The organism is aff. Roholtiella sp. LEGE 12411 (assembly GCF_015206995.1).
Classification (GTDB): domain Bacteria; phylum Cyanobacteriota; class Cyanobacteriia; order Cyanobacteriales; family Nostocaceae; genus Komarekiella.
Genome location: NZ_JADEXR010000032.1, coordinates 1 through 51,219, shown reverse-complemented (window position 1 = coordinate 51,219; position 51,219 = coordinate 1). Strand labels below are relative to the sequence as shown.

Below are 51,219 nucleotides of genomic sequence, written 5' to 3'. Positions count from 1 at the left end.
CTATTAATGACGCTTCTTGGTATCAGTTTCGTGTCTGGGTTGAATACTTTGGAAAAGTATTTAAACGGGTCACGGTTGCGGTTAATCCGCAATACACTAGTCAAGAATGCTCTAGCTGCGGTGTCATTGTCAAGAAAACACTATCCACTAGAACGCATGTATGTTCGTGTGGATGTGTTTTGGATAGGGATGAAAACGCAGCTAGAAATATCCTTAGTCGGGGATTGGGTACTGTAGGGCATACAGGAACCTCTGCACTTGATGTAGGCAACGCTTGCGGAGATGAAACCTCTACTCTTTTTGGCGAAAGCCTGATTGAGCAAGTTATGTCTTAGATTCAAGAATCCCCGTGCATTTATGCCGGGGAGTGTCAATCCTTGGTTTTACCTAGAAAAAAGTTGGGTATCACTTGATAAACCCAAGCGCTTAGGTTATGTGGGAAACTGTGATCGCACCTCAAAAAAACCTCTTAACAAGATTATCAACAGATATGCGTAGGCAAAGCCCGTCGTAGACATCGCAATTGGGGGAGATTAAGTCACGACATCGCAACACTTTTGCTCAGTTGTGATTTTGTCGTCACTGTCTGCTGCACCAAGATTGTTAGATCGCCGTCTCACCATCATTGCCTGCTGCTTGCATCTGCTTTAAAACTGCTGCCTGAATTTTGGCATCAAAGTCGGGATCATCTACAGTTGTTATGATATTGCGTGGACGATCGCCAAGTCTATCCAGATATGCTCGTAGAGCTATTTTGTCCTCACGATGTAGGAGAAAATATTGCCTCAATTCCTCATCAGACATGGCTGCATAATTGACTTGATTCATTAGAACACCTCTCCATCCGGCGTAATTTGGAACTTAAGATTCTCAGTACTTCCAGCCAAAACATAAAGATAGCTGGTTCGATCATCTATACATACAAGATGTATGGGCTGAAGCGTAATATACGTTAGCCTTATACCTTTGGCTTGAGCAAGCTATTTTAATCTGTTGTGCTTATCGTCTGGTAAACGAATAGTTAAAGTAGCCATTTTGTTTAAGTCCTAATAATTTCTTCGGGTTTTAAAATTGATAAGTTAGGAAATAATAATAGTCAAAAAAAACTCAACACTGAACTGATTCACTCAAAGATGAATTACGAATTCTGCACAGTATTCCTAGCCTGTAACTTAGGATAAGCAATACGTTTATGATGGAATTGCTGCCAAACTTCCACAAAAATTTGGGCAATCTTTGACATTTCTTTGCGTGTTATCCCAGAATTTACCATTTGATCATCTTGCCATCTGGCACGGAGGATGTTGTTCAGCATCGTTAAAGCTTGTTCTGGCGAGGCGTCTTTGAGCGATCGCAGCGCCGCCTCACAAGAATCTGCCAACATCACAATTCCCGTTTCCCGTGACTGGGGAATTGGGCCATCGTAGCGAAAATCTGCCTCGTCTACTGTTAAACTAGGGTCTTCCTGCGCCATTTGCTGAGCTTGGTGATAAAAATAAGCAATCAGCATCGTTCCCTGATGCTCTGGTATAAAAGCTTGAATTGCAGTAGGCAAAAGGTGTTTACGCGCCATTACCAACCCTTCACTAACGTGCTTTTTGATAACTTCTGCACTCTTCCAAGGATCGCTAATTTCTGTATCGTGTTTATTTGGGCCCCCCATTTGATTTTCAATAAAAGCAAGGGGGTCGTGCATTTTGCCAATATCGTGATATAATGTGCCGGCTCTTACCAGTTCGACATTGCATCCCAATTTTTTAGCAGCAGCTTCCGCAAGAGTAGACACAAACAGGGTGTGCTGAAAAGTTCCAGGAGTTTCAGTAGCAAGTCGTTTTAACAAAGGACGATTAGGGTTCGCTAGTTCTGCTAAACGAATAGAGGTAACTAAATCAAATAGTTTTTCTAGATAAGGACTTAAGCCCAAAGCTACAACACTCCAAGCTAAGCCGGATAAAGCAAATAGTGCTGCTTCTCGAAGTACGATATACCAGTTTGAACCAAACGCTTCACCGATTAACAGGTTAATAATTAGGTAAATGCCGCCTTGAGTTAAGGCAATGGCAATACCCAATAATGCCAATTCTTCACGCGATCGCAGTTGTTGTGCCAAGTAACTCCCTAATATTCCTCCCGCAGCACCAGTAAAAAGCGAAATCTTGCTGATGTCCAGGCTAATTCCTAATAACACTAATAACAGTCCTACAACTGTCAAACCCAAAGTGGGGCCGTAGAAGCTACCCAACAATAAACCGATGGCGCTCCAAGAGGTATACGGTATACCCATCGTTATTAGTCCTGGCGTACTCACGGTAAGCAGCAATACCAATAAGCGATCGCGTTGTCGCAATTTGTTCTTGATATGGCGTTCTACCCAGGCAAAAATGCCAACTGCAACCGTAACAACGCCTCCTAACTTCGTCAACTCCAGCCAATTAACTTCTCGACGAATCAAGCGATAATGCTCCAGCACCTCAAAATTCCAGGCATTAATCAGCTGTTTTTTGCTAACAATCACCTCACCATAGCGCACCTCCACCATCACAGGTGTCACCCCATCAACTGCCTTTTTAGCTTGTTGTCTCGTTTGTTCTTGATCATCTTTGAGATTTGGCTGGAGTACAGTTAATAGCAATTTGCTTGCTAATGATTCAGCGTCTTTTGGTACAAATGTCTGCACTTGCAGGTTTACTGCATCCTGTAAAATATTTTTTGGCAGGCCGGATGGAATACCTTGGGTAAGAATCCGCTCAGCACTTTCATGGATTCCCGTTTGTGTTTTTAGCCACTCCCCATCTGACAAGTCCAATAGAACAGTTTCCTCGTATACTGTTTCTGGGTTGAGTGTCTCTAACTGTAAAAGTTTAGCAGTGGCTTGGGTATATGCTTGGCGTGCTTGAGATATTTGAGCAATTAATGAGGACAAGTTTTTCTCGGAAGTTGTGACGCGGTAAGCTTGTAGCTCTGCCACTGCTTGAATGAAGTTAATGTTTTGAGAAAAATCAATGGATTTTGCGTCCTCTGGAGATAGCTCTGTGGATACGTTCCACCATGCACCAGTTTGCTCAACTGGAGCCACTTTGGTACGCCGCTGGCGTTCCTGATTGGGTGCATTTGTGGATGTTCTTAAGGTTTGTTGTGCTGCGCCTTTTTTCTGATTATTTTTAGTATTTTCTAAAGCAAGTTGCAGTGCTCGCCATTCTGGTTCGGGACATGAGCGGAGGTAACGCTGAATAGAGATAGGTAAAACTAAAGTATCAAAAAAAGGAAACGATCCAGCAACCGCACGGATTTCGTCGCCATTATCCAAAAGTTGTTGTAAGTATTGGTGGATTTGTTGATTCATTCGCACATCGACCATCAACACTGAGATGGAACTTTTACTGACGGCTTTGCGCTGGGCTTCTGTTTTTTTCTTATTTTCGATGCTAGCTGTGTAGGGTGCTTTAATCGTCTGTGGCGCAGGAGTTCCTACTTTCAATTGAGGCTGGTTGTAGAATTTATGCCCGATAATACCTGTTAGAGTTACGACAGCGATCGCCAAAATTACAGAGGAACGCTGTTTATGCACCCAACTTAAAAAGATTGTATGAATGCCTCTGTTAGTTTTGACCGATTTTGCCATTGACTTTAAGGCTATTTCTGGTTTTCGGTATCCGCCTTTGTCACTGGTCTTTGGAAAATACAGAAGTAAATTGCTAAGGAAAGTCTTTTGAAGTTTTTCTATATAGCTTTGAATGTCGGGACTTCTCCTTTTTCCAAACAACTTTCCTTTACGACGTAGCGCTTTGTACTGTCGCCGCCAGGAAGTCAATTGCTGGGTCAAGAACTGCAAAAATTGCTGCGTTTTCATTACCTCTGTCTGCGTGCAGTTGCTGACTTTGATCGCTCAAAATAAGACAATCCGAAGAAAAGTCCGATCTGCGGCTTCCGTTATCGCAACTTCGGTGGTGGGAGCTGGTTGAAGCCGATTTGCCACAATAGCTACCTACACACTAAGGTTGAGGGTTTGTCAAGTAATTGTGGTGTGTAAAACTACTAAACTTTCTCAATACTGGTTTGATTGGTGGTATTTGACATTTCACAACCACACTGTTGTTTAGCGAGAATAGCATTAACGCGATCGGATGACACGAGGGGCTGCGTAGACGGAAAGCGGAGCCACATCCAAAAATATGGCACATCTGTCCTCTTTTAACTCGCTGGGATTTAGAGTGAAGTCATACACTCCTGACCACACAGCCAAAAGCGCATCAGCTAATTCTAGCATTTGGGAAAAGTTGGTCAGTCCCCGTGTTGTTAAATTTGCTTGTGAGACTAAGCCCCACCAATTTACAGGAATACCTTCTGTACTGTTATATGCCCCAGATAAAGCTCCAGTAATTGCACCTGTAGCTTGTAGGCTTAGACGTGTAGTTTCTTGCACCTGGGAATTGCTACTGTGAGTCGCTCGCAAAACCGCAAGGCGAAAGTCTTCCAAGGTACTGAGAAAGCAGTAAAATGCCATAGCAATGATGTTACTCAGCTTTTCTTCCCGATTCAACTCGGCTTGTGCTCTTTCTAATCCAGATCCTTGAGTTAGCAAAGCATGAACTTTTAATAATTGTTGTGGTACTGATGTCGGCGTTTCTCCGAGAAAAGAAATTGTTTGTGGGATAAGAGTTAGTGGGTGAAGTTTTTCATTGAGGGATTGAGCGATGGCATACCCTATTGCTAGTGTTCCATCTCGTACCACTGGGTCATCCTCCCAGATTTGTAGCACACGCAGCAAATTTTGTCGTAGTTTAATTGTATTGTCGTGAAAAAAAAGTGCCACTGGTAATGTAGCAAGAATTACTTCTATTGAGCTGATATCAGTTGCGTCTAAATGAGGATATTCTTTGTGTTGAAGCGCTATCCAGTCATTTAAATCTAATCTGCCGAGTGTTATTAAACTTTTAGTACCTAGAATTGCCATTTTGCCGAAATGCAGGCAACTCTCAGACTTTGTTTCACGATTAGAGGCTAAACTTTCCCCTAGGATTGCTCCTAGTAAAGTGCCTCTAAATCGACTTACAACAGAGTAGCGCATAAAATTTCTGAAGTATGGCAGGTTAAAACGTTTAATACTTTATCCTACCCTGACTTCACAAAAAGTTAATAGCTTCATTTCCAAGAAGCCTCAAGTTTTCGAGAACGTCTTGTTCACACCTGATCTTTTCTTAAAAAATGCACTAAAGCCTGTAAGCCTAACAAGTAACTATGAACGCCAAAACCACTTATTTGTCCGATAGCCACTGGAGCGATGTACGAATGATGGCGAAAATCTTCTCGGCGGTAAATATTACTTAGATGTACTTCTACTGTAGGTAAGTTAACAGCTGCGATCGCGTCTCGCAAAGCTACACTTGTATGGGTGTACGCTCCTGCATTAATCAAAACTCCCTGATACCGTCCCAATCCTTCATGAATAGTATCTACCAAAATACCTTCATGGTTTGATTGCACAGGATAAGTTTTTGCCTGTAACTTTACTGCTTCTTCTTCTAACAGGCTATTAATTTCAGGTAGAGTCAAAGAGCCATAAATTCCTGGTTCTCTTTGTCCTAACAAATTTAGATTAGGCCCATGCAATACTAGAATGCTTAGGGGTTGCAATGTTGATAGTACCTTTAGGCTACTGGCGACGGCGCGATCGCTCGTTTACAGGAATCGGAATCAGTTCCGGCTCCGGCTCAGCCTCTGGCCCTAGCAGGCTTTCTATTAGCTTCCGTGCTAATTCCTTAAGCTTTTCCAGCACCTTTTCTATATAGTCCATTGAACTGACCGCTCCTGAGATGATACCTCAATTTTTGATTAACAGGCACGCAGCAACTAACGTATTTTCGCACCTCTGGCTTCCAACCGGGCTGATATACTCTCCCGTCTTTGGGACATTAGCCACTTCTCAAATTTGGTTTTGTCTTCTACCTTAATTCTTAGAGTATCACATTAGCAACCTACTGGACTACACTCAGTAAGGACAGGTATTTTTGATTATGTCGTCAGTGGTCTTTAGTCATGAGTGAATGGTCAAAAAAAATCGTGTACAGACGCGATTAATCGCGTCTGTACTCCTAACTAACCTTCTGCATCATTTTTTTTCGCAACAGTTTTTTTCGCAGTGGTGGTTGACGCCTTAGTAGTTGATTTAGATCGGGAACTTGTTGATTTACTAGTTTTACGAGTCGATTTTGCTGTTGATGCTTTAGTTGCCAGCAATTTCAGCGCCGCAGACAGTGATATATCTTCCACTGATTGACCTTCTGGGATACTCACATTAGTTTTGCCATGTTTAATGTAAGGGCCGTATGGGCCATCGTAGATGTTGATTAGTTCGCCATCTTCCGGGTGTGTACCCAATTCGCGTAAGGCTGCCTTAGACTTGCTGTTGGTGGAATTGCGTCCTTTTTTCGGTTCGGACAATAATTCTAATGCACGCTCTAGAGAAATTGTCAAGACGTTATCAGCAGCTTTGAGCGAGCGGTAGTCTTTCCCCTCCTTACCTTGGTCATGAACGACGTAAGGGCCAAAGCGTCCCAAACTTGCTTGGATTTTGCCACCAGTAACAGGATGGACTCCCAATGTCCGCGGTAGCGCTAAAAGACCAACAGCCATGTCCAGAGTCACAGTTTCCGGGGTGACGCCTTTGGGTAGCGAAGCTTGTTTAGGCTTGGGGTTTTCGTCAGACTTGTCGCCCAACTGGACGTAGGGGCCGTAAGCACCGATTTTCACGTAAATTGGTTCGCCAGTTTCGGGATGACGACCAAGTTGGTCAGGCCCGGTAGTTTTTTGCCGCAGCAGGACTTCTACTTGTTTAGGATCGAGGTCAGCTGGTGTTAGGTCTTTGGGAATAGAAGCGGTAATAACAGTATCACCATTTTCGACTTCAATGTACGGCCCATATTTACCAATGCGGACTTTAGCATCTAAATTTTCTAGTTCTACAGTCCTAGCTTTAGTAGCATCAATTTGGTTTTCTCGCTCTCTAACCAGAGTTTCTAGACCTTTCTCTCCCAGATAAAATTCACGCAAATAAGGTAGCCAGGCAGCTTCACCTTCAGCAATATCGTCAAGAGTTTGCTCCATCTTGGAGGTAAAGCTGGGATCGACGATATCTGGGAAATGTTTTTCCAGCAAGTCGGTGACAGCGAAGGCAGTGAAGGTGGGAATGAGAGCGTTACTAACCAGTTGGGTATAACCCTTGTCGATGATTGTGCCAATAATGCTGGCATAGGTACTAGGACGACCGATGCCTTCGCTTTCCAAGGTTTTCACCAAGGTAGCTTCGGTGTACCTAGCTGGTGGTTGGGTTTCATGCCCAACTGCTTCTAGTTCTGTACAATTCGGATGATCTCCTACCTTCAGTTTAGGTAAGATGACCTCTTGGTCTTCTAGTGCAGCTTCGGGATCGTCTGATCCTTCAACGTAGGCGCGTAAGTATCCTGGAAAGTCGATGCGCTTGCCAGAAGAACGGAATCCGGCATCTTCAACTTGCAACTGCACACTAATTTGGGTTTGGCGAGAATCAGCCATTTGGCAAGCGACGGTACGCTTCCAAATCAAATCGTAGACAGCAAGCTCTCGACCCCCCAAACCAGTTTCTTGGGGTGTGCGGAATGTACTACCTGCTGGGCGAATTGCTTCGTGTGCCTCTTGTGCGCCTTTGGATTTAGTGGTGTATTGCCTAGGCTGGGGGCTGAGGTATTGTTGTCCGTAAAGCTTTTCTACACAGCTACGAGCAGCAGCGATCGCCTGATCCGACAAATGCACCGAATCTGTCCGCATATAGGTAATATAGCCCTGCTCGTACAAATTCTGAGCAATCCGCATCGTGTCTCGTGCTGATAAGCGCAGTTTCCGGTTAGATTCTTGTTGCAATGTCGAGGTAGTAAACGGTGGCGCGGGTTTTCGTGTTACCGGGCGTTCTTCAATGTCGGTGACACTCCAGGTTTTCCCAGTCAGGCGTTCTTTGAGGGCTACTGCTTGGTCTTCGTTGAGCAATAGGACATTTCGACCTGCGGTGATTTGTCCGGTCGCAGCGTCGAAATCGCTGCCATTAGCTATTTTGGTTCCTCCCAGTGTTACCAACTGAGAGCTAAAAGGAGCTTTTTCCTGAACCAAGCTAGCTTTCAAATCCCAATATGTGCCTTCATGGAAAGCACGGCGTTGGCGTTCTTTAGTAACTAAAAGTCTTACAGCGACAGATTGTACCCGCCCAGCGGATAATCCCCAGGCGATTTTTTTCCATAAAAGTGGAGATAGGGTGTAGCCTACCAGTCGATCCAAAATCCGCCGTGTTTCTTGAGCACGAACCAACTGCTCATCAATACTACGGCAGTTTTTCAAAGCTTTTTTGATAGCGTCTTGGGTAATTTCGTGAAACACCATCCGCTTTGTCGGAACTTTTGGCTTGAGCAGCTGGTATAAATGCCAACTAATGCTTTCACCTTCCCGGTCTTCGTCTGTTGCCAGAATTAGTTCATCTACATCTTTGAGAGCTTCTTTGAGCTGGCTGACAATTTTCTTTTTATCTTTCGGGACAACATATACCGGTTCAAAGTCGGCGTCCACATTCACCCCAAGCTGCGCCCATGTTTCCCCTTTGACATTGGCGGGAATTTCACTAGCCGACTGGGGTAGGTCACGCACATGACCCATAGATGCCTCTACCCGATAGTCTTTTGGTAGGTAGTTGCGAATGGTACGAGCTTTGGTTGGAGATTCGACGATGACGAGAGTTGACATGGAAATTTCAAAAAAAAGAATAGCTGCTAAGCTAAACAGTCAAATTGAGGTAATTTCGGCGAATTGTCAAGATAAAACGTCACGCTTAGGCCTGTGATTTAATCCTCACACAAACTGCCCGTTAGAGTGAAAATCCGCTAAACTTTGGGCGTAGTCCTTCCCAGAGGATAGGGTAGGGGAACGTTAGGTATGATCCAGCTACTTCAATCTTTAACTTATCTAGCGCAGAATTGGTGACTATAGTTTTCAAAATACCCCTGAAGTGTAATACGAGAATACCCTTTTGTGACTGAACGGAGGAGGTCAGAGGAGGGACAGAAGGGGAGATGGGGGGAATAAGAGTAGTTGTTCACTCACCTCCTCCACTCTTTTATTCCTCTGCTTTCAAAGATGTTGTGACCAAATTAAACCAAACTTTAGAGCAAAAGCGAAGTGGGGTTTGTACTCATCTCAGGGAAGCAAAACTATGTAAGCAATTCGTTAAGGTGATATCATCTTACTGCTTGTGCAGGAAGCGGAAGGACAAAAGATACTTCATTTAATTTTGGCAAAAGTTTAATTTACAGGACATAAGCATTGTATTACTGAGGCAAAGACAGAATTATACGAAAAAGATAGCACAGTCTATTTGCGTGTGTTTTCAGAAACAGCATTGCTTTCTCACCAGGAGCATAACGCTATTTCTATTCCCCAAGATCATTTTTAATCTCAACACATCTCTACACACAGACAGAAAAGTGGATGTAACTTTGGTCAAGAACAATAGATAGAATAAACAAAGTTAGCCTTAATGTCTGATCGCCAAAACCTATATATCTCATGGATTTTGCTAATCTTGCATCCCAGTTAAATGCTGGAACGATTTTACCAGAGGGAATTGTAATTATCACCCTCTTGGGGGTTTTGATTGTTGATTTGATTTTGGGGCGTACATCCTCACGCTGGATTGGATATCTAGCGATCGCAGGTTTACTTACTTCGATTGTCGCCCTGTATTTTCAATGGGATGCTGCCAATCCCATCTCTTTTAGCGGTGGCTTTAATGGTGACGACCTCAGTATCGTCTTTCGCGGTATCATTGCTTTATCTGCCGTTGTGACTATATTGATGTCAATTCGCTACGTGGAGCAGAGTGGCACCCCTTTAGCCGAATTTATCGCTATTTTGATGTCCGCTACCCTAGGGGGGATGTTTTTATCCGGGGCTAGTGAGTTGGTAATGATTTTCATCTCTCTAGAAACCCTAAGTATCTCCTCTTACTTGTTAACAGGTTATACCAAGCGTGACCCCCGCTCTAATGAAGCAGCGCTGAAATACCTGTTAATTGGAGCTTCCAGTACAGCAGTATTTTTGTACGGTGTATCACTGTTATACGGCTTATCGGGTGGAGAAACGGAGCTGAGTGCGATCGCAAACGGCATTGCCACAGCTAACCTCGGTCAATCTTTAGGTTTGGTGATTGCTCTTGTTTTCGTAATTGCAGGTATTGGTTTTAAAATTTCGGCTGCACCCTTCCACCAATGGACACCAGACGTTTACGAAGGCGCTCCCACTCCAGTGATTGCCTTTTTATCTGTTGGTTCCAAAGCAGCTGGGTTTGCCCTAGCCATCCGCTTGCTGACAACAGCCTTCCCTCTTGTTGCAGATGAGTGGAGGTTTGTCTTCACCGCCCTCGCTGTTCTCAGTATGATATTGGGCAACGTAGTCGCCCTAGCCCAAACCAGCATGAAACGGATGCTAGCTTATTCATCCATTGCCCAAGCTGGGTTTGTGATGATTGGTTTGGTTTCTGGCACTGAGGCAGGATATGCCAGTATGGTGTTTTATTTGCTAATCTACCTGTTCATGAACCTGTGCGGTTTTACCTGCATAATTTTGTTCTCCCTGCGGACAGGAACCGACCAGATTACTGAATACTCAGGTCTGTATCAAAAAGATCCACTCCTCACATTGGGGTTGAGTATTTCCCTGCTTTCCTTGGGTGGTATTCCACCATTAGCTGGGTTTTTCGGCAAGATTTACCTATTTTGGGCTGGTTGGCAGGCTAGACAATACGGCTTAGTATTGCTGGGGTTAGTTACTACTGTAGTCTCTATCTACTACTACATCCGCGTGGTCAAGATGATGGTAGTCAAAGAACCCCAAGAAATGTCCGACGTGGTGAAGAATTATCCCGAAGTGCGTTGGAATTTGCCTGGGTTTAGACCTTTGCAGGTAGGATTAGTGGTAACATTAATCGCTACTTCCGTAGCAGGAATTTTGTCAAATCCGCTGTTTACCTTGGCTAACAATTCCATCTCCCATACCCCAATTTTACAAGCATCAATTGTTGACAGAACTCAGGTAAGTACTATTTCTATTAAGCAACCAGAAGAGTTGTAGATTGTACTTTTGTCGATGGTTAATAGTTAATCGTTAATTAACGAAAAGCTATTAGCCATCTTTATTATTTAGGGATCTTGCGCTACTTTTATGGTGAAAATTAAAATAATTTAAATTCCATGCCTATACTTTTTACGATATTGAAGTCTAAAACTTTTACCAAGCATAGGCTTACAAACTTTTAAACATTATTAAGTAATGATTATATTATAATAATATATATTGCATACAAAAGTTTTGGGCGATCGCTATGAAATTTCCTGTAGATCAAATTCAGTAGACCGAAAAGTTTTGCGATGCCTTCGGCGGGCGTAGCCATCGCTAAAAAATGGTAGTGTATAATACCGTTTTTGGGAAATGTACAGAAAATGATTGTGAGAGTTGAACAATAAGATTCACTTATAGATAAGCCCTAAAAATCAACCAAAATCAGCCAAATGGTAAACAAACTTCCCAGGCTACCCCATAGTTGCGGTCTACTGTTTGACGTAAAAATTCAAGCATTTGTTTGAGGGTAAATAGATGAGAAAAAACTTGTCGTCTGCTTCTTTTTAAACGGCTAAGATAATGCCATACTAGATAAATCCAAATATTAATAATTAAAAACGCTAAAGCTACAAATAAAAGTCGAATGGTAGGATTTTTAATAGTAGTTTTAATTCGGCACTGGTTTTTCATGCGGTAGCTACTCTCAATCCCAAAACAGAGGCGGTAGTCATCATGTATTGAATGTAATGACAGCTTAACTTTATAAACAGCATAGATAAAAAACTCCCGACCATGCGCTCGTATTTTACCATTTTTATATGTACAAACTATCCACACATTAAAAGTGACTGAGCCATACTTATCGCTGTTTAAAGTATAACTGGTCTTGTAACTACGCCGACCTCTAATTAATTGTCTAGTACCGCCATGTTTGCCTCGAATAATTACTGGCATTTCAAAGGGGATGTCAAGAGCTTGCAACCATCTAATGACTGGAACACAGAAGAATTCTCGGTCTAAATACAATCGCTCTACTTTCAGATTTAAAGGTTCAATTAGTGCTAAAAGATAAGTGATAATTGCAACTAAAGTATTTTGTTGTTGAACAGCTTTAATAGCTAAAGTAACTCGTTTAGGGACTTCCAAAAAATAAATTATGTCATCATCAATAATTATTATTCTTATCAAAGATGCTGTCTTTTGTTTTTTTTGGAATATTTTATTCTTTGGAAGTCCCGTAAGAGAATGTATCTTTTATAACTTATCTCAGAATTTAAAATTCGCACGCTCCAAGCAACTCACTTCGCTTACCAAGAAGATCCGCAGACATTTTACTCCGTTGTGTTTGCCTCATGCGCTAGGCGATCGCCACCACAGTTACTGATATCGCTCACTTCTAGCTTTGACAAGCGATTTTAGTAGCATTAACTCATGGCGCTTTACATTTGAAATTTTCTGCTTGTTTATCCAAGCTGTATTAAAATTAAGTTAAATTTGATTAAGATTCTTGATGGCATAGTCGTAATGCCCCAGTGGCTCTATGGCAATGCATATAAGACATCAAATTAAACAAAATGGATTTATAAATATCCGTTTCACAGCTATATAGTGACAGAGTGATGCACCATTCGGTTGCTAAAGCTGATGAGTTGTATAGGCATCTAGAGGCAAATTAAAATGAAATTCTCTTGGAGAGTCCTAGTACTCTGGACATTGCCGGCTCTGGTGATTGGCTTTTTCTTCTGGCAAGGAGCATTTGCTGGCGCTCCTACGGACATGAGTAAAAATGCAGCCAATACCCGCATGACTTATGGTCGCTTTCTAGAATACTTAGACGCCGATCGCGTTACCAATGTGGATCTGTACGAAGGCGGTAGGACAGCAATTGTCGAAGCCGCTGATCAAGATATCGAAAATCGTACACAAAGGTGGCGGGTAGATCTGCCTGTTAACGCTCCTGAGTTAATTAGCAAGCTCAAACAAAAAGGTATCAATTTTGATGCTCACCCCATGCGGAACGATGGCGCAATCTGGGGACTATTGGGTAATCTGATTTTTCCAATTTTATTGATTACTGGATTGTTCTTTTTGTTCCGGCGCTCTAGCAACCTTCCTGGCGGGCCAGGTCAAGCAATGAACTTCGGTAAATCTCGTGCTCGCTTCCAAATGGAGGCAAAAACTGGCGTCAAATTTGACGACGTAGCAGGTATTGAAGAAGCTAAAGAAGAACTGCAAGAAGTCGTTACCTTTCTGAAGCAGCCAGAAAGATTTACCGCAGTAGGCGCGCGCATTCCCAAAGGAGTACTACTAGTAGGGCCTCCAGGAACTGGTAAGACCCTGCTTGCAAAAGCGATCGCCGGGGAAGCAGGCGTACCGTTCTTCAGCATCTCCGGTTCGGAATTCGTGGAAATGTTTGTTGGTGTGGGTGCATCCCGTGTACGCGACCTCTTCAAGAAAGCTAAAGACAACGCTCCCTGTATTATCTTTATTGATGAAATCGACGCCGTTGGACGCCAACGGGGTGCTGGTATTGGTGGTGGTAACGACGAGAGAGAACAAACTCTTAACCAGTTGCTGACCGAAATGGATGGGTTTGAAGGGAACACAGGCATCATTATTATTGCTGCCACCAACCGTCCTGACGTATTAGACTCAGCATTGTTGCGTCCGGGACGCTTTGACCGTCAAGTGACAGTTGATGCACCCGACATTAAAGGGCGCTTGGAAATTCTGCAAGTCCACGCACGCAACAAGAAACTAGACCCAAGCGTTTCCTTAGATGCGATCGCTCGCCGCACTCCCGGATTTACTGGCGCTGACTTAGCCAACCTACTCAACGAGGCTGCCATTCTCACCGCCAGAAGACGTAAAGAAGCAATCACCCTCCGCGAAATTGATGATGCTGTGGATCGGGTAGTCGCAGGGATGGAAGGTACTCCCTTGGTAGACAGCAAGAGCAAGCGCTTAATTGCATACCATGAAATTGGACACGCTTTAGTTGGAACTTTGTTAAAAGACCACGACCCTGTACAGAAAGTTACTCTCATTCCACGGGGACAAGCGCAAGGTTTGACTTGGTTTACTCCCAACGAAGAACAAGGATTAATTTCCCGTTCCCAACTCAAAGCCAGGATTACAGGCGCTTTGGGTGGTCGCGCCGCCGAAGAGGTAATTTTTGGCCCTGCGGAAGTGACAACTGGTGCAGGTGGAGACTTACAGCAATTGTCGGGAATGGCACGGCAGATGGTAACACGTTTTGGGATGTCCGATTTAGGGCCGCTATCACTGGAAAGCCAACAGGGTGAAGTTTTCTTGGGTCGTGACTGGACAACTCGCTCTGAATATTCTGAATCTATTGCCTCTCGCATTGATGGCCAAGTTCGGGCGATCGTCGAAGATTGTTACCAAATAGCTAAGAAGATTGTGCGTGACCATCGCACTGTCACTGATCGCCTAGTGGATTTGCTCATCGAAAAAGAAACTATTGACGGCGAAGAATTCCGCCAGATAGTAGCTGAGTATACCGACGTACCAGATAAGCAACAGTACGTACCGCAACTGTAATAGAGGAGTCCGGTTTGATATTTGAAAAAATTCAGTAGACTTGAGGCTTAAGCGTAAGGTGGGCAATGTCCACCCTACGTATATTTCAAAAATCAAATACTAGTCCTATACCTGTTCTTAAGTAATAAAAATGGGTACGGTAGCTAAACCGTACCCATTTTCTCCATTCTCATAATGATTATCATTATGAAATATCTGCTATCTCTTGTTTTTTTGAATAATTTATTCTTTGGAAGTTCCTTATAAAACGAGCGCGGCAGGGTTCGAACCTGCGACCAACGGATTAGAAATCCGTGGCTCTATCCACTGAGCTACGCGCCCAAGTTAAATTACTGGCTCCCAAAGGAGTCATCAATTTAATTATATCGTTCTCCCTTACCAACAAGCAATCGAAAATTGCAGATTTACCACTAGCAAGGCTAAGATCCAAGTCGCTAGTCAGTCAATGTACACTAAAAACGAAGTATATGGGGTATTGGTCAGATATATTGTGTTGTCAAGGAGTTATTTGCCTGTCAGTCTCAATGCCCTTTGGGCAGCTTCCCTGGAGAAGCATACCGCGATCGCTAAGCTTATTCCATCAGCATGTTAAGTAATTTTACTCTTGCTGATGCTGCCAAATGCAATTATTTATCCGATATTAAAAATGCCCCTGTGAGGAGTTATTTGCTAGTGCCATGTTTATTCTCAAACGGCAGGATGTTGAAATATCAAGTATTCAGCACCCAAAACGGGATCAGCAAGTGCCGATCCTCCATTATCAGGGGCAGACCTTTCGCTTGATTAGTGTCTTCAAAGCTAGTCAAGAGGAAGAAGCTAGAGCCTTGTGGAGAGAATTAACCGATAATCGGGGTAAAGCCTGTGTCTTGCTCGAAGAACCGGAGCGCTTTAGCGTTTGGGGTAAAATCCGGTTAGATCAGCTAGGTAGTGACACAGGTGGTCATGGCAAGACGGAGATTTTAATCCAAGCCAGTATTTTGCTACTGCAAGCAGTTTATATCGACATTGAAGAGTTTTTAGGGACTCGGCAAGCAGCATTATTTGAAAAAGATATTGCAGAAGTATTACAGCAGAAGCAATTTCCTCAAGCATCTTCCCTAGAAGCAGTTAAACACTTGATGTCTACGAATCCTTTGCAAACAGCCAAACTGCCCACTTGGCAAGAAAATCATCTAGTTAGCCTTTTGCAAGAACTGCATCGATTAGGAAAAGCATATTTTGGCAACGCCAATTTTGCCCATCAGGCGCTTTATAGGTTAGAAGATATGCCAGAGGCAGAGCGATCGCTGTTTACCAGTTGGCTAAATCAATCGCCAATAAGTAAATTGTGGCAGTAGCATGGAAAATGTTTCATAAATTTACTGCCACTGGCACTTCCCTTTGGCATCGAATTGTGCATAGATTGGCAGATAAACTGCTAGCCACACAGTTCTGTAAGCCGAAATACTGCCAGAGTGCATTTACATAATCAAGCCTATATGCATAGCTCTTACGACAATTCATTGCGATCTAAATCCATTTTCACCACGGGGAATATTGTCATAGCTAGTATGGGTTGGGCCGTACTGGCACTGTTATACTTTTTGTTGTTTAGCGCTAAAATTCCCGCAGCAGATGGCATGGAAAGTCGTGCCGAGTGGTATGTGGTTGGGACAAATATTTTTGAAGCCTTCGCTTATCTGGGTGCCTGTATCTTATGCTTGAGGAACTGGCTTAGTCCGCAAATTGTCAGTGGTCGGAATGTGTGGCTCTCAATTGGCTTAGGTATGCTTTCTTATTTTATAGGGGGGATAATTTTTGGTTACACCGAAATAGTTTTAAAAGAAGAACCGGATGTGTCTTTAGGCGATATATTTTTTGTACTGACTTATCTGTTTCTGGGTGCAGGCATGATTTTAGCTGTGGCTTCCAGACGAATCAATCTGGAGAGATGGCAATGGCTAATTGTGTTGGCAATTGCAGTGTTCGGTAGTTTGTTGGCATGGTGGATTTCTATGCAACAGGCAACTTCCTCAGAGCTGCTAGTAGCTATTTTGAATTGGTTTTATGTAGTTAGCGATGTAGTTCTGTTAATTATTGCCACCACTCTACTGCTAGCCTTTTGGGGAGGAAGAGTTTCCCAGTCTTGGCGAATGATTGCAGCGGCAGCATTTTCGCTCTACATTGCAGATATGTGGTTTAAATATGCCCAGGGGCCCAATTATCAAAGTGGGGAGATATTAGAAGTGTTTTGGGTGTTTAGTGGAGTTTTATTTGGTATGGGAGCTGTTCTAGAATATGACGCATCATTAAGGCGATCGCGACGTACCAGCGGACGAAAACGAGCTTAGCAAAGATTTTTGGTGTCTACCGTGAGAAAATTAACAGATTCTGACAAGCAAGAAATTCTTAAGTTATATCGAGAGACTGCCGAAACAACCTCAACTTTGGCAGACCGCTATGGAGTCAGTAACTCGACAATTAGCCGCCTGCTTAAAAGTACCTTGCAGGAAGAGGAGTACGAATATCTCGTTTCTTTAAAACGTGCTGCTAGAACTCCAGAAGGCAGAGCACAGGTAAACTACGAGCAGTTGCCTTTGTTGATTCAGCCAGAGCCAGAGAAAGAACTTCCCACCAACGGAAGCCCTCGCTTAAAGTTGCCGGATATTGAACCACAGCCGCCTGTGGTCAAGGGGGAACCTTACTCAGAGGACTCTACCGAGGCAGAGTCAATTGCTAGTAGACGAGTGCGGCGACGCTCCTCAGCGGAAGAAAAACCACGGCTAAGAGTAGCAGAGAAATTAGAACCTGTAGAACCGAAGCTGCCGGAAATAGCAAGCATCCCTAGCCCTATCCTAGAGCAGGAGCATCCAGAAGCAACCGTCATCGCTCAAATGTTAGGCGAAGACTTGCTAGATGAATCAGAGGAGCTAGACGATTTAGAAGAGGACGATTTAGAAGAGGACGATTTCGAGGAGGAAGATTACGAAGATGAAGACTTCGACGAGCCAAGACCTTTAGTCGCAAGACGAAGACCAGGTGAAGCACCAGTTGAAGTTTTACCACTATCGGCAGCTCATTTGCCCAAAACTTGCTATCTGGTGATAGACCGTTCTTCAGAGTTAATTACGCGACCACTCAAGGACTTTGGCGACTTGGGACAAATTCCCAACCTCGAAAACCAGCAAAAGACTTTGCCTGTGTTTGATAATCATCGAGTGGCAAAGCGCTTCTCTACCAAGCGCGATCGCGTAATTAAAGTTCCCGATAGTAAAATGTTGCACAAGGCTCGGACTCATCTGCAAGCCAAGGGCATCACACGACTGTTGATTGATGGTCAGGTCTATTCCTTGTCTACCACGCTTTAGAGGTTATGGAGACACCTGCTAGCTATGGTGTGGTATTGGTGACAGTTGGCAACCTACAGGAGGCGGAAGCAATTGCAAACGCCCTTGTAAAAGCTAAACTTGCTGCTTGCGTAAGTCTGTTACCAATTCACTCAATTTACACTTGGCAAGGACAACTGAACAAAGAGCAAGAATGGCAATTACTGATTAAAACTGATTTGGCGCAATTCCCTGTTTTGGAAGCCAAAATTAGGGAAATGCACTCTTATGAAGTGTCAGAAATTATTGCCTTACCAATTGTTGCCGGTTCTCAAGCTTACTTACAGTGGATTTCTCAGCAAGTTAAAAGCTAGGAGTGAGGAGTCAGGATTTTCATAACTCCTCACTCTTTACTGTCTAAATACCCGTTACAAAACTTAATTACGAATTACGAATTAGTTCACCGCCACTCACCCAGCAAGGTAAAAGCCGACCAAGAATAGGGGTTGCGCCACTTTTCTTGTTCTCACATTTTTAGTTGTGCGGCTCTGAGGGCAGCAGCCGGAGTTTTCCCTTGATGCAATATTTGGCTGTAAAATTGGCTCATTAATAACGATGTCGCCTCATCATCAACGTTCCATAAAGAGACTACCACCCGCGCGGCATGTGCATACATTAATCCTCTTGTCAACCCCACTAGCCCTTCTCCTTTAACTTCTTTACCTAGCCCGGTTTCGCAGGCACTCAGCACCACCAACTCTGCCGGGAAGTTGAGTTTAAAGATATCTGTGAGTCGTAAAAAGCCTCTTTGGGACTTACCTTGTTTATCTATCAGGGAAAGGACAATTCCTGATAACTCTGGGTCAGTGCTGTCTAGGAAGCCTTCCTAACGAGAGACTCATATCTTGCACCAGATGATTAGAAATCGCGGCCATACAAACAAAGTCCGCCTATCGCGCTTGCGCTGCGCGAAGCGCACCACGCGGACTAATACAAAATCAAAGTTTTCAACCCGCGCAAGCGGGTTTTGCCTGTGTAGCCGCGACTTCCAGTCGCCTGGTGCAAGATATCAGGAGAGGGATGAGAAGTGATAATAGTTATTGAACGAGTAAAGGTAACTTTGATATGTCGTATAAAGTTAGCATTGTTATCGAAAAAGATGAATATGGATATTATGCTTATTGTCCTGAACTTCCTGGTTGTCAATCTCAAGGTGATTCCCTAGAAGAAGTACAGGCAAATATTAAAGAAGCAGTTGAGCTTTATATAGAAACCTTGTCAAATTCAGAAAAACAGGCGCTTAATAACAAGGAGATATTCACAATAACCTTGGAGGTAAAAGTTGCCTAAGCTGCCACGTTTGACTGCAACAGAAGCTGAAAAACTTTTATTAGATGTAGGCTTTATTCAAATTAGAAGTAAAGGAAGTCACAGGATTTATTTTCGAGAAAAAGTGAGAGTAGTGATTCCTTTTCATTCAGGAAAAATATTGCACCCAAAAATAGTTAAACAGGTTTTACAAGCCATTGACATTTCTGAGAATGAAGCGACAGCAGAAGAAGTAATACCTGAGACTGATGAATAAAAATACCATCCTGCCAAACGGGGTTTTTATCTCCTCCACCAAAAGACAGGGAGACACAATAAGAAGCAACTCTGTGTCTATGTCTCTGCTAAATGCCACAATAAGATAAACAGTTATTATTTATCGATCCTATGCAAGTCAAAGATTTGACTATAGAAGAACTCAAGCTACTTATTCAGGAAACTGTTACTGAAACCATTCAATCTCTGCTGATTGACCCCGACGAAGGCAAACAAGTAAAGCCAGAGGTGAAGCAGCAACTACTAGACTCCTTACGGCGCACTCAAGCGGGAAAAAGTGGAGTTCCGGCTGAAGAAGTAGCAAAAAAACTGGGTTTGCAGTGGGAATGAGTTATTGTGTTGAATTCACGAAAGAAGCTACTACCGATTTAGAAGCACTCACCTCAACTATCCAAGAACGCATCATAGCTAAAGTATCAACAATCCCTGTATACCTTGGAACCGCTGTTGTCCTAGCAGCAAATAAAATAACCATTTATACAATTAAGTAACGTGAGGAACAATACTAGCTGTAGACAGCCCTTGTAAAACGCTCTGCTAAGTAGATAATGTCCTGTTTACGAGCAATTTGATTAATCCATTGTTGGGGAATATTTTCCATACCGTAGTAAATTCCTGCTAACCCACCAGTTACAGCAGCTGTAGTATCAGCATCTCCGCCCAAGTTAACAGCTTTCAGTACCGCTTCAGAGTAGGATGAGCTATTTAACAAACACCACAGCGATGACTCCAGGGTGTCAACCACATAGCCGCCTGAATTAATCTCTTCTACTGGTAACTTAGCAATCTCACCACTGAAGACTCTACCAAAATGCGGCTTTTCTAACAAAAATTCCCGCACAGAATAAATTGTTTGGATATCTTGTAATGCTTGTAAGTAAGCTGTTTGCGGGTTAGCCCCTTCTAAGAGTGCCACAGCAATACTAATATAAATGCCGCAGGCCATTTGCGATCGCGCATGAGCATGAGTAATCGCAGAAACATCATGCACCCGCGCCAATAATTCGCCCAAAGTTAAGTTTCTGTGACAATAAGCCATCGGCAAAATTCTCATTAAAGAACCATTGCCATTACTATTTTCAACCTTGCCACCTGCCTGATGGGGTTGAACTCCCTGTTTCAAGCGCATAATTGCAGTATGGGTAGTTTGTCCAATATCAAATACGTCGCCACGGGGAGTCCAGTAAGCTTCCTTGTACCAGCGCCAAAAGGAATTAGCTATGGCATCCAACGAATACCCTCTACAAAGACATTCTGCTAAGCAAAACGTCAGCGAACTATCATCAGACCAAGTTCCTGGTGGTTGATTCCATGTGCCATAACCCAACATGCACGTTACTGGAGATTTGACTCGTTCAGTGCGGCTAGTAAACTCCACTGGCACACCCAACGCATCACCGACACATAAACCCATCAAACCAGACAACGTTTTTGCAGCGGTTAGCATTATTCAATCTCCATGAGAATTACTAAAACTTAACTTAATAGATTCCCTCTATGGCTTATTGCAATAGATGTTACAGCCTATTGTTTAATTTTATGTGAAAAATTTGGCTCAAAAGTATTAATTAGAGATTTTATTTACCATATACTGACTAATTTTTATTTGCAGCTTTTGTGCCAGTTTCAAAAGCGCCCACTAATTGCTAAAGAAGTTAATTGAAAAGCCTTGAAATGTAATTCTAACAGCTTATTCGCAGAATAAAAAAATAATTTAACTGCATTTTTGTGTGTTATTAGTAATAATTATCTAACCAAAATTAGAGATTATTTAGAACATATCTATCTAGATTTTTACCTAGAATATACAAGTAAAAAGTATAAATTTTGGTCAAGCTTATGAAACTTTTTATAAACTCTTTTCTGACAATTGCTGCATTGTCTTCATTAAGAATTGCTCCTATTCTTCTATCAGATAGTAAAGCTTCTGCTCAAATAAAAAAGGGTACTGGTGTTGCTAAGCTATTACGCAAATAAACTTGCATATTATGAGCGTTTAGACTGTCAAAAGTCACGCATTCCAGAGTCCAGAATTACTATTGAACGCCAGTTCACTCAACGGGGGGAACCCCCGCACGTGACTGGCTCCTCTTGACTCTGGACAACCCTCATGAGTCAATATGCAAGCTTTCAGGTGTTTTAGCTTAACAGCGGAAGCATCAATGGTGGTATTGGCTATCGCTTCCAATAAAAAAAATTACTGAGTCCTAAGTCAATCTATACTTTACTTAGGACTCGGCACTCAAAATGCACAGCTACAACAAGCATGTTTTGTTAAGTGTTGCTTCACTCACAAAGCCAGCTTTCAGCGTGGTAAAATTAAAATATTCCCCATTATTCCGGCCGGATTACCGGGGATACAGCTGCAATAATGCTCATATTTTGCAGCTTTGCCGTTCACTGATGTCTTATTGAGAATACTATAACAACTTTACTAATGGTTAAATCTGCTCCCCCCATAGTCAACCGTAAGCCTTCCAAAGTAGAAGGCATCAAAGAAAAAAGTAACTTTCTGCGTGAACCTGTAGCAACCGAAATACTTCAGGACACAACCCACTTCACCGAAGATGCAGTACAGCTCCTGAAGTTTCACGGTTCTTACCAGCAGGATAACCGTGACAATCGCGCTAAAGGTCAGGAGAAAGATTATCAATTTATGCTGCGGACAAAAAATCCAGGTGGCTTAGTACCGCCGCAGCTGTATCTGGCTTTAGACAAGCTGGCTGATGAATATGGTAATCACACATTGCGAGCAACCACCCGTCAAGGGTTTCAAATGCACGGGATTTTAAAGAAGAATCTCAAAACAGCAATTGCCACCATCGTCAAAAATTTGGGTTCGACTTTGGGAGCTTGTGGCGACATCAACCGCAATGTAATGGCACCACCAGTACCCTATAAGAATCGCCCAGAATACCAGTATGCTTGGGAGTATGCTCAGAATATTGCTGACTTACTGTCAGCACAAACGGGCGCTTATTACGAAATTTGGTTAGATGGAGAAAAGGCAATTAGTGCTGCTCGCGCAGCGTCTCAAAGAGAAGAAGATCCAGAGGTGAAAGCAGCCCGACAGCGCAATGGCAATGGCACAATTGTTCATGGCACTGAAGAACCGATTTATGGCACGCACTACATGCCGCGTAAGTTCAAAATTTGCGTGACAGTGCCAGGAGATAATTCGGTTGATTTGTATTCCCAAGATCTTACTTTGGTAGTAATTACCAATAAGCAGGGAAAATTAGAGGGATTTAATATCTTTGCTGGTGGCGGCTTAGGTAGGACACACAATAAAGAAGAAACATTTGCTAGGCTAGCAGATGCAATTGGCTATGTGGCCAAAGATGATGTTTATGATGTCGTGAAAGCGATTGTTGCCACCCAGAGAGATTATGGCGATCGCACTGACCGCCGTCATGCCAGATTAAAATATCTAATTAACGATTGGGGTGTGGATAAATTCCGCGCTCAAGTTGAGGAATACTTTGGCAAACCAGTGGAACCCTTCAAACCACTGCCAGAGTTTAAATATCAAGACTTCCTCGGCTGGGATGAACAAGGCGATGGCAAGTTATTCTTAGGAATTTCCATTGATAATGGCCGGATTAAAGATGAAGGTTCATTTCAACTGAAAACTGCCCTACGAGAAATTGTCGAGCAATTTAACTTGCCCATTCGCCTAACGCCTAACCATAACTTGATTTTTTACGACATCGAACTAGAGAATAAGCAAGCTATTCAAGACATTCTCAATAATCATGGCGTCGTCTCTGAACCAGAAAAAATCGAGCCTTTAGTGCGTTATGCAATGGCTTGCCCGGCTTTGCCCACTTGCGGCTTAGCAATCACCGAATCAGAACGGGCAATACCAGGCATTTTGGAGCGAATTCGCAACCTACTGGATAAATTAGGTTTACAAAATGAATATTTTGTGGTAAGAATGACAGGCTGCCCCAACGGTTGCGCTCGTCCCTACTTAGCAGAACTCGGCTTTGTCGGTAGTGCTCCAGAATCTTACCAATTATGGTTAGGGGGTTCGCCAGATCAAACCAGACTGGCACTACCTTACATGGAACGCCTGCACCATAACGACTTAGAAACCCAGTTAGAACCCATTTTTACCTACTTCAAACACTCACGGAAATCTGGGGAAAGCTTCGGTGATTTTTGCGATCGCATTGGTTTTGATGCCATCCGTGAATTTGCTGCTAATTACGAATCTCAAACTGTTGCAACGGCAGAGACTACAGACGATGCTGATGGTTTGATGGAGACAATGGCAGACTCTACTATTGCAGAAATCACAGAAGAGAGTGGGTATCAGGAAGTAGCGATCGCTAATACTACCATTGCTACCGGGAAAGCGCGGCGTCGCGTCAGCCTGCAAGATGACATTTACATCAAGGTGAAGGAAACCGCAACTCGCCAAGGTAAGCCCATGACTCAGCTAGTTAATGAGGCGGTAGAGATTTACTTAAAAAATCTGTTGTAAATCGAAAATTCACCTGAGAATTCCCCTTTTTCCAAGCAGAATATCCCTCAGACTGAAACAATTTATCGTGATGTTCTCTCCCGTTCTAGTCGCAGACTTAACGGGAGCTTCTAATTTAGATATTTTACTATCCCAGAGATAACGGAATTAGTGTTACTCGTGTTGCGAGTGGTTAGCGAGATTTAGAATCTTTGTTTATAGATGAGGAAGAAAATTTGTAGCCACTTAATGGGTGAATAGTTGCTACTTTTTGGTTCACAGGTTGAGCTGAAGAACAAGACATTCTACTTAGATGAGGACTAATTTTCATCAAATTTTGCAGCATTTTAGAAAAGTCGTTGACGATCGCAAGCTGTTCAAAAACTAGATCCACCTCCAGAAAGCAGGGCGAAAAATTTCATGACTCAATTCCAAAGAATTGCGATCGCCCCCTCTCAATTCCAACAAGGGCAAATTTTACTTACCAAACAGCAGCAACATTACTTAGGACGTGTGTTGCGTTTGCGTGAGGGCGATCGCTTTATTGCAATGGATGGTAAGGGAAAATGGTGGTTGTCACAGCTAGAAGGAGAACAGGCACAGGTTTTAGAACCACTTACAGTAGAAACCGAATTACCTGTATTAATTACTCTCATAGTAGCGTTGCCCAAAGGCAATGGATTCGATGAAGTAGTGCGGTGTTGTACGGAGTTGGGAGTAGCCTGTATTGCTCCTGTGCTGAGCGATCGCACCTTACTTCATCCCAGTCCCCAAAAGCTCGAACGCTGGCGACGCATCGCCACCGAAGCTGCTGAGCAATCAGAGCGCTCTTTTGTGCCGACAATTTTAGAAGCTGTTGCTTTTAATACTGGTTTATCATCAATCAACAGTGATTTGTCATTGACAAATAGCCAGAAATATATCTGTGTAGCTCGTGGCGACTCTCCCCATTTAAAAGATTGCTTACAGGACAAAGAAAAAGGCCCAATTATTGTTGCAACTGGCCCCGAAGGCGGATGGACAGTAAAAGAAATTGAGAGTGCGATCGCATCTGGATTCCAACCTGTTTCTCTAGGTCGCCGCATCCTCCGAGCAGTTACAGCCCCAGTAGTAGCTTTATCCTTGATTACCGCAGCTTGCGAAGTATAAATGATTTATATCTCACGCAAAGTCATCTTTGGGCGAGACATCACTCAAATGTGCATTAGTAGCCTGTCTTGAAAAGTGACGCTCCTGCGTCGCTAACAGATCGGCAAAAGCCGCTTCTCTACGAGACGCTGCGCGAATGCATCTATGATTTTCCGTTACCTGCGCGTAAGTCTTGTAGCGATTGCCCTTCCATCCTGCCTTATAGCGATATCACAGTTTCAGCAGATTGCCCTGGCGCGTGACGAGGGCGAAGATGTAAGGTAATTTCCGTATCGAGTCGCTTGAGGAAAATGAGCAGTTTACCCTCGCTGAACCGTTGAAACTCTCCTTTCATCAAATGAGATACTTCTGGTTGGGGAATGCCAAGAAGTTCACTGATTTCACGCTGTTTTAGCTGGCGTTGTTTCAAAAGGCGTAGTACCTGAATCCCTATCTTTCCCCTAGTAAAAAGTTCATCTGCATTAGATAAACCGAGGTCAACGAATACGTTGCCACTGCTTTCTTCAAAAACGGGTTCTTGTGTCATTCTTGTTTCTCCCTTGCCACTGCGTCCTTATAGCGTTGTTTAATCAGGTCAACATCAGCCTGTGGAGTTTTAATTCCCTGCTTTGATTTCTTTTGAAAAGCGTGCAGGACATAGAAACGACCAATTTTCGTTGACATAACAGACGTTGCAATGCAACGTCTGTTATGTATTTCAAATACCCCTTACTTTTTATGCGCGGTTAGTATACTGTTATTAGTATATTATTTGCTTAATAATTGAGGAGCCAAGCTTTTATGGTAATTCTTCAGGGTACTTCTGGTGATGACATTCTAGTTGGCAGTTCAGAAAACGACTTTATATTTGGTAGCGCAGGTAATGATATTCTGATTGGAGGTAGTGGTAGTGATCGGGTTGATTATAGTAGCTTAACAACAGCAATAACTCTGGAAGCCGTTGGTGTTGTTAATAAAGGTGGCGTAGGAACTGATCGCATTATTAATGTTGAAGAAATCGTCGGCTCTTTTGGACAGGCTAATACAATTAGTGGCTTAGCAGCAAATAACGGCATTACTTCTTTCAAGATTGACTTATCCAACAATCGTCTGATCGTACGTGATATCCCTAACTTAGGTAATCTTAACTTCCGAGTTGAAAATTTCGTTAATGTCATAGGAACGGGCCAAAACGACTCCATTATTGCCAATCAAAGTAATAACACTTTGATTGGTAGGACAGGTAATGACGCATTTAAAGGTAACGGTGGTAACGATTTTATCGATGGCGGTGCTGGTAGAGATGTGGCGGTTTTTAATAGCAATATCGAGAGCTATAGTATTACAGGTACTCGCACTATTGCTAATGTGACTGGATTCGATGGAGTTGATACGCTGACAGGGGTTGAAATACTAGTATTTGATGGGGGTCGCATTACACTGACTAAACCCAATCCATCCTTTAGCACAAGAGCCGATTTACTAACTGGTCTTGTTGATGAAGAGTTTTACTTGACCCAAAACCCTGATGTAGCACAAGCTGTAGCACAGGGGGGATTTGCCTCTGGAGCACAGCACTTTGCATCATTTGGTCAGTTTGAGAGACGTGATCCAAACGCTTTGTTTGATACGAGCTTATATCTCAACAATAATCTTGACGTCAAACAGGCGGTAGATCAAGGCTTAACGACTGCCGCACAACATTACTTTACCTTTGGTGGATTTGAAGGACGTGATCCATCTGCATTTTTTGATAGCTCACGTTATCTGGAAATTAACCCAGATGTAGCTGCTGCTAGAGTTAATCCATTATCTCATTTCCTGAGCTTTGGTGTTAATGAAGGGCGAGTTGCTTTTACTGCTGGTGAAGTAAATGTATTTGCATAGGGTTTAGTTAAGAATCGAACTTACGCACTGTACAAATGCATCCCAAAATAGGTTGTTTCAGGCTTTTCTTAATTATCCTGTGCTCGTAAATAGACTATGCTGTGCCCTTACGAAAGATATGGTTTTTCCAGTTGATTCATATTTGGTATTTTTTGTCAATGTGTAAGTCCTAATTTGGTCAGATTTCACACCCTTTGCAGACAAAGTAACAAACAGAAAAGCTGGGTAACATTCAATCTGACATTCACCTGCTTCGTAGGGAACAGACTAATTGAAACCCAGCTTTTCATTTATATAGTGGACTGGTATTTGTTAAAGATGTGATGATGGGTAATTAGTTATGACGTTTTCCTTAATTACCAAAAACGAGGAGTTTTAGCCTAACGTGCCATTTCGAGGTAAGCACTTAATATTCGCCCCTGGACGGCGAAGATTGTTAGAGCTAGTAACCGCAAGAGCGAGATATTTGAGCACAAAGGTAGTTTTATCTGGCTACTCTTTGATTACTTTTGCTGAGGAGTCTTAATCTGACGAGCCATTTCGAGATAAGCACTCATATTTGCCCCTGGACGGCGACGACCGTTAGAGTTAGTGGTCGAAGGAGCAAGATATTTGGGTGCAAAGGTGGTTTCAGTTGGCTGCTCTTTGAGTACTTTGACTGCTGCGGCTTTTGCATTTTTGCCAGGTTCAATTTTAAGACCCTCGGCTGTCTGGACTAACTCAACATCAGCTGGTTTTGCCTTTTTAGCTGATTTTGTCTCTTTAGCTGCTTTTGCGTTAGTCTTAGCGGCAGCGGTTTTTGTTCCGTTTAATGAATCTGGCTTGGATGAAACTTGTGTATCTGATGCAACTATTTCCGTAGCTTTCTTCGCATTCGATGCAACCGTTTCCGTAGCTTTCTTCGCACTCGATGCTACATCTTTAACTGCCTCTTTAGCAGCATCCAGCGGCTTGGCATCCTTAGATTCGTCTAATTCTAAGTAGTAACCGTTGCCTTTTTTCTTTCCAGGTAATAGCCCAGTCACGAAACCCAGAATACTGGTGATTAATTTTTTGATAAAACCGATCATTACAATTGCTCCTGCCTCTTAACTATCTGGAGTTTGACCGCAATTATTAAAAATTACGGCTTAATGTTACATTTTTTTACGCCACTTTATTTTGGTGACAACCCTTAACCTAAGGTTTGTGCTTAATTAACATTGTAGTAACACTACAGGGCAAATGTTCTCAACTCTTTCTTGCAACTACTTGCAACCTGTATACACCGAGAACTAATTATGAAATTTTACTGTAACTAAGAGCAAGATTCTAAAAGTAGACTTAACAAAAATTAACATTTCGTTATTTAGTAGACAGTTAATTTTAGTGGATTAATGGTTTGTAGGACTTACGCACTGTACAAATGCATCGTGATGTGAATTAACTAAAATAGGTTGTTTCAGGCTTTTCTTATTTATCCTGCGATGGTCAATAGACGATGCTGTGCCCTTACGAAAGATCTGGTTTTTCCGCTTGAATCATACTTGGTATTTCTTGTCAATGCGTAAGTTCTAGTTTGTTGTTAACCAGTGGAAGGAGTGTCATAGCCTGTTGGCAGATAGCTACAATACTCAGTTAAATTTTCTACAGATTAGACTCAGCCGAACTTTATAGATGAATACTAGAAATCAACAGCGCAATCCCGTTTTATTAGCACATGGCATTGATGACACGGGGGCGGTTTTTTATAAAATGACAGACTATTTAAAACAACAGGGTTGGTCTATATATACCCTGAACCTAGTGCCCAATAATGGTGAGGTTGGTCTTGATGAATTGGCAAAACAGTTAGCCGATTACGTTGCCACCACATTTGCACCAGAACAACCACTGGATTTGGTAGGCTTCAGTATGGGAGGAATTGTCAGCCGTTACTATGTGCAACGACTGGGGGGAATCAAACGCGTGCAGCGGTTCATTACTATATCCTCACCCCATTATGGAACTATGATTGCCTATGCTTCTCAGCGTCCTGGATGCGTACAAATGCGTCCAAATAGTATTTTTCTCAAAGATTTGAATTCTGATGCTGCCATGTTAAAGCAGATCAATTTCACCTCTATTTGGACGCCCTATGATTTAATGATTCTACCAGCAAACAGTTCACAAATGCCTGTTGGAGAAGAAGTAATAGTGCCAGTAGCGATGCACCCGTGGATGCTGAGAGACTCCAGGAGTTTAGCAGTAGTTGCACAAGCATTGACAGAGCCGATTAAGTCTTATCCCCAATTTGGGCATACTGATAACTTCCAAAAATTGCCTCTGGGTAGCGGTAATACTTGAACTCCATCAAGTTATAAAAGGGATCTTCTAAAAAGAAAGTGCGATGTTCTAGAAGAAAACCAACAAAGCGATTTTTGGGTTCTTCTCTAAAAATTAGCTGTTGTAGTTGTGCCCTTTCTAATAAGTCCTCCCAGTCACGTTCTTGGGTAAAAATTAGCCCAAAGTGCCTGGGATAGATAGTACGTTGGGGTAACAAGGGTTCTTTGGTGAGGTGAGCTACTAGTTGATGACCGTAGAGATTAAGAATTAGGGCGTGGTGGTTTTCACGACCGGGAATGCAGCCCAAGCCATCAACATAATATGCTTTTGTCTGAGCAATATCACTCACAGGGAAAGCAAGATGAAATAAAGTTTGGTTCATAACTTGCATCGAGCAGACTGGTGGTTGATACTATTTAGAATTTATGTTAATAAAATTCAGTTACGGTCAGCGTAAACACAGTTTTAATTGACTTTAACTTATATTCTTATGGCCAAGTCCGGACGTAAACGCCCTGTGGTTTGCGACGTGGCTTTTGGCGGTGATCTGCTACCAAAGTTCTATCAGGAGCGATTCCAAGATATTGCCTGCATTTTTACAATGAGCTTTCAGAGCGATCGCGATTCAGTAAATAATATATAGGATTCCTATTTGATTTTTGAAAAAACTGCGTACAGATCTAACTCCCTTTTTTCCCTATCCCCCATTCCCTATCCCCCATTCTCTTGTCTCTACGAGTCAGTTCACGAATCAAATCGGATTACTATAAACATATTACATAGATTGCAGAAGCTAGAGGTCAAACGGTTAAGCTTTAAATGTAAGATTCTAGCAAAACTACTCGTGATTGATTACTGATGATATCTTTAATTAATTCTGTGAATCCCTGGTTAGTTGGAGTGAGTTTAAACACAATTTTGTTGGGCATAGCTGCGATCGCTCCCAAAAAATTGCTTACCCCGGCTGGATTATTCCACGCTTGGTTATTAGGCGTACTAATTTGGGGAACTCTGGGCTGGAAAGGATATGTAGTAGTAATGTTCTATTTTCTGGTTGGTTCTGGAGTTACCCGCATCGGTATGGCCCAAAAACAAGCAGAAGGAATTGCCGAAAAGCGTTCTGGAGCAAGAGGCCCAGAAAATGTCTGGGGTTCAGCTTTGACTGGGGCGCTATGTGCTTTGGGAATAGGAATAATAAATTCAGGATTTCTCTTACCCAGTCCCCAATCCCTACTATTGTTAGGCTATGTGGCGAGTTTCAGCACCAAACTTTCTGACACCACTGCTAGCGAGGTTGGTAAAGCATACGGGAAACGCACATTTCTGATTACCACACTGCAACCAGTATCGCGTGGAACAGAAGGAGCGGTTAGCTTAGAGGGAACTTTAGCCGGTGTAGTGGCATCAATTGCGATCGCTTTAGTGGGTTGGGGAGTTGGTTTAATTGATCTATGGGGAATCGCTTGGTGTGTGCTGGCAGCGTTTATTGCCACCAACTTAGAAAGTGTGATTGGAGCAACGCTGCAATCTAAATATGCCTGGCTGACTAACGAAGTGGTAAATATTTTTAACACATTAATTGGTGCGATCGCAGCAATAATACTTGCCTGGACATGGACAACTATCATTGCCTGATTTTTGACTTGACATCTACAAAAGATTTTTTACATAACCCGCTCTTAACCAAAAAAAAGTCTCAGAGCAAGCGACTTTGAATGCTGGGGAAAATCCAAAATCAGTTTTGAAAAGTAGAGCGAACAGAAGTGCCGTGCGGAGGTTCCCCCCGTTGAGACAACTTCGGGAACGCAAACCTACACCGCCCATTTGTTCCCTATTCGCTGTCTCCATAAGTCAGTTCACCAATCAAATCGGATTAGCATAGACTATACCAGCGATAAAACTAAATTATTTTATTTATTAGCCACATAACTTTGTACTCATTTATATGTCATTAGTTTACGAAATCTTTATCATATTTATCCATAAATGACAAGTTAATTTCTATATGATTTAATTTGAAAGATGCTTAAGTGTTTAACCATTTCCACGTAATTAGTTCATGGAATCTTCATCCTTTTTGACCATCAATGACCAGCCGATTTCTATGGAGGAAGTAGTAAAATACCTGCAAGCCTCTGGAAAATTGGGACAATTTATTGAAGATATTCTCCGCCAGCGCGTAATTGAACAGGAAATACAAACGCGAGATGATATTGAGATTACTCCAGCATTAACTGAACAGACAATTATTGATTTTAGGCTGAAAAATCAACTAGCCGATCCCCAAAATTTTCAAGAGTGGTTAAACAAAAACAACACAAACTACGCTACCTTTCACGCATCAGTCGTTTTTGGCTTCAAGTTAGAAAAGCTGAAGGCTGTAGTTACCGAACCAAAAATCCCAGAATATTTTATTGAACGTAAAATTTTTCTGGATCGAATAGTGCTCTCTCGCATTTTGGTTGAGAATCGGGAACTCAGTGAAGAACTACAAACCCAAATCGAAGAAGGAGGTAGCTTTGAGCAATTAGCTAAAGAGTATTCAGTTGCAGATGACCGAATTGTGCATGGCATGATGGGGCCAATCAGCCGAGGAAGTCTACCAGATATACTACGGGCAGCTGTTGATGTGGCAAATCCTGGAGAATTAGTAGGGCCAGTAGAACTAGAAGGACGCTATGGTTTGTTTCGAGTAGAACAATTTCTGCCAGCGTCTTTAGAAGATACTCAACTAAAGCAAGCACTACAAAATGAGTTGTTTGAGAAATGGCTAGCAGAGAAAATTCAAAAACTGACGGTGAAATTACAAGTGAGTTAAAAATTCTGAATAATGAATCTTTACTAAGCGTGCTAGCCTCTTTACCTTGGAATCAGCCACCCCTAACCTGGCTCACGCCCGAACAAAAATCCCGATTACAAAATCACTCAGAAATCCGTCAGTATCGTCTTGGGGAAAAAATTTGGTCTAATGAAACCGGAGGTTCCCAATTTTTTATTGCGGCTGGTAAAGTTCGCTTGCGTAAAGAAGTCCGGGGAAACTTCAAACAAGAAAATACTGGCAAGCCATTAGCAGCCTTGGAGGTAGGGGATTGGTTTGGCGACTTACAAAAGCTTTCTGTAGATTGTAAAGCTGTAGCTGCTAGTAAAGAAGTGGTAGTAGTGTGTTGGGAAACAGCACTGTGGAACGAAGTTTCTAATCCACAAATAGAAGAGTTTTGGCAAGGGGGACTAAAAGACGCAGAGCAAGATAGGGAAACATTCTCTCACTCCCCGACTCACCGACTCCCCGACTCCTCCACTCCTCCACAGCCCCACTCCTCCACTCTGGTAATCCCAAATTATCCTTTTGTTGCAAGCTGGAATACAGGAGCTGCTTGTTTAACAATGGCGGCGCAACAGTTAGAAAATTCTGTGCAACTGGAATGGGTACAACGCCAACTTAGAGGACAACGCCCAAAACATGTTGTGGAAGCAGCGGAAAAGTTAGGGTTGCTGTTGCGACGGTTGCAAGTAAATTGGCGTGAGTTGCGACAGTTGTCATTTCCAGTCTTATTGCTGTGGAATACTGACTCACTCCAGGCTCCCTCTTGGGTAGTGGCTTATGGGGTAAAAGGCGATCGCCTAATTATCGCTAATCCTCTAAATCCTGATAAAACTTGTGAAAGCTTACCGCAGTCGGTAGTTGAGGCGTCCTGGGATGGGCAACTGTGGCAAGCAGAACTCATATCCAAACAAGAAAAATTTAACCTCGGTTGGTTCACACCAGCAGTTTGGAAATATCGGGGATTGCTAGGTGAAGTTTTGCTGGCGTCTTTTACGTTGCAGCTTTTAGGGTTAACAACACCACTGATTACACAAGTCGTTATTGATAAAGTGATGGTGCAGGAGAGCTTGGCAACATTGGATGTCATGGCGATCGCACTTTTGTTAGTAGCCATATTTGAGGCCATACTCGGTACTCTGCGCCTATTCATATTTACTCATACAGCCCGTCGCTTAGATTTGAGTTTATCAGCACAGCTATTTCGCCATCTGATGCGTTTGCCTTTAGCTTATTTTGAGTCGCGGCGCGTCGGAGACACAGTAGCACGAGTCCAGGAACTCGAACAAATTCGCCAGTTTCTCACCGGTACAGCATTAACCGTGATTCTGGATAGCATCTTTGCTGTGGTCTACCTAGCATTGATGTTTTACTACAATGTACCACTCACCTTTGCAGCGTTAGCAGTACTGCCACTGTTTGCCATTTTGACGATAGTTGCAACACCAATTCTTCGCAACTGGCTCAACGAAACGTTTAACCGTAGCGCTGATAGTCAATCGTTTCTAGTGGAGACAATGACGGGAATTCACTCCGTCAAAGCCCATGCAGCCGAACCAGTAGCACGCGATCGCTGGGAAGGCTTATTCGCCAGATTCATTCGCACAGGTTTCAAAGCCTCTACCACTTCCAACATCAGCAGCAATATTGGTGACTTTCTCACCAATTTTTCTACTATGCTGATTCTCTGGTTTGGAGCTAAGTTAGTCATCGAACAGAAGCTCACTGTTGGTCAGCTTGTTGCCTTTCAAATGCTGTCTGGTAGAGTCACAGGGCCACTTTTGCGCCTAGTGCAGTTATGGCAAAACCTGCAACAAGTCCTACTTTCCGTAGACCGGATTGGTGACATTCTCAACGTCGCCCCAGAAGCTGAACTTGGAACTGGTCTAGTTTTACCACTCCTCAAAGGTCAAGTCACCTTCGAGCAAGTCTTTTTCCGCTACCAACAGAACGTTGAACCAGTCCTTAGAGGCATCACCTTCAATGCAGAACCAGGACAGTTCGTTGGCATTGTTGGACGTAGCGGTTCTGGGAAAAGTACTCTTTCTAAGCTATTGCAACGCCTCTATCAAATTGAATCAGGACGCATTCTCATTGATGGTTTTGATATTAAAAGTGCCGATTTAGCCTCACTGCGACAACAAATTAGCGTAGTTCTCCAAGAAGACTTTTTATTCAATGGCTCCATCTTAGAAAATATCACTCTCGGTAATCCTGACATTAGCGCCGAGCAAGTAGTAGAAGCTGCTAGACTAGCCGTAGCACACGACTTCATCAGTCAATTACCCTACGGTTATGAAACCAATGTAGGGGAACGCGGGACAGCTTTATCTGGTGGGCAAAGACAACGCATTGCCCTAGCAAGGTTATTTCTTTCTCCAGCGCCAATTTTAGTTTTAGATGAAGCTACCAGTGCTTTAGATAGTGAAACTGAACAACAGGTATTGCAAAACCTACAAAAAATTTCTGCCAACCGTACTGTGTTTCTGATCGCTCACCGCTTTGCCCCTCTTAAACGTGCTGATTTAATTTTGGTATTGGAACAAGGCGTAATCGCTGAACGTGGTACTCACTCACAGCTGTTGCAACAAAAGGGTTTGTACTGGTCACTATATCAACGTCAGCAAGCAAACATCTAAATGAACATACATATTTAAAGGTGACTTACAGCGATTTTACGTTTGCATAGGCCATAACTTCGTGCCGCTCCGCTAACGCGTCTCTACGTGGATTTGGGTTTTGGATTTGTAGTTCACACAATTGAAAAACGCTGTCAGCACACTGTTTGGCGAATAGAGTTAAGCTCCATTCGCCTTCCTTTTGCCATACATATCAACCTTCAAATGAAACACTATTATTTCTGTTTCTGATGAATGCTGCTTGGGCATCTACTGTGGTTCGCTATTATTGTGATATCATTTTGATAATAAAAACAATCAAATCGTAAGAGTAAATAATGAAGCAGCAAATCGGGGAATTTCCTGCCTTTAAAGTCAACGGCTTCCTAGCTTTGAGCATCATCCTAGCTTTAGCCATTTTTGGTAGTTGGCAGGTTTGGGCAACAATACAGGGATTAGTAGAAGTATTAGGCAGAAGCCTTAAGGTGGAAGATTTTGCCGATTTAGCAGAAATAGGGGCATGGTTGGGGGCGACATTGCTTATAGTGGTAATTCCTTCGTGGTCTGGTTTCTTTACGGTTGAGCCAAATCAGGCAATAGTACTAGTCTTTTTAGGGCGTTATGTTGGTACTGTGCAGGAAGCAGGCTTTTGGTGGACTAATCCTTTTACCAATAAACGCCAAGTATCTCTAAGGGTTCGCAACTTTAACAGCAAAATATTAAAAGTAAACGACGCCCAAGGCAGTCCGATAGAGATTGCAGCCGTAGTAGTGTGGCAAGTAGTAGAATCAGCTAAATCTAGATTTGCAGTTGATGACTACGAGCAATTTGTCGGCATCCAGAGCGAGACAGCGATCCGTACCCTAGCAATCCGCTATCCTTATGATGCGCCTGATGAGCAATCACTTCCTTCGTTGCGTGCAGTACCTGATGAAATCGCGCTTTTTCTCCAAAAAGAATTGCAAGCGAGACTGGAAGTTGCGGGAGTTGAGGTATTAGAAGCGAGACTTTCTCATCTTGCGTATGCTCCAGAAATTGCCCAAATGATGCTGCGTCGTCAACAAGCCAAAGCAATGATTGATGCACGGCGACAAATTGTTGACAGTGCAGTAGGGATGGTTGATGAAGCACTAAAACGGATCAGCGAACGACAAATCATTGACTTGGATGATGAACGCAAAGCCGCTATGATTAACAATCTGCTGGTTGTCTTAACCTCAGAACAGAATATTCAACCAGTGGTTAACACTGGCAGCCTTTACACCTAAGACATGAGCCAGAAAAAACGGTTTTTACTGCGTTTAGACCTTAAGTTATACGAAGTGCTGGAGAAATGGTCTTCTGACGAACTAAGGAGCGTTAACGCTCAAATTGAGTATCTCCTGACAGAAGCCGCACGCAAAACAGGCAGATGGAAAGAAGAGAAACACCGAAAAGATACTAAACAGCACAAGACGGATACACAGACGCCAGACATATCAGATAATTAATTCTAAATCAAATACTTGTATTGCAGGGGCAGTGAGTTTGGTGTGTTGTGAATCAGGTATTTGTTGTCTTTTTTTGTAGTACTGCGAAGGAAATTAATACTTTTTGGATAAGTAGAGACGTTGTATTGCAACGTTTATACAGAGATTATTGATCGTGCAAATTGTCTTATCCTAAGCGTATTGAATTAAAGGAGTAAGGCATAAATTAAAATCTTTTACCAATACCTTTCAGTTAAAGAGTAAAGGTATTGATAAATGAGCTATGAATAGTTTTTATAAAGTATAAAATTTGCTGCGTTCTACTCCGTTAACGCACTTTACAGATTTAAGATTCATTTGATAAATCAACTCTTAATAAGAATCACACTTTTCATAGTGTTTTTTTGTAATAAAGTTAGCATTTTACTATCAGATTTCATAGTAATTATTGGCAATAGAAGATTGTTCAAGAATTAAAACCTTTGATGAAAAAAGGTTTTAACAGATTAATCTGTCAAAAAAAGATTGCTATCTTTGAGGAGAAAATACTTATGCCCATTGATGATATTAGTAAAAATTCTTTGTCGAATAAAGGGCTAAATATTACTCCTATTTCCTCAGTAGATAGTTTCAATATTAAGGATGACTACACGTTCAGCCCCAGCAGCCGTAGTAGCTTCAACTCAGCTATCCATAGCCTAGAAGCAGATGATGGTGATGTGCAGTTACTCAATAGTAGTAGTTCAGAAAATGTTATTGACGTTAATGCTTCTAGTACTGGAAACTATAACTCCACCACTGGCTATGGCTTGATTAATGCAGCGGCGGCGGTAGCTCAAGCTGCTGGTCAGAATACCTTTGCTGATGCTCCTGAGGTTGGTGGTAATAATTGGGGAGCAGATCTTGTTAAAGCTCCAGAAGCTTGGGCACATGGCTATACAGGTAAGGGTGTTGTTGTTGCTGTTGTAGATACTGGAGTTGACTACAACCACGAGGATCTAAAAAATAACATCTGGACGAATACTAAGGAAATTGCTGGGAACAGCATAGATGATGATAGCAATGGCTATATTGATGATGTTTATGGCTGGAACTTTGCCAACAACAATAACAACACCCAAGATAATAATGGTCATGGCACCCATATTTCTGGCACGATCGCAGGAGAGAATAATAACTATGGTGTCACTGGTGTTGCTTATGATGCCAAGATTATGCCAGTCAAAGCTTTGAATGATTCTGGCTCCGGTTCCTCTTCTTCTATAGTTAATGGCATTAAGTATGCTGTGGACAATGGAGCTAATGTCATTAACCTCAGCCTAGGAAGCAATTATTCTAACCGAACTCTCAAGTCAGCCGTTGAATATGCTAGCAGCAAAGGAGTGATTGTTGTCATGGCAGCAGGTAATGATGGCGACTCATCACCAGACTATCCTGCTCATTATGCAAACAAGTCGGGTATTGCAGTTGGAGCCGTGGATCGCAATAACAAAATGCCCGATTTCTCTAATCGATCTGGTGAGAATGAAATTAGCTATGTTACAGCTCCAGGCGTTGATATCTACTCCTCAGTCCCAGGAAATCAGTATGGCATTCATAGTGGTACATCTATGGCAACTCCCCACGTTGCTGGTGTAGTTGCCCTGATGCTCAGTGCAAACCCCAATCTGACTGATGCCCAAGTACGTCAAATTGTCACAGAGACGGCTGGAAATAGTATAGAAGCTACAACTTCTAGTTTTAATAGTTCCAACGTCAGTTCTTTAGTGAGTCAGTCCATCGCACAGAAGACAAACTATTTGACACCAACTACAATTTCTAGTGTTAATAGTTTCAATGTTGATTCTTTAGTGAGTCAGGCGATGTCTAACGACAAGTTGCTAAGCACCTACACACAAACGGCAAATTATCTGACACCAGACAATAACTTGAACGCGATCTCTCAACTTGAAAGTAATGACAGATTGGTTAATCCAGCATCATGGTTGCAATCCCAAGACTATGAAATGATTCTAAGTACCAATACCAACTTTCCAGATAGCAATAATGATAATAAAGATGGCAGTAATCCTAATTTTGGCAACATAATAGCGATAATCCAACGACGATTAGAGGTGTATAAAAAATTATTGGGTATTATTTGAACCGGGGACTGGGGACTGGGGACAAGGTAATCAATGCCCAATGCCCCATCCCCAATGCCCAATGCCCAATAGCAAACCTATCGCACTGAAAATGCCTCATTAAAACGCCGCGTTACAGGCTCAGTGATGAATGTCAAAATCGACTTTTTCCGAGTAACAATTTCACCCGTTGCTGCCATCCCTGGTGTAAATTCTACATTTTTACCCTGGACGTTAACGGAATGTTTGTTCAGTTTAATTCTTGTGGGAAAGACTAAGCCTAATTCTTTATCAACAATTGAATTTGGACTAACTTGCACGACTTCACCTGCAATAGTGCCAAATTCCTGGAAGGGGAAAGTTGCCATTTTCACTTTTGCCTTCATCCCCTGACGTATAAACCCAATATCGCGGTTAAGAACTTTCACCTCTAACAGCATCTCTTCTCCTTCGGGTAAGATCGACAACAATTCTTCACCCGATTGCACTGGGCCCTTAGTGGCTTTGACTCTGTAAATCGTACCGTCAAAGGGAGCCTCGATAGTTTCTAAAGCTTGTTGCTTTCTCGCCTGTTCTAGTTCACCTTGAACAGTGGTAAGTTCTTCTTTGCGCTTGTTCATTAGCGTCAAAATTTCACTTTGGCGTTCTGATGCTACACGCTGGGCTTGGTTACGTGCGGTTTGATAGGCTTGTTCGGCTTGGCGAATTTCTTGGACTTGGGCAGCAATATCTTTTTCTAAAGATGTAACTTTGTCTTGAGCCTCTGTTATTCTATTTTGGGCGTTAATTACTTCATCTTGTGCTTTCGTAATATCTGTCTTCGCACGAACTAATCTTTCTTGTGCCTCCAGGTAATCAACTCTTGGAACAGCGCCAGGAGAAATTAGGGTGCGTAGATTTTCTTCTCTTGATTGAGCGATCGCTAACACGCTTTCAACTTTAATTCGGATACTTTCAACGTTGGCCAGATTTGTTTTAGCGTTACCCACACTGCTTTTAGCATTGACTAAATTGTCTTGCAATCGGGTCAAGCGGACTTTCGCCTGATCAATGAGCGCTAATTGGCGATTTGCTTCGGCTTCCGCTCCTGCTTGACGCGCTTGATAGTCTTGCAGACGAGAGTTTAAAAGTTCATCTTGTAGTTTCGTCCCAGCAAGTTTAGCACCAGTGCGTTCTGCGTCCAAACGTTGCAAGTCGTCCTGAATCAATTTGGTAGATTGAGCTAGGCGAGTAACATCGGTTTTTTGCAAGTCTGGATCTTTTTGAACTAATATTTGACCTTTGGTAACGCGATCGCCTTCTTGCACTCTGACAGCCACAATTGAGCCACCACCCAAGGATGTCACCGGTCTTACTTGTGTAGAAGCAATTAACTCCCCTGGCGCTGTCGCCACTTCATCGACTTTTGAGAAGTGCGCCCAGGCGATCGCCCCAAAGACTATGACGCTAATTGTCCCTGCTAATAATCTGGTATAAAGGGGCGGCAATTCCTGTACAGCTTTCCCCAGTTCATAAGTTAGTTGTTCTTCTGGTTTAGCGAAACGCTCTTTTGTTTGACGTGCTTGAGCAGCATTTGTAGCTATGGGAGATCTCATAGAATTTTAGATTTTGGATTTTAAATTATTGGGCATTGGGGATTGGGGATTGGGGCATTGGGCATTGGGCATTGGGCATTGGGGCATTGGGGCATTGGGGCATTGGGCATTGGGCACTTGTACTGAGCGTATCGCTAAAGCGAAAGCTCCGCTAACGCGTAGCGTCTCGTAGAGAAGTCGTTGGCGCAGCCTCTCGTAGAGAAGTATTGGGGATTGGGGATTGGGCATTGAGAAGAGAGAAGGTAGATCACAAAAAGACCTGTTCAACAATTCTTCCTTGTACCCATGCCCCATGCCCCATGCCCCATGCCCTAAACTGCTAGATAACGTCGCAGAAAATTTTCTAAGGTTTCCAATTGGAAGTTGAAAATCGCTTCTAAATTAGCAATTTCTTCTTTTGTACAGAAAAATTCATTTGCTAGCAATGTCCGATAGGTTCCCAAAGCTGTTTGTCCTTGGGAATTGAATAAACCCAATGCGCTCCGTAACCCATCAATAACAAATAATGGTGAGTTAATTACTACTGGTTCTTTGTTAAAGATCCGACTAAATATTTGGGGAATATCCTCTCGTAATAAAATCTCCGGGCCTCCGATGGGTAAAATCTGGTTGCGAGCGCCTTCAGTTGTTACAGAATCCACCACTATCCTTGCTAAATCATCGGTACTGACAATTGAAGTCCGGTTTTTGCGATCGCCGATGAGCAAATACAACTCAGTTTCACGAAACTGCTCTGCTAATGGCAGCAAATTTGATGCTAATCCAGCTGGGCGTAAAATAGTGTAATTTAAACCACTAGCTTCCAAGTATTGCTCTACTGCCCGTTTGGCTTTGAACGTCGGAGCATCTTCATACCCCCGTTCGGCTCCCAGTACGGAAATAAAGACAAAGTGTTCTACTTCGTTAACTTTTGCCTGGTCAATGAGTTCGATATTGGCGCGGTAGTCTAAGGATAGGGCATCACCATCAGAACCATGAGCACTGATAATATACTGGACGCCTTGGCTAGCTTTTTGGATATCTTTATCCAGACGTAAATCACCAATGAAAATTTCTGCACCCCGGTGTTCTAACTCGCTGTAGCGCGAAGTAAGGCGGACAAAAGCCCGTACGGATTGCTCCCGTTGACGTAGGAGTCGTACAACTCTGCGACCAATTCCTCCCGTTGCTCCAGTTACCAAAAACATATTAAATACCTAAAATCAATACTTCCGTTTTTATCGCTCTCAAAAAACTCACTGAATACTTGAACATGAAATCTGAGCATATCTGTATACTTAGTTACCACGCTCAAGATATCCTTACACTAAATATATATAGGATTACTATTTAATTTTTGAAAAAACTGCGTACACCTCTAACTCTCTTTTTCCCCATCCCCCATCCCCCGTCTCCCATTCCCCATTCCCCTCATATCTCAAATTCCACAATTACCGGCGCATGGTCGCTGGGTTGGGTTAGTTTTCTAGGTTCTACATCAATGATGCAACTTTTAGCTCGCTCGGAAAGTACAGATGTAAGATAGTGATGGTCAATCCGCCAACCTAAGTTGCGACGAAAGGCAGCAGCGCGATAATCCCACCAGCTGTAGTGTCCACCTTCTGTGGTGAATTGGCGAAAAGCATCAGCAAATCCCAGAGTCAGAATATCCCTTAAAGCTTGGCGCTCTAGTTCGGATGCCATAATGTGATTGTTTGTACTAACTTGCTCATGAATATCCTTAGCTTCTAGGGCAATGTTGAAGTCGCCGCACAGACAAATGGCAGGTTCTGATAGGAGGAGTAACTGCAAATACTCCCGCAGTATTTTCAACCAGCACAGTTTGTATTCGTATTTCTCAGTTCCTACCGCTGCGCCATTGGGGACATATAAATTTACAATCCGAATCTGATCTAATACGCCTGTAATCACCCGCTTTTGCTCATCCCATTCTGGCTGTAGTTCTGGCAGAAACGCTATGAATCCATTACTAACATCTACGAGCGGTTGACGGCTAATTAGGGCTACGCCGTTATAAGATTTTTGCCCTGATAAATAAAGATGATAACCCAATTGCTCAAAAGGCGATCGCGGAAATTCGGCATCTACAACCTTGATTTCTTGCAAGCAGAGGACATCAACGGGGTTTTTACTTAACCAATCGATAACCTGTTCTAGGCGAATGCGAATCGAGTTGACGTTCCAAGTAGCGATTTTCATTAGTTAATTAACAGTATTGAGCCAAGTTTAAATTAAGAATTATGTAAATTATGCACGTTTATTTAACATTAATAATTTCTTTCCTGATTTTCCTATTTCGCCAAAAGCAGACTTGATTGAATTGATCCCATCTAATAATTTAGTATTTTCAGCTACAAAATATGCATTTTTGTAGGTTTTGCTACAAAATATTCTATAGAGTTATGATCCCCAAGATAGATGAAGTTAGTAAACGATCAGCTGTAACTTAACAAGTGTAGTTAAGTATTGCTGACAGGTTTAAATTTGTCGGTAGCAGATTTGCGGTACGGATAACGATATTGTGCTTTTAGCGGTCAGTTAGGTTAATTTAAATATCAAAAGAGTAAGTACAAATGCTCTGCCTCATAAAATGTAATAAATTACATTGAGGACAATTTCACCGACTGAACCAAAACAACTTATGAAAATCGCTCAAGTTGCCCCCTTATGGGAAAGGGTACCACCTCCTAATTATGGAGGAATTGAATTAGTAGTAAGTCGCTTAACCGATGAACTAGTTCGTCGTGGTCATGAGGTAACTTTGTTTGCCTCTGGCGATTCTCAAACTTTGGCTCGGTTAGAAGCAGTTTGTCCGCGGGCATTGCGCTTAGACCCAAGTATCAAAGAGTATACAGTGTATGAAATGCTGGAACTAAGCCAAGTTTACCAACATGCTACGGAATTCGATATTATCCATTCTCATGTAGGAATTTCGGCATTACCTTTAGCGAGTTTAGTAACAACAACCCCTACTGTGCATACTCTGCACGGTAATTTTACAAAAGACAACCGTAACGCATTTAGCTATTATCAAAAGCAACCATACGTTAGCATTAGTGACGCGCAGCGTCAACTTAATCTCAACTATGTTGGCACGGTTTATAACGGCATTGAACTAAAAGATTACAAGTTTGTAGCCGAAGCAAAAGAATCACCATACTTGGCATTTTTAGGACGCTTTTCGCCAGAGAAGGGCCCACAACATGCGATCGCTATTGCTAAGCAGAGTGGTTGACGTTTAAAGATGGCTGGAAAAGTTGATGTAGTAGACTCTAAGTTTTTTGAACAAGAGATTGCCCCCCATATTGATGGTCAGCAAATTGAATATCTAGGCGAAATCAACCACGCCGAAAAAACTGAACTTCTGGGCAATGCTGCCGTAACTCTTTTCCCCATTGCTTGGCAAGAACCTTTTGGGTTGGTCATGACTGAATCAATGGCCACTGGTACACCAGTGATTGCTATGAATTTAGGCTCCGTACCAGAAGTAATTGCCCACGGTGAAACAGGTTTTGTCTGCCAAAGCTATGAAGAAATGCAAGCAATGATTCCACGAGCTTTGGAACTAAATCGTCAAACTTGTCGAGAATATGTAAAAAACAATTTTAGCGTTGTCCAAATGGTTAACGGCTATGAAGCTGTTTACGGACAAATTATCAAAGACCGCATAAAATCGAATGGTCGCATTCATGCAGCCAAAATCTAGTTTTAATCAACAACTTTTTTTACTCATCTTAAACAACAACTTTTTTTTAAGGAGGACATTGGTATGAGTATGAGAGCCAACACCTGCCCATGTTGCGGTGGTTCCCTCCTGCGTCATGTCCGTCATGGTGAACTGTATTGGTTTTGCCAGTCGTGCCGACAAGAAGTACCGCTGTTAACTGTAACTCGTCTACCTAATCCTACTAATGTGGAAACCCGAAACACGGGAGTACTTCCGCAACCAGCTGTAAATTCATAGAATTTCAAAGTTATGGGATAGATGACTACTGATTGAGTTTTAACCTATCGATTAGCTCTAACTGGTAAAATCAGGTGGATCTAGTTGATAGGTTTAAAGCTTTGTTAGCAGCATTACTTTATGGCCAAGAAGATTTACGTCTAGAAGAAGTTGCTGACCCTACTCCAGCAAATGGTGAAGTGGTAATCCAAGTAGGAGCAGCAACAACTTGTGGTACAGATTTGAAAGTCTGGCGTCGTGGTGGTCATGCGAAGATGCTGAAACTGCCGACGCTTTTTGGTCATGAAGCTGCTGGGAGAATTGTAGCAGTAGGTGCAGGCGTCACAGGTTGGCAAGTAGGCGATCGCGTCGTTGCTAACAATTCTGCCCCATGCATGAACTGCTTTTTTTGTCAACGCCAAGAGTATTCATTATGTCCAAATTTGACATGGAATAATGGGACTTTTGCCGAATACTTGAAAATCCCTGCACCCATAGTGCAGCATAATTTATTGAAGGTTCCCGGTGAGTTGCCTTGGCAATTGGCAGCGATGACCGAACCTTTAGCTTGTGTGCTGCATGGGGTAGCGCGTTCCAACGTCCAAGCCAAAGATAGAGTAGTCGTCTTGGGAGATGGGGCGATCGGGCTGATGTTTGTGGCGGCTTTGAGTGTGAAAGCTGAGGTTTTACTGTGGGGAGGTAATGACCACAGGCTAGAAATTGGTAAGAAATTCGGTGCAGCCCAAACGTTTAATTATCATCAAATCCCGGATATTCCCAGTGTGGTGAAAGAACTCACACAAGGATGGGGTGCAGATGTGGTGATTGAAGCAACTGGCGTCCCAAGTGTTTGGGAAACTGCGATCGCCTGCGCCCGTCCCGGTGCAACGGTGAATTTATTCGGTGGATGTCCACGAGATACCACAATTACCGTCAACACAGAACAGTTACACTACAGCGAAATTACGCTCAAAGGGGTATTTCATAACACACCAGAATATGTGCGATCCGCGCTTTCACTGATAGCTAGTTGCAAAATTACCTTTGAATTACTCATTAGCGAACAGCGCCCATTGAAGGATTTAGAACAGGTGTTTTGTGAGATGAAGGCGCGTAAGGTAATTAAGGTAGCGATGGTTCCTTAGTTTTTTACGGGGTACAACAGATGATCTGGGTCTAGCGATCGCATATTTTTTCTTCTTTTTCCTAATTAACTTATTCTCTACCGAGAACAAAAATATAAACAATTATATTCTTCTGAAAAAGATAAATAAAAAGTGAGATGGTCATTTAGTAATTAAATTCAAAGAATTAACAAGGTAAAACTTTTGGATCAAAGGAGTTGTTCAAATTAATGAGTATTCCGATTCAGGTTTCACCTGCAACGAACGATCTGACCCTATCCATAGATCAAAAGTTCGCCGAAGTAGTGAAAGTCACTATCCCGAAATCTGGGGTAGTCCCCAAAGTGGATGTCTATTTTCTCGCAGACACGACCGGTAGCATGAGGTCGGCGCTCAATGCCGTCAAGAGTGGCATCCTAGATGTGATGACCAGAATCCAGGCTCTAGGATCCGATGTCTGGTTCGGGGTTGGCGACTATAAAGACTTTCCTGCTCCGGTTACTGACGAGCATCCCTACGCCTTCAAGCACCAGCATAGCCTGACTTCTAAAATCGCTGACATCAAAGCGGCAGTCGATACCTGGACGACCAGTTCGGGTCAAGACACTCCAGAAGCTCAGTTCTATGCACTCGATCAGGTGGCACAACCACCAGGTGGCAATATCGGTTGGCGTGCTGATGCCAAGCGGATTATCGTCTGGTTTGGTGACGCCGCCGGTCACGACTCAATCTGCAAGCAAATCTCCCAACTCTCCTACGACATCACCGAGGCATCGGTCACTGCTAAGTTAGTCGCCGAGAAGATCAAAGTGCTAGCCCTGAGCTTGAACATCAACTTTAGGGCCCCGCAGGGGCTGGACGACGAGCCTGTGCCTAAAGATAACGGGTATCAGAAATGGTGCGGCGATCCTGGCGGCATCAAAGGACAAGGGACAAGGATTGCCAAGGCGACGGGTTGCAAACTTGTCCAAGGTGTCAGTGCAAATACAATTGTGGAGACGATCGCTGCTGAATTGGCAGCACAGATCACTGTGATCGGCAACGTCAGTCTGGTAGCCAGGGGTGCCACGGCATCTTTTGTGCAAGCGATCGCACCTACCGTCGGTCACGGTCCCCTGAGCAGAAACCAAGACCATCAAATTAGCTTTGACGTTTCCTGGATTGGTAAGGTAGCAGCCACCAGCGAGGTTCAGGTCTTCAACGGCTCCCTTGACGTCGTAGTTGACGGCGAAGTTATCGGCGGCAAGACCGTCAAAATCACAGTTCCAAGTTCTGTTCCAGAACTACCACCCATTGAACCTAACGAGGATATTCCAATGACACGCCCAGAAAATGTTTCCGGTACCTGGATGTTGATTCACCAAGTAACTGGTACTTATTTCCAAGCTATAGGTTACAATCCCGATGTCAACGATTATATCCATACTTGGAGCCTTGATCCTCCTAATACTAATGCAGGATACCAAGGACACCTGTGGAATTTGGTCAAGCAGACTGATGGCACTTACCTAATCCAGAGCTTCGAGAAAGATTTCACCTACAAGGAGCAGTTGTATCTCCAAGCCCCAGCCAAACCTGGGGATGACGGATACCCAAGGTTGCAACGGAAAAGCGCAAGTGATTTGCAGACCTGGGTATTGGTTCCAGTCAGCGGTGATCCCGATACTTACGCCATCCAACCGAAGTCATTCCCCGAATATGCCCTAGGTCTTGTTGGCCATAATTGTCAAAACTCCATAGGTGTGGTCGCCCACCGCACCTGGGGAAAACCAACTTTCCATCACTATTGGCGATTGAGCAAGGATTACACTGGGGGGAACTAAATCTCAGTACAGATGGCTAAGAAGTCAGACAAAATTAATTATACAATAACTGTAAATATTTTTGTCCGACTACTTAGTAAACGCAGGCATGGCGATCATGTGACAGTGAACTTTGATATCAAGCCCTGCCTGCGCTGCCAGCCGCCCAATTAGCTTTCGCACCGCATCAGTGAACATCACCTCACCGCGTTAGGAAACGAAAATATACTTGCTATCAGGCAACATCTCTCTGAGTTCCTTGAGCAAGGTTATTTCATCGTCTCTCAAGGGATGCACCCCAGAGTCACTACCCTTTTCACTGGTGATGAAAATCTGACGTTCGTCCCACATCAGCGCATCCCAGCGCAAATTTAGAGCCTACAGCTTCCCCTACCCTCAGACCGTGGCGAAACATCATCAGCATCAGTGTATAATCACGGTGGGAATATTAATAAATACGTCCGCTTTTTCCAGCCGAATCCCTATCGAAATCCGGTTAGGTGTATTGAACCGCAGATATTCCAGCGAAAAAATAATTCGGCGTTACTAATTAAAAGTATGAATTTAGTATCACGCAAAGGCGCAAAGATAAGAATTTTTAACACTTGATTTTGGAATTTCATACTTCAATTCAGCAACGCCAATAATTCTATTATCGAGTTTGAGCTAAGACAGGCTTACCTGTAGAAACTACTTGTTCGATAATATCAGCAGCTCGACTTACTCCTCCTGCGCTCTGAATGGCTTTTTGTAATCTAACTGCATTCTGTTTGTAAGAGTTTTCTGTCAACACCTGCTTAATTGCTTCTCGCAGCCTGGGGACACTCAAGCGAGCTTGGGGTATCATCTCCCCAGCCCCCGCCCAAGCCAGACGTGCTGCTGTTCCTGGCTGATCGTTGGTAATTGGAATGCCTACCATTGGTACAGCGTTACTCAAAGACTCCAAAACAGTATTTGGGCCAGCGTGGGTAATAGTGAGAGTGGCTTTTTGAAGCAATTCCAACTGAGGTGCATATTCTACAACTAAGGGTGAACCGGGTAATTTTGCCAGGGACTCTGGACTGGTTGAACCACCCAAAGAGATTACCAATTGCACATCTAACCCTTCACAAGCCTTAGCAATACATTGGAAAATCTCTAGCAGACGATTTTGGATAGTACCCATAGAGGCATAAATTAGCGGTTGTCCAGTCAATTGTTCATAAGGAAAAGGGACAGGGGAGCGACTGCTTGGATTATGATATGGGCCGGTGTAATGCAACCACTGGGGTAACTCCTGCCTGGGGAAGTCAAGCTCGGCAGGTAGTTGACTCAACTGGGCTAGTTGGGAGTATTGATCGTTAGGATAAGAGTGAGAGGGCAATTTCCACCTTTGGCGATACTCATTCACCAGCTGCCGGATAGGTAGCCTAAAGCGGTCAAATAAATAATAAGCTCCTCGGTTACGTAGACGCGCCCACCAATTTGGGCTATAGTTCCAAGATGTGAAAAAAGGAGGAACTCCTTCTTCTTGGTTGAGGAGCAAAGAGCCACCACTAGAAATGAAGGGAATACCTAAGTAATCTGCAATAGTCCCTCCCCCTGGCGAAACCTGATCTACTAGCAGTGCTTCTATACCTGCTTCTTTAACTGCTGTTGGGCCTTGTTGGAGTAACATAGCCGCTGACTGTTGTACCAGATAGATAGTGTACTTGAGAGCAGCCAACCCACTCAGTTCCCCCAACTTTGCCAATGATTCTTGACTTATGCCAGCAGGAAACTCAGAGCCACCAATTTCCCTGAATTCTAATCCTGCTACCAGTGTTTTGGATTGAGCGTCAGGAATTCCTAATACAGTAACGCGATGACCGCGTTGTTTTAGTTCACGACCTAATGTGGTCATGGGGTTGAGATGACCAGTGGCTGCGGGGCAGATGACACCAAAATGAGTCATATAGCAATTGTTAATTGGGTGCAATATAAAAACAATAATGGGTAAACCATTCAACAAGTCTTTAAAAGCCTGCTCTACATAACTTTAATCTATCTCAATAGTTTTAAGCTTTAAGCCTAAATTTGATTTTAGTAGCTCTGATATAAGAGGTGAGTTTTGGTTATTTTTTGAGTAAGCTAAAATACATATTTGAGCATTTAAAAATTTCCGAAATCAAAAATTCAAAAATAGAAAAAATAATCTAGCGAATGTCATGGCAGTTATGGTATATAGATTAAATCTTTGAAAGGTTATTTGCATCTGCACCACTTATTAAAATAAGAGTGCCAGTAAGTGGTAAAAGTAACTGTACAAACTTATCCCACAAGTCCCTAATCTCTTTTCTCAGCCTAAACAGTTACTCTCGAAGAATTATTTATTATTCTTTTATTAAAGTATTTTTATGACTTTAGATATATGATCCAGTAATTAAGTTATGAAAAAATGGGCAATTTTATGGGTTTTCACCAAAAATACTGATTTCTACTGTTTTAATTTGGATTAAAAATACATTACTTGAAATTCCTAATATTTAGCAATAAATGCAACAAGCAAATACAATACTCATAAAAGTTACACCTTACGTCTTTATACTCTTGCTAAAGTGACAATTCTTGTCTCAATATGGTTTAGCAATGCCAAAGCCAAAGGATTTATAAGTCTAAAACCTGCTGATATCAAGTGCAATAGAACCTGTGCCTGTGTCTCAACTGCCCTCTCAACCCACTGACAGCAATAGTAGTGCCGCGACAGATGTCACACCAGTCGTGGCGTTAAAAGAACTCGTGGCGCGGTTGCACCGGGAACAAAACAAAATCCAAGATTTACTAAGTTCTTTAGGGTTTGCTCTAAGAAGCTTCAATAATTTAAATCAGTTTTTGGAGCTGATTCCGCTAATGGCAACAAGGGTTACAGATGCAGACGGTAGTGCTCTGTTTCTCTACAAACCTAATGGTCAAGTCAGATTAGAGCAACTACACTGGCAAGATAGTCGCCAGCGTAAAAATATCCGCAAAGCGCTGGAAATAGCTAGCAGTCAGATTACGCTTGTGCCTAACACTGTTCCTCTAGCAGCTGCTACAGGGATATTGGATGACCAGATGCATCGCTACTTGGGGCCAGATGTGCAAATCTTTGGCACGGCGATTCTGGTGAAGCATACTGAACGAGGGTGGCTGTATGTCTTGAGCCGCGATCCTGAATATAGCTGGACAGAAACCAGACAAAAGTTAGTTAGGTTAGTGGCAGACCAAACAGCGGTAGCGATCGAAAACGACGAACTAGCCGTAGAACTAAGGAAGAAAGAACGCCTAGACCAAGAACTAGAAATTGGTGCAGAAATTCAACGGCGACTTTTGCCACGTCAATGCCCTACTATTCCTGGTGTAGCTCTTGCTGCACGCTGTAAACCTGCTAACCGTGTTGGTGGAGACTATTACGACTTTATTCCCACCAATCACAATCAGATTCAGCCAATTATTCAAGATAGTGTGGAAACTGGGCGCTGGGGTTTAGTAATTGGGGATGTCATGGGTAAAGGGGTTCCCGCAGGGCTACTTATGACTATGATGCGGGGAATGCTGCGGGGAGAAGTTCTACATGGTAATTCCCCAGCAGGGATTCTGCAAAACTTAAATCGTGTTATGTATGCGGATTTGGAAAATTCTCACCGTTTTGTAACCCTATTTTACTCAGAATATAATCCTCAAAGCCAAATTTTGTCTTATAGCAATGCAGCGCATAATCCCCCTTTGTGGTGGCACGCAGCGACAAAAGCTGTCACCCGTTTGGATACTTTGGGAATGTTGATCGGTTTAGATGCTAACAGCCAATATGAGGATGCTCAGGCCCAGTTAGAGCCTGGGGATACAATTATTTACTACACAGATGGCTTGACAGATGCTGCTGCCGCAGGAGGCGATCGCTTCGATGAAGACAATTTCATTACTGCCTTCAACACGGCTTGTAAGTATTGTAATAGCCCACAGGAAATTGTGGATTACCTATTTGATCAAGTTCAGCAATTTATCGGTTCCGATAAGCAAAATACCGATGATATGACACTAGTTGTTCTACAAATTCTCTACCCAACAGCCAGTGGGGAGTAGTCACTAAACTTGGGATTTGAAATTGAATTTTCTGCTGAATCCAAAATCTAAAATTTAAAAATTAGCACGATCCACTCACATCAAAAGACTATCGTCCATGCTTATGGTTTACTGGAGTTTAGACTAAACGCATGACAAAGTAACTCAGGATAAGTGAGTCACAAGCTTTACACTCCAAAATTGAAAATCGAAGAGTTAAGCAGATTGTGGCGTTGGTTTTGGGGATTTTGTAGTGCTTTTTTTGACAATT

Annotated in this window: 44 protein-coding genes, 1 tRNA gene and 3 pseudogenes; 29 read left to right on the top strand and 19 right to left on the bottom strand. The window is 42.9% G+C overall.

Annotated features, from left to right (window positions below):
- Positions 1–335 (top strand): zinc ribbon domain-containing protein (locus IQ246_RS10080; RefSeq protein WP_194002548.1); only part of this gene is annotated, 335 nt, incomplete at its 5' end.
- A gap of 268 nt (positions 336–603) precedes the next feature.
- Here the strand turns inward: IQ246_RS10080 and IQ246_RS10075 are convergent.
- The 6 genes from IQ246_RS10075 to topA all read right to left on the bottom strand — a co-directional run bounded on the left by IQ246_RS10075 (position 604) and on the right by topA (position 8,763).
- Positions 604–828: a hypothetical protein gene (locus IQ246_RS10075; RefSeq protein ID WP_194002546.1), complete on the bottom strand. Its 225-nt coding sequence runs from the start codon at positions 826–828 to the stop codon at positions 604–606.
- A 310-nt stretch (positions 829–1,138) separates the two neighbouring features.
- On the bottom strand, positions 1,139–3,850 hold the full coding sequence (locus IQ246_RS10070; RefSeq protein ID WP_194002544.1) for an HD family phosphohydrolase: 2,712 nt from the start codon (positions 3,848–3,850) through the stop codon (positions 1,139–1,141).
- Between the two features lie 261 nt (positions 3,851–4,111).
- Entirely contained in the window at positions 4,112–5,068 is a 957-nt protein-coding gene (locus IQ246_RS10065) for an ADP-ribosylglycohydrolase family protein (protein ID WP_194002542.1), read from the bottom strand.
- A gap of 113 nt (positions 5,069–5,181) precedes the next feature.
- Positions 5,182–5,634 carry a type II 3-dehydroquinate dehydratase gene (gene aroQ / locus IQ246_RS10060; protein WP_194002540.1) on the bottom strand — a complete coding sequence of 151 codons (453 nt, stop codon included), beginning with the start codon at positions 5,632–5,634 and terminating at the stop codon, positions 5,182–5,184.
- 19 nt (positions 5,635–5,653) lie between these two features.
- Positions 5,654–5,794, bottom strand: a complete 141-nt coding sequence (locus IQ246_RS10055; RefSeq protein ID WP_194002538.1) for a hypothetical protein — start codon at positions 5,792–5,794, stop codon at positions 5,654–5,656.
- 302 nt (positions 5,795–6,096) lie between these two features.
- The gene (gene topA / locus IQ246_RS10050) at positions 6,097–8,763 is read right to left on the bottom strand and encodes a type I DNA topoisomerase (protein ID WP_194002535.1); all 2,667 of its coding nucleotides are present in this window, start codon (positions 8,761–8,763) and stop codon (positions 6,097–6,099) included.
- A gap of 819 nt (positions 8,764–9,582) precedes the next feature.
- Here topA and IQ246_RS10045 point away from each other — a divergent pair.
- On the top strand, positions 9,583–11,145 hold the full coding sequence (locus IQ246_RS10045; protein ID WP_194002533.1) for an NAD(P)H-quinone oxidoreductase subunit N: 1,563 nt from the start codon (positions 9,583–9,585) through the stop codon (positions 11,143–11,145).
- A 429-nt stretch (positions 11,146–11,574) separates the two neighbouring features.
- On the opposite strand, the gene IQ246_RS10040 is transcribed toward IQ246_RS10045, so the two are convergent.
- Positions 11,575–12,321 carry a transposase gene (locus IQ246_RS10040; RefSeq protein WP_244141976.1) on the bottom strand — a complete coding sequence of 249 codons (747 nt, stop codon included), beginning with the start codon at positions 12,319–12,321 and terminating at the stop codon, positions 11,575–11,577.
- Between the two features lie 489 nt (positions 12,322–12,810).
- Here IQ246_RS10040 and ftsH2 point away from each other — a divergent pair, with 489 nt between their 5' ends.
- On the top strand, positions 12,811–14,697 hold the full coding sequence (gene ftsH2 / locus IQ246_RS10035; RefSeq protein ID WP_194002531.1) for an ATP-dependent zinc metalloprotease FtsH2: 1,887 nt from the start codon (positions 12,811–12,813) through the stop codon (positions 14,695–14,697).
- Between the two features lie 248 nt (positions 14,698–14,945).
- Here the strand turns inward: ftsH2 and IQ246_RS10030 are convergent.
- Positions 14,946–15,018 (bottom strand) — tRNA-Arg (locus tag IQ246_RS10030).
- A gap of 356 nt (positions 15,019–15,374) precedes the next feature.
- Between IQ246_RS10030 and IQ246_RS10025 the strand changes: the two genes are divergently transcribed.
- The 4 genes from IQ246_RS10025 (at position 15,375) to cutA (ending at position 18,376) form a co-directional block, all read left to right on the top strand.
- Positions 15,375–16,034: an Npun_F0813 family protein gene (locus tag IQ246_RS10025; protein ID WP_194002529.1), complete on the top strand. Its 660-nt coding sequence runs from the start codon at positions 15,375–15,377 to the stop codon at positions 16,032–16,034.
- Positions 16,035–16,175: 141 nt separating this feature from the next.
- On the top strand, positions 16,176–17,027 hold the full coding sequence (locus IQ246_RS10020) for a hypothetical protein (protein WP_194002527.1): 852 nt from the start codon (positions 16,176–16,178) through the stop codon (positions 17,025–17,027).
- 21 nt (positions 17,028–17,048) lie between these two features.
- Complete coding sequence (locus tag IQ246_RS10015) at positions 17,049–18,044, top strand: transposase (protein ID WP_194002525.1); 996 nt, start codon at positions 17,049–17,051, stop codon at positions 18,042–18,044.
- Between the two features lie 5 nt (positions 18,045–18,049).
- The gene (gene cutA / locus IQ246_RS10010; RefSeq protein WP_194002523.1) at positions 18,050–18,376 is read left to right on the top strand and encodes a divalent-cation tolerance protein CutA; all 327 of its coding nucleotides are present in this window, start codon (positions 18,050–18,052) and stop codon (positions 18,374–18,376) included.
- 86 nt (positions 18,377–18,462) lie between these two features.
- On the opposite strand, the pseudogene IQ246_RS10005 reads toward cutA, so the two are convergent.
- Positions 18,463–18,885, bottom strand: a pseudogene (locus IQ246_RS10005) (CHAT domain-containing protein); the annotation flags it as partial.
- Positions 18,886–19,127: 242 nt separating this feature from the next.
- On the opposite strand from IQ246_RS10005, the gene IQ246_RS10000 reads away from it, so the two are divergent.
- The 4 genes from IQ246_RS10000 to IQ246_RS09985 all read left to right on the top strand — a co-directional run bounded on the left by IQ246_RS10000 (position 19,128) and on the right by IQ246_RS09985 (position 20,098).
- Positions 19,128–19,352, top strand: a complete 225-nt coding sequence (locus IQ246_RS10000) for a type II toxin-antitoxin system HicB family antitoxin (RefSeq protein WP_194002522.1) — start codon at positions 19,128–19,130, stop codon at positions 19,350–19,352.
- Positions 19,345–19,587: a type II toxin-antitoxin system HicA family toxin gene (locus tag IQ246_RS09995; RefSeq protein WP_194002520.1), complete on the top strand. Its 243-nt coding sequence runs from the start codon at positions 19,345–19,347 to the stop codon at positions 19,585–19,587. The genes IQ246_RS10000 and IQ246_RS09995 overlap by 8 nt, the downstream gene beginning before the upstream one ends.
- 131 nt (positions 19,588–19,718) lie before the next feature.
- Positions 19,719–19,937, top strand: a complete 219-nt coding sequence (locus IQ246_RS09990; protein ID WP_194002518.1) for a hypothetical protein — start codon at positions 19,719–19,721, stop codon at positions 19,935–19,937.
- The gene (locus tag IQ246_RS09985) at positions 19,934–20,098 is read left to right on the top strand and encodes a type II toxin-antitoxin system RelE/ParE family toxin (RefSeq protein ID WP_194002516.1); all 165 of its coding nucleotides are present in this window, start codon (positions 19,934–19,936) and stop codon (positions 20,096–20,098) included. Before IQ246_RS09990 ends, IQ246_RS09985 begins: the two co-directional genes overlap by 4 nt.
- 14 nt (positions 20,099–20,112) lie before the next feature.
- On the opposite strand, the gene IQ246_RS09980 is transcribed toward IQ246_RS09985, so the two are convergent.
- Positions 20,113–21,054 (bottom strand): ADP-ribosylglycohydrolase family protein, encoded by a 942-nt coding sequence (locus tag IQ246_RS09980; RefSeq protein ID WP_194002514.1) that lies wholly within the window; start codon positions 21,052–21,054, stop codon positions 20,113–20,115.
- Positions 21,055–22,044: 990 nt separating this feature from the next.
- Between IQ246_RS09980 and sir the strand changes: the two genes are divergently transcribed.
- Together sir and IQ246_RS09970 are read left to right on the top strand one after the other, a co-directional pair.
- A complete protein-coding gene (gene sir / locus IQ246_RS09975; protein WP_194002512.1) occupies positions 22,045–24,096 on the top strand; it encodes a sulfite reductase, ferredoxin dependent in 2,052 nt (683 codons plus the stop codon).
- Positions 24,097–24,495: 399 nt separating this feature from the next.
- Positions 24,496–25,224, top strand: a complete 729-nt coding sequence (locus IQ246_RS09970; protein WP_194002510.1) for a 16S rRNA (uracil(1498)-N(3))-methyltransferase — start codon at positions 24,496–24,498, stop codon at positions 25,222–25,224.
- 199 nt (positions 25,225–25,423) lie between these two features.
- Here IQ246_RS09970 and IQ246_RS09965 read toward each other — a convergent pair whose 3' ends face one another.
- A complete protein-coding gene (locus IQ246_RS09965; protein ID WP_194002508.1) occupies positions 25,424–25,750 on the bottom strand; it encodes a helix-turn-helix domain-containing protein in 327 nt (108 codons plus the stop codon).
- Positions 25,747–25,887, bottom strand: coding sequence for a type II toxin-antitoxin system RelE/ParE family toxin (locus IQ246_RS09960; protein ID WP_194002506.1), 141 nt, complete (start codon positions 25,885–25,887; stop codon positions 25,747–25,749). Before IQ246_RS09960 ends, IQ246_RS09965 begins: the two co-directional genes overlap by 4 nt.
- Positions 25,888–26,004: 117 nt before the next feature.
- Between IQ246_RS09960 and IQ246_RS09955 the strand changes: the two genes are divergently transcribed.
- Positions 26,005–27,090 carry a hypothetical protein gene (locus tag IQ246_RS09955; RefSeq protein WP_194002554.1) on the top strand — a complete coding sequence of 362 codons (1,086 nt, stop codon included), beginning with the start codon at positions 26,005–26,007 and terminating at the stop codon, positions 27,088–27,090.
- Positions 27,091–27,593: 503 nt separating this feature from the next.
- Here the strand turns inward: IQ246_RS09955 and IQ246_RS09950 are convergent.
- Positions 27,594–28,160, bottom strand: a complete 567-nt coding sequence (locus IQ246_RS09950) for a hypothetical protein (RefSeq protein WP_194002504.1) — start codon at positions 28,158–28,160, stop codon at positions 27,594–27,596.
- A 586-nt stretch (positions 28,161–28,746) separates the two neighbouring features.
- Here IQ246_RS09950 and IQ246_RS09945 point away from each other — a divergent pair.
- Complete coding sequence (locus tag IQ246_RS09945) at positions 28,747–29,415, top strand: triacylglycerol lipase (RefSeq protein WP_194002502.1); 669 nt, start codon at positions 28,747–28,749, stop codon at positions 29,413–29,415.
- On the opposite strand, the gene IQ246_RS09940 is transcribed toward IQ246_RS09945, so the two are convergent.
- Positions 29,345–29,776, bottom strand: a complete 432-nt coding sequence (locus IQ246_RS09940; protein ID WP_194002500.1) for a VOC family protein — start codon at positions 29,774–29,776, stop codon at positions 29,345–29,347. The genes IQ246_RS09945 and IQ246_RS09940 overlap by 71 nt on opposite strands.
- Before the next feature lie 108 nt (positions 29,777–29,884).
- On the opposite strand from IQ246_RS09940, the gene IQ246_RS09935 reads away from it, so the two are divergent.
- The 7 genes from IQ246_RS09935 to IQ246_RS09905 all read left to right on the top strand — a co-directional run bounded on the left by IQ246_RS09935 (position 29,885) and on the right by IQ246_RS09905 (position 38,446).
- On the top strand, positions 29,885–30,037 hold the full coding sequence (locus IQ246_RS09935) for a hypothetical protein (RefSeq protein WP_194002498.1): 153 nt from the start codon (positions 29,885–29,887) through the stop codon (positions 30,035–30,037).
- Between the two features lie 215 nt (positions 30,038–30,252).
- The gene (locus IQ246_RS09930) at positions 30,253–31,029 is read left to right on the top strand and encodes a TIGR00297 family protein (protein WP_194002496.1); all 777 of its coding nucleotides are present in this window, start codon (positions 30,253–30,255) and stop codon (positions 31,027–31,029) included.
- Between the two features lie 424 nt (positions 31,030–31,453).
- Positions 31,454–32,212, top strand: coding sequence for a peptidylprolyl isomerase (locus tag IQ246_RS09925; protein WP_194002494.1), 759 nt, complete (start codon positions 31,454–31,456; stop codon positions 32,210–32,212).
- Complete coding sequence (locus tag IQ246_RS09920) at positions 32,161–34,854, top strand: peptidase domain-containing ABC transporter (RefSeq protein ID WP_194002493.1); 2,694 nt, start codon at positions 32,161–32,163, stop codon at positions 34,852–34,854. Before IQ246_RS09925 ends, IQ246_RS09920 begins: the two co-directional genes overlap by 52 nt.
- A 317-nt stretch (positions 34,855–35,171) precedes the next feature.
- On the top strand, positions 35,172–36,101 hold the full coding sequence (locus tag IQ246_RS09915; protein WP_194002491.1) for an SPFH domain-containing protein: 930 nt from the start codon (positions 35,172–35,174) through the stop codon (positions 36,099–36,101).
- 3 nt (positions 36,102–36,104) lie between these two features.
- Positions 36,105–36,323: a hypothetical protein gene (locus tag IQ246_RS09910; protein ID WP_194002489.1), complete on the top strand. Its 219-nt coding sequence runs from the start codon at positions 36,105–36,107 to the stop codon at positions 36,321–36,323.
- 530 nt (positions 36,324–36,853) lie between these two features.
- Complete coding sequence (locus tag IQ246_RS09905) at positions 36,854–38,446, top strand: S8 family peptidase (protein WP_194002487.1); 1,593 nt, start codon at positions 36,854–36,856, stop codon at positions 38,444–38,446.
- A gap of 77 nt (positions 38,447–38,523) precedes the next feature.
- Here the strand turns inward: IQ246_RS09905 and IQ246_RS09900 are convergent, their stop codons facing one another.
- The gene (locus IQ246_RS09900; protein ID WP_194002485.1) at positions 38,524–40,020 is read right to left on the bottom strand and encodes an HlyD family efflux transporter periplasmic adaptor subunit; all 1,497 of its coding nucleotides are present in this window, start codon (positions 40,018–40,020) and stop codon (positions 38,524–38,526) included.
- Positions 40,021–40,033: 13 nt separating this feature from the next.
- Between IQ246_RS09900 and IQ246_RS09895 the strand changes: the two genes are divergently transcribed.
- Complete coding sequence (locus IQ246_RS09895; protein ID WP_194002482.1) at positions 40,034–40,192, top strand: hypothetical protein; 159 nt, start codon at positions 40,034–40,036, stop codon at positions 40,190–40,192.
- 139 nt (positions 40,193–40,331) lie between these two features.
- On the opposite strand, the gene IQ246_RS09890 is transcribed toward IQ246_RS09895, so the two are convergent.
- Together IQ246_RS09890 and xth are read right to left on the bottom strand one after the other, a co-directional pair.
- The gene (locus tag IQ246_RS09890; RefSeq protein ID WP_194002480.1) at positions 40,332–41,207 is read right to left on the bottom strand and encodes an SDR family oxidoreductase; all 876 of its coding nucleotides are present in this window, start codon (positions 41,205–41,207) and stop codon (positions 40,332–40,334) included.
- Positions 41,208–41,430: 223 nt separating this feature from the next.
- Positions 41,431–42,219 carry an exodeoxyribonuclease III gene (gene xth / locus IQ246_RS09885; RefSeq protein WP_194002478.1) on the bottom strand — a complete coding sequence of 263 codons (789 nt, stop codon included), beginning with the start codon at positions 42,217–42,219 and terminating at the stop codon, positions 41,431–41,433.
- 442 nt (positions 42,220–42,661) lie between these two features.
- On the opposite strand from xth, the pseudogene IQ246_RS09880 reads away from it, so the two are divergent.
- The 5 genes and pseudogenes from IQ246_RS09880 to IQ246_RS30240 all read left to right on the top strand — a co-directional run bounded on the left by IQ246_RS09880 (position 42,662) and on the right by IQ246_RS30240 (position 46,910).
- A pseudogene (locus IQ246_RS09880) lies at positions 42,662–43,726 on the top strand (glycosyltransferase family 4 protein).
- Between the two features lie 63 nt (positions 43,727–43,789).
- Positions 43,790–43,984, top strand: coding sequence for a hypothetical protein (locus tag IQ246_RS09875; protein ID WP_194002476.1), 195 nt, complete (start codon positions 43,790–43,792; stop codon positions 43,982–43,984).
- A 101-nt stretch (positions 43,985–44,085) separates the two neighbouring features.
- Positions 44,086–45,108 (top strand): zinc-binding dehydrogenase, encoded by a 1,023-nt coding sequence (locus tag IQ246_RS09870; protein WP_194002551.1) that lies wholly within the window; start codon positions 44,086–44,088, stop codon positions 45,106–45,108.
- 209 nt (positions 45,109–45,317) lie between these two features.
- Positions 45,318–45,749, top strand: a pseudogene (locus IQ246_RS31245) (hypothetical protein); the annotation flags it as partial.
- Positions 45,750–45,956: 207 nt separating this feature from the next.
- On the top strand, positions 45,957–46,910 hold the full coding sequence (locus IQ246_RS30240) for a hypothetical protein (protein WP_244141974.1): 954 nt from the start codon (positions 45,957–45,959) through the stop codon (positions 46,908–46,910).
- A 189-nt stretch (positions 46,911–47,099) separates the two neighbouring features.
- Here IQ246_RS30240 and IQ246_RS30235 read toward each other — a convergent pair whose 3' ends face one another.
- Positions 47,100–47,240 (bottom strand): hypothetical protein, encoded by a 141-nt coding sequence (locus IQ246_RS30235; protein WP_244141973.1) that lies wholly within the window; start codon positions 47,238–47,240, stop codon positions 47,100–47,102.
- A 301-nt stretch (positions 47,241–47,541) separates the two neighbouring features.
- A complete protein-coding gene (locus IQ246_RS09855) occupies positions 47,542–48,822 on the bottom strand; it encodes a glycosyltransferase (protein WP_194002472.1) in 1,281 nt (426 codons plus the stop codon).
- Between the two features lie 734 nt (positions 48,823–49,556).
- Between IQ246_RS09855 and IQ246_RS09850 the strand changes: the two genes are divergently transcribed.
- Positions 49,557–50,969, top strand: a complete 1,413-nt coding sequence (locus IQ246_RS09850) for a PP2C family protein-serine/threonine phosphatase (RefSeq protein ID WP_194002470.1) — start codon at positions 49,557–49,559, stop codon at positions 50,967–50,969.
- The last annotated feature ends 250 nt before the right edge of the window (positions 50,970–51,219 follow it).

Excerpts from the sequence above, each read along its gene's own strand:
- IQ246_RS09945 (WP_194002502.1), top strand. The coding sequence starts at position 28,747 with ATGAATACTAGAAATCAACAGCGCAATCCCGTTTTATTAGCACATGGC.
- IQ246_RS09900 (WP_194002485.1), bottom strand. The coding sequence starts at position 40,020 with ATGAGATCTCCCATAGCTACAAATGCTGCTCAAGCACGTCAAACAAAA.
- IQ246_RS10065 (WP_194002542.1), bottom strand. The coding sequence starts at position 5,068 with ATGCGCTACTCTGTTGTAAGTCGATTTAGAGGCACTTTACTAGGAGCA.
- IQ246_RS09875 (WP_194002476.1), top strand. The coding sequence starts at position 43,790 with ATGAGTATGAGAGCCAACACCTGCCCATGTTGCGGTGGTTCCCTCCTG.
- IQ246_RS30235 (WP_244141973.1), bottom strand. The coding sequence starts at position 47,240 with ATGTGGGACGAACGTCAGATTTTCATCACCAGTGAAAAGGGTAGTGAC.
- topA (WP_194002535.1), bottom strand. The coding sequence starts at position 8,763 with ATGTCAACTCTCGTCATCGTCGAATCTCCAACCAAAGCTCGTACCATT.
- IQ246_RS09955 (WP_194002554.1), top strand. The coding sequence starts at position 26,005 with ATGGTAATTCTTCAGGGTACTTCTGGTGATGACATTCTAGTTGGCAGT.
- IQ246_RS09920 (WP_194002493.1), top strand. The coding sequence starts at position 32,161 with ATGGCTAGCAGAGAAAATTCAAAAACTGACGGTGAAATTACAAGTGAG.
- IQ246_RS10070 (WP_194002544.1), bottom strand. The coding sequence starts at position 3,850 with ATGAAAACGCAGCAATTTTTGCAGTTCTTGACCCAGCAATTGACTTCC.
- IQ246_RS10020 (WP_194002527.1), top strand. The coding sequence starts at position 16,176 with ATGCATAGCTCTTACGACAATTCATTGCGATCTAAATCCATTTTCACC.
- IQ246_RS09905 (WP_194002487.1), top strand. The coding sequence starts at position 36,854 with ATGCCCATTGATGATATTAGTAAAAATTCTTTGTCGAATAAAGGGCTA.
- IQ246_RS09960 (WP_194002506.1), bottom strand. The coding sequence starts at position 25,887 with ATGTCAACGAAAATTGGTCGTTTCTATGTCCTGCACGCTTTTCAAAAG.
- IQ246_RS09890 (WP_194002480.1), bottom strand. The coding sequence starts at position 41,207 with ATGTTTTTGGTAACTGGAGCAACGGGAGGAATTGGTCGCAGAGTTGTA.
- IQ246_RS09930 (WP_194002496.1), top strand. The coding sequence starts at position 30,253 with ATGATATCTTTAATTAATTCTGTGAATCCCTGGTTAGTTGGAGTGAGT.
- IQ246_RS09950 (WP_194002504.1), bottom strand. The coding sequence starts at position 28,160 with ATGATCGGTTTTATCAAAAAATTAATCACCAGTATTCTGGGTTTCGTG.
- IQ246_RS09970 (WP_194002510.1), top strand. The coding sequence starts at position 24,496 with ATGACTCAATTCCAAAGAATTGCGATCGCCCCCTCTCAATTCCAACAA.
- IQ246_RS09855 (WP_194002472.1), bottom strand. The coding sequence starts at position 48,822 with ATGACTCATTTTGGTGTCATCTGCCCCGCAGCCACTGGTCATCTCAAC.
- IQ246_RS10025 (WP_194002529.1), top strand. The coding sequence starts at position 15,375 with ATGTTTATTCTCAAACGGCAGGATGTTGAAATATCAAGTATTCAGCAC.
- IQ246_RS09965 (WP_194002508.1), bottom strand. The coding sequence starts at position 25,750 with ATGACACAAGAACCCGTTTTTGAAGAAAGCAGTGGCAACGTATTCGTT.
- IQ246_RS10075 (WP_194002546.1), bottom strand. The coding sequence starts at position 828 with ATGAATCAAGTCAATTATGCAGCCATGTCTGATGAGGAATTGAGGCAA.
- xth (WP_194002478.1), bottom strand. The coding sequence starts at position 42,219 with ATGAAAATCGCTACTTGGAACGTCAACTCGATTCGCATTCGCCTAGAA.
- IQ246_RS09985 (WP_194002516.1), top strand. The coding sequence starts at position 19,934 with ATGAGTTATTGTGTTGAATTCACGAAAGAAGCTACTACCGATTTAGAA.
- IQ246_RS09910 (WP_194002489.1), top strand. The coding sequence starts at position 36,105 with ATGAGCCAGAAAAAACGGTTTTTACTGCGTTTAGACCTTAAGTTATAC.
- IQ246_RS09940 (WP_194002500.1), bottom strand. The coding sequence starts at position 29,776 with ATGAACCAAACTTTATTTCATCTTGCTTTCCCTGTGAGTGATATTGCT.
- IQ246_RS10045 (WP_194002533.1), top strand. The coding sequence starts at position 9,583 with ATGGATTTTGCTAATCTTGCATCCCAGTTAAATGCTGGAACGATTTTA.
- IQ246_RS09980 (WP_194002514.1), bottom strand. The coding sequence starts at position 21,054 with ATGCTAACCGCTGCAAAAACGTTGTCTGGTTTGATGGGTTTATGTGTC.
- IQ246_RS10000 (WP_194002522.1), top strand. The coding sequence starts at position 19,128 with ATGTCGTATAAAGTTAGCATTGTTATCGAAAAAGATGAATATGGATAT.
- IQ246_RS09915 (WP_194002491.1), top strand. The coding sequence starts at position 35,172 with ATGAAGCAGCAAATCGGGGAATTTCCTGCCTTTAAAGTCAACGGCTTC.
- IQ246_RS10055 (WP_194002538.1), bottom strand. The coding sequence starts at position 5,794 with ATGGACTATATAGAAAAGGTGCTGGAAAAGCTTAAGGAATTAGCACGG.
- ftsH2 (WP_194002531.1), top strand. The coding sequence starts at position 12,811 with ATGAAATTCTCTTGGAGAGTCCTAGTACTCTGGACATTGCCGGCTCTG.
- sir (WP_194002512.1), top strand. The coding sequence starts at position 22,045 with ATGGTTAAATCTGCTCCCCCCATAGTCAACCGTAAGCCTTCCAAAGTA.
- cutA (WP_194002523.1), top strand. The coding sequence starts at position 18,050 with ATGGAGACACCTGCTAGCTATGGTGTGGTATTGGTGACAGTTGGCAAC.
- IQ246_RS09935 (WP_194002498.1), top strand. The coding sequence starts at position 29,885 with ATGGCCAAGTCCGGACGTAAACGCCCTGTGGTTTGCGACGTGGCTTTT.
- IQ246_RS09990 (WP_194002518.1), top strand. The coding sequence starts at position 19,719 with ATGCAAGTCAAAGATTTGACTATAGAAGAACTCAAGCTACTTATTCAG.
- IQ246_RS09925 (WP_194002494.1), top strand. The coding sequence starts at position 31,454 with ATGGAATCTTCATCCTTTTTGACCATCAATGACCAGCCGATTTCTATG.